Below are 55727 nucleotides of genomic sequence, written 5' to 3'. Positions count from 1 at the left end.
TAGCAAGGTGATGATCACGGCAGGTAGGAACACCGGCACGAGGATCACGGCGCGGGGAAGTCTGCTGGTTTCGCTCATGTCTTGCTCCTTGGTTCTTCTCGTGCGCCCTGCTGGCGGCTATGGATGTGAGGCTCCGGTGTCGCTAGGGTTCGATGGAGTTTTTGCGCTGAATGAAGTTCGTCCGTGGCGGTTGCCCAAGGCGTCCGGCGTCTGGACCGTTCCGATTTGTCGCCAGGCAGCCCGGCGTTGAAGACTACCAGGCCGGCTCCAGTCGGTGCCGACGCAGGATCGCGGGGATGGTGCCGTCCTCGATCAACTGATCGAGCGCGTCGCTGAAGCGCTGGAACTGCGCCGCGTCGACGCTGGCGCGCGACAGGCCGATGCCGTAGGCGACTTCGCCGAGCTCGCCCGCCTCGCGTACGCCGGGCAGGCGTTCTTCGTCGATCAGATACCAGGCGACATCCTGGTTGGCCACCACTATGCCGTCCTCGCCGAAGCGCCCCGAGTCGAGCATCTTCAGCAAGCGTCTGTTGTCCGGCGTCAGGTGCACGGTCACCCCGGGCACCTGCTGCAGCGTTTGCGAAAGCACATAGGAGGTGCCGGAAGGGCCGTAGACGCCGATGGTGCGATTGGCCATGTCCTGCGGGCGGTGATAGACGAAAGGACTCGATTCGCGCACGTAGAGGCTGTACTTGGACTTCACCAGCATGCGGGTGATATGGAAGCGTGCCTCGCGCTCCGGCGACTGGATCACCGTGAAGATGCCATCCGCGTCGCCATTCTCGGCCTCGATCAGCGCGCGTCGCCAGGGCAGCAGCTCGATCGGGCAGTCATAGCCCATGCGCGCACAGGTCGCCGCGACCACCTCCACCAGTGGCCCGGCCGCCTGTTTCGGGTCGTCACGGGCGGCGTAGGTGAAGGGCGGAAAGTCCTCGGTGACGAAGCGCAGCTGACCGGCCTGAGCCGTGCTGCCGAGCAGCAGCGTGAAAAGCAGGATGGAAAGATGTCTGAGCATTCAGCGTCCCTGACTACCGTACTGCGAGCGAGCCATGCAGCCTGCCTGTGCGAAACCTGAGTCGCCAAGCATAGACGCTGGACCTGGAACTGCCGCTTCGGCGTCGCTCGCAGCTACGCCGAAGTTGTTCGCGCCGAGTCATCGGTTGGCTTTCACGTTGCTGCTGAGTTTTTTTGGGTGCAGCGCCGGGGGGCAGACTTCAGGGGAGAAGCTGAAATCGCGAGAGCCTTTCGCTACGCCGCCCGATGCCGTCTCCGGGAGCTAAGGCGCCCGACTCTATAGCAGTTTGATGCCAAAGCACGGACCCAGGGCCGGCCAATGAGGCCGCCGGGCATCGCCGAACCGGCTGTGCCCCTGAGGGAGCCAGGGCCTACAGGGGAGTGATGGGGAAATTCAGGCAACAAAAAACCCGCACTAGGCGGGCGTCTTGGGGGGCTTTCGGGTGGTTTTGGCACCACCTGAAATCAATAGATGGTGCCCAGGGACGGAATCGAACCGCCGACACGGGGATTTTCAATCCCCTGCTCTACCGACTGAGCTACCTGGGCAACGGGGCGCCATTAAACGGATTTGGCTTTTGACTGTCAAGCGAGCGGCGGAAAATATTTAGGCGGGACGGGCGTTTAGCCGTCCCGCCGCTCCGTTTCAGGCGCTTGGCGGGACGTAGCCTTCGGCCTGGGCGTATTCCTCGCCGGAGAGGAACTTGTCCATTTCCTGCTGGAGGAACTTGCGGTCCTCGACGTTCATCATGTTCAGCCGGCGCTCGTTGATCAGCATGGTCTGGTGCTTCTGCCACTCGTCCCAGGCCTGGCGCGAGACGTTGTTGAAGATGTCTTCGCCCTTGGCGCCCGGGTACGGAGGACGGTCCAGGCCCGGCAGTTCCTGTTTGTGCTTGCGGCAGTTGACGGTGCGGGTCATGGGATTTCTCCTGCGGTCAGTTCGGCGGCGGCGCGCTTGAGCAGTGTCTTGACCGGAGCGGCAAGGCCCAGGCGCGGCGGGGTGGCGAGGTTATACCAGAGCCAGTCCGCCTCGGCCACGCGCTCGCCGTCGACGCTGGCCGGTATCAGCCAGGGCTCGATGGCCAGCTGGAAGTGGCTGAAGGTATGTGTCAGCCCCTTCAGTTCGTGGGCTTCGCCCAGCGCCAGGCCGTGGCGCTCGGCAAGCGCTGCCAGCTCTTCCAGGTCTTCCAGCTCCGGCAGGCTCCACAGGCCGCCCCAGAGCCCGCTGGAGGGCCTGCGGTAGAGCAGGATCTCGCCGGCGGGGTTGACCAGCAGCGGCATCAGGGTGCGCTTCTGCGGCAGAGCCTTGCGCGGCTTGCTGACCGGCAACTGCTGTTCCAGGCCGAGCAGCTGCGCGCGACAGCCGTCGCGCAGCGGACAAAGCAGGCAGCTGGGCTTGCTGCGGGTACAGAGGGTGGCGCCCAGGTCCATCATCGCCTGGGTGTAGTGGTTGACCCGCGTCTGCGGGGTGAGGCGCTCGGCAACCTGCCAGAGCTCGCGCATGGCCGCCGGCTCGCCGGGGTATTCCCGCAGTGCCAGGTAGCGCGCCAGCACGCGTTTGACGTTGCCATCGAGGATGGGCGCGCGCAGGCCCATGCTCAGGCTGGCGATGGCGCCCGCCGTGGAGCGGCCGATGCCCGGCAGCTCGGCAAGCTTCTCGACGTCGCGGGGAAACTCGCCGGCATGCTCGGCGACGATGATCTGCGCAGTCTTCTGCAGATTGCGCGCGCGGCTGTAGTAGCCCAGGCCGGTCCACAGATGCAGCACCTCGTCCTCGGCGGCGGCGGCCAGCGCCTGAACGTCGGGCAGTGCCTCGATGAAGCGGTCGAAATAGCCGAGCACGGTGCCGACCTGGGTCTGCTGCAGCATGATCTCCGAGACCCAGACCCGATACGGATTGATGCCCTGCTGCCAGGGCAGATCCTTGCGCCCGTGCAGGTCGTACCAGGCCAGGACTGCCTGGCCGAACTGCTCGGGGCTCATCGGTTGAACAGACCCTTGAGTGCGTCCTTCAGCTCGGGGCTGACCTTCTCGCCGAGTTTCTCCTCGATCTTTTCACTGAGCTTGTCGCCAGCCAGACGCGCGGCAACCTTGCCGATGCCGTCCTGGTCGATGCGGCAGGCCTTGGCGCCGAGTTCCAGTGGACCACGGCAGCGCAGCGGCCACTCCAGGCCGACATAGCGCTCGTTGACCTGACAGGCCTCGTCCGGCATCTCGCGCTGGTCGCCCTCGATGATGATGCCGACGCGGTAGTCCATGCCCAGCACGCGCAGATCGAGGTCGCCGTTGCCATTGACCGTCAGGCCGGGGATGCGCGCCTTGAGGTCGGGGTTGGTGGCCACGCCGTTGCGGATCTGCAGGCTGCCGCCGAGATCCTTGAACGGCGTGTCACGGCCGCGACCTTCGCCGGACAGGCTCTTGCGATTGAGGGTGGCGATGGCGGTACACAGTTGCTGCTCGAGATTGGCGTCGACCAGCATGCCGTCGCTGACCAGGAAGCTGGCGTTGCCGTTGAGGTTGTCGACCCAGGCCTGCTGGCTGTTGCCGCTGGTGGTGAGGCGCGCATCCAGATTCAGTCGGCCCTTCATCGGCGCCGGCTGACCGTCGCTGGCGAGGAACGGCTCGACCTGCAGACGACTGATCTTTGTCTCCAGATTGAGCTCGGGGGGGGTGGGACGCAGGTCGATCTTCGCGTTGGCGTCGATGCTGCCCTGGTAGGCGTCGGCGCGCAGGCGCTCGAGGGTGATCACGGCGGACTTGCCGCGCGCCTTGAGCTCGACGTTCTCCAGCAGGTGCTCGGCGATGCGCAGGCTGCCCAGGGTGACGCCAGCCTGCAGGTCGAGGTTGCGCAGGGTCTGCAGCGGCAGCACCGGCTCGTTGCTCCAGGCTTGTCGGCTCGGTGAGCTGGGCAGGTTGGTGCTGCCGCTCTGGCCGGCGGCGGCGACGGTTTCGCGCACTTCCGCCTTGCGGATGGTCTCGGCGCTGTCGGCGGCTTTCGGCGGCAGGTAGCGGTCCAGGTCGAGCTTGTCGCCCTTGAGCTGCAGGCGCAGGGCCTGAGTCGTGAAGTCGCTGACTCCCAGGTTGCCGGTGAAGGTGCTGTCGTCCAGTTTCAGGGTCAACTCATCGAAGCCGACGCTGTTCTGGGTTCCGCTCAGGCGTGAGGCGAACTCGAAATGGGTCAGGGTCTTGGCGTCGGCGGTGGGCGGCAGCGGCTGGCCGATACCGGTGAGGAATTCGCGCAGATCGAAGGCGGCGATCGACAGGTTGCCGCTCAGTTGCGGCTTGCTTTCCAGGTCGCGGATCTTGAGTTCGCCGAGCGCGCGCAGCTGGTTGGCGGAGAGTTTCAGACCGCTCAGTTCGGCGACCTGCGCCGCCTGGTCGAGCAGCAGCTGGCCTTGCAGTGCGTAGGTGAGGGTCTTGCCCTGCAGCGGTTCGCCAGATGCTTCGCCAGACAGGCGCATGTCGGTCAGTTGATAGCGCTTGAGTGCGCGGTCGAAACGCAGCAGGCCTTCAAGCTCGGTGCGCGCGCGCATGACCGGCTGGTTGGTGCCGAAGAAGGCGCTGAGCTTGACCGGGATTTCGCTGCCTTCGCGGATGGCGCCGGTCTTCAGCTCGATGCCTTCGACGTTGAACTGCTTGCCGCTGCGGGCGTCGCGGTAGTCGACGCGGGCGTTGTTGACCGACAGGCTGTCGATGTCGAGGCGGATCGGCGCGCGCTCGGCCTGAGTGGTTTGCTGCGGCTGCTCTGCGGTGGGTTCTGCCGGGGCTTCGGTGGCCGCGCTGGCCTCGGCCGGGCGGCCGATGTCTTCCCAGTTGCCACGACCCTGTTCGTCGCGCAGCAGGTTCAGGTTGAGCCCCTCCACGCGAATGTCGCTCATCTGTACTTCGCGGCGCAGCAGCGGCATCACCCGCACCGACAGCCCGAGCATGTCGAGATCGGCGAAGGGCGCGTCGGGGGTGGCGGCGCTGGCAAGAGTGGCGTCATGCAGTTCCAGGCCCAGCCAGGGGAACAGGCTCCAGCCGATCTCGCCGTTGAGGGTCAGTTCGAGGTTGGCCTTGTCGCGCGCCAGGGCGCGGATCTCGTCCTTGTAGTCGTTGGGATCGAACAGGTGGGTGAGGGCGAAACCCAGGGCAACCACGAGCAGCAGCAATCCGAGAATGAGCAGCCCGAGCAGTTTGCCAAACGCTTTCATGACGAATCCTTGTGGTGACGACGGGTGAAAAATGGCGGAGCGCGAGTATAACCCCGCTGCGAACGGCTTCACGATCCTGGCCTGCCCGGTTCAGAAGGCGGCGGCGACGCGCTCGGCGATGGCCAGGCTGGCGGTGAGCCCTGGCGATTCGATGCCGAACAGGTTGACCAGTCCGGGCAGCCCGTGAATCGCGGCAGTTTGGATGAGAAAGTCGGCGGCCGGTTCCCCCGCACCGCTCAGCTTGGGCCGGATGCCGCTATAGCCGGCGCTCAGGCGCGCCGGGTCCAGCGTCGGGAAATAACGGCGGATGGCGCTGGCGAAATCAGCGGCAAGGGCCGGGTCCACCCGGTAGTCGATGTCGTCCAGATAGCGCACGTCGGGGCCGAAGCGCAGTTGCCCGCCCAGGTCGAGGGTGGCGTGGATACCCAGGCCTGCGGTATTGGCCTCCGGCATCGGGTAGATCAGATGGCGAAAGGGCGCGCGCCCGGCGTAGCTGAAGTAGCGGCCCTGGCACAGATGCAGCGTGGGAACCTGCTCGGCTGCAAGCCCGTCGGTCTGCCGTGCCAACTGCTGGGCGAACAGGCCGCCGGCGTTGACCACCTGCTGGCTGCGCAGGCTGAAGGCCTCGCCGCCGCTGACGCCCTCGGCGATCCAGCTGCTGCCGTCACGCCACAGCCGCTCTATCCGTGTGTCCAGCACCAGCTGCGCGCCCTGGCTTTCGGCGGCGGCGAGCAGCGATTGCATATAGGCGTGGCTGTCGATGATCCCGGTGCTGGGCGAGAGCAGGGCGGCGACGCCGCGCACCGCCGGTTCCAGGGCGTGCAGGCGGGCGCCGTCGAGGGGCTGCAGATCCGTCACACCACAACGCTCGGCATTGCTCGCCAGTCGCTCCAGCGCGGCGCGTTCGTCATCCTCCACCGCCACCAGCAGCTTGCCGATGCGCGCGAAAGGCACCTGGCGCTCAGTGCACCAGGCGTACAGGCGTTCGCGCCCTTCCAGGCACAGCTCGGCCTTGAGCGAGCCGGGCGGGTAGTAGATGCCGGCGTGGATCACCTCGGAGTTGCGACTTGAGGTGTGGCTGCCGAGCAGCCGCTCGGCCTCGACGATCAGCGTGCTGCGGTCGTTGCGCGCCAGGCGCGCGGCACAGGCCAGGCCGACGGCGCCGGCGCCGATGATCAGGGTATCGATGCTATCCATCGTGGTTTCAGATGCGTTCCAGCGGCAGTTGGCAGCGCGCGGCCATGGCCTGGCTCTCCAGATGATCGAGCGGCGCCGCCAGGTGTAGCGGCTGGCCGGCTTCGGTAGCCAGCCGGCGGGCTTCGTCGAGCAGGCGGCGAGCCACGCCGCGGCCGCGGGTGACCTTGCGTACGCAGATGTGCGACAGGCGCCAGCGGTCGGCGAACTTCTCCAGCAGCGCGGCACCGAGCAGGCGATCGTTGAAGCGCCCGGCGATCAGGGTGGCGTCCGCCAGTGCCGTGTCGATCAACGCTTCGGCACTGGCGTGCGGGGTGAGCAGCCAGTCGGGCGCGTCGGCGTAGATCTTCGCCAGGTCGGTGCGATCCTGCGGGCTGGGTTGGGTGACGGATTCGACGTAGATGGGCATGGCGACCTTGCTGCGCTGCGGCGGGAAGCGGGCAAGCATAGCGCCATACGCCCGGCGTGCGCAGTGTTGGTGGATGGCTTCGTCCACCCACCCTACAGCCTCCGATACTGTTGAAGCGCCCGCGTGAGCACAGGCACCGGGGGCGCTGCGCGTCCCGCAGACGCAGAGCGGTTCCCACGCGAAGCCTGGGAACGCTCAGAGGTGCCGATTGGTAGGGTGGACAATGGCGCAGCCTTGTCCACCCGCTGTCGAGGACGGTCCCGGTCTCGGCCGCTACTGCAGCCGATGCCGGTCGTGCAGGAAACTCAGCACCGCCGCCCGGTAGTGGTTGTAGCGTGGGTCGTCGGCAAGGGCGATGCGGTCGCGCGGGCGTGGCAGGTCGACGCTGAGGATCTCGCCGATGGTCGCCGAGGGGCCATTGGTCATCATCACGATGCGGTCGGACAGCAGTACCGCTTCGTCGACGTCGTGGGTGATCATCAGCATGGTGTTGCCCAGATCCTTCTGGATCTTCATCACCTCGTCCTGCAAGTGCGCGCGGGTCAGGGCGTCGAGGGCGCCGAAGGGCTCGTCGAGCAGCAGCACCTTGGGCTTCATCGACAGTGCGCGGGCGATGCCGACGCGCTGCTTCATGCCGCCGGAGATTTCCTGCGGGTACTTGTCCAGCGCGTGGCCCATGTTCACCAGACGCAGGTTGTGCTCGATCCACTCGCGCCTTTCGCTGCGACTCATGCTGCGCTTGAACAGCTTGTTCACCGCAACCGCGACGTTCTCGTAGACGGTCAGCCAGGGCAGCAGCGAGTGGTTCTGGAACACCATGCTGCGATCCGGTCCCGGTCCGCGCACTTCCTTGCCGTCGAGGATGACGCCGCCCAGGCTCGGGTCGAGCAGGCCGGCGACGATGTTCAGCACCGTCGACTTGCCGCAGCCGGAGTGGCCGATGATCGAGATGAACTCGCCCTGCTCGACGCCGAGGTTGATGTCCCGGAGCACCTGCGAGGCCAGCTTGCCGCGCACGAAGCTCATGTCCAGGTGTTCGATGGAGAGATAGCTCATGGTCGGATTCCTCAGGCGGCCGGAGCGCCGCGGGTGATGCGCCGGCCGACGAAGGCCACCAGGCGGTCGAGACAGAAGCCGACCACGCCGATGTAGACGAGCGCGAGAATGATGTCGCTGATGCGCGAGGCGTTCCACGCATCCCAGATGAAGAAGCCGATGCCGACGCCGCCGATGAGCATCTCCGCGGCGATGATCGCCAGCCATGACAGGCCGACACCGATGCGCAGGCCGGTGAAGATGTAGGGCGCGGCCGCCGGCAGCATGATGCTGGTGAAGTATTCGATGCTGTTGAGCTGCAGCACCCGGGCGACGTTGCGGTAGTCCTGCGGGATGTTGCGGATGCCCACGGCGGTATTGATGATGATCGGCCAGATCGCGGTGATGAAGATCACGAAGATCGCCGACGGGTGGCTGTCCTGGAAGCCCGCCAGCGACAGCGGCAACCAGGCCAGCGGCGGTACCGTGCGCAGCACCTGGAACAGCGGGTCGAGCCCGCGCATGGCCCAGTCCGACTGGCCGATCAGTACCCCCAGCGCCACCCCGGCGATCACTGCCAGCAGATAGCCGTAGGCGACCCGCTCAAGGCTGGCGAGCAGCTGCCAGGCCAGGCCGACGTCATTGCCGCCGTTGTCGTAGAACGGATCGATGATCAGCTCCCAGGTCTCGCTCAACACCACCGACGGCGGCGGCAGCGCCGCGCCGGGCCCCGAGCAGAGCAGCTCCCAGAGCAGGCCGAGCAGGGCCAGGATCACCACCGGTGGCAGCAGCCGCTGCAGGCCGAACAGGCCGACGGCGGTGGCCATGCGCCGTGCCCGGCCGGGCGTCGGCGGTGCGGATTGCGCGAGGGGCGCGGGGATCTTCACGTTCGCGTTCATGACGAATTCCTCGGGTGGCGCGGGCGGTCAGGCCAGCGCCTTGATGGTCAGGCTGTCGAGATAGGCCTTGGGGTTTTCCGGGTCGAAGACCTTGCCGTCGAAGAAGGTCTCGACCCCACGCGAGGTGGAGGTGGGGATCTGTGCTGCAGGAACGCCCAGCTCGGTCGCCGCGGCGCGCCAGAGATCCTCGCGGTTGACCTTGGCGATCAGCGCCTGGGTGTCGAAGTCCTGCGGCAGGTAGCCCCAGCGCTGGTTCTCGGTGAGGAACCAGAGGTCGTGGCTCTGGAACGGGTAGGAGGCGAAATCGTCCCAGTAGCGCATCTGCTCGGGGCTGTTCTTGACCACCTTGCCGGTGCCGTAGTCGAAGTCGCCGCGCATGCGCTCGACGATGTCCTTGAAGGGTGCACCGATCCAGCGGCGTTTGGCGCAGATCTGCGCGACCTCCTCGCGGTTTTCCGGCTTCTCACAGAATTGCTGGGCTTCCATCACGGCCATCAGCAGCGCCTGGGTGGCATTCGGGTTGGCATCGACGTAATCGGCGCGCAGGGCGAAGGCCTTCTCCGGGTGGTTGTGCCAGAGCTCGCCGGTGGTGTTGGCGGTGTAGCCGATCTTCTGGTTGATCAACTGCTCGTTCCACGGCTCGCAGACGCAGAAAGTGTCCATGCTGCCGACCTTCATGTTGGCGACCATCTGCGCCGGCGGCACGGTGATGGTATTGATGTCGCTGTTCGGGTCGATGCCGCCGGCGGCCAGCCAGTAGCGGATCCACAGGTCATGGGTGCCGCCGGGAAAGGTCATCGCGGCGCTGACTTTCTTGCCGCTGGCCTTCTTCGCCTCCAGCGCCTTCTTGAACTCGCGGGTGTCGAGGCCGACCTTGAGGTCGGCGTATTCCTGGCCGACCGAGATGCACTGCCCAGCAAGATTCAGGCGGGCGAGTATGTACATCGGTACTGGCTGGTTGTTCGGCGTGACCGTGCCGGCGCTGATCAGGTAGGGCATCGGCGAGAGGATGTGACCGCCGTCGATGCCGTTGTTGGCCGAGCCGAGGACGATGTTGTCGCGGGTGGTGCCCCAGGACGATTGTTTGAGCACTTCCACGCCGGTCATGCCGTACTTGGCGAAGAAGCCTTTTTCGTCGGCGACGAACAGCGGCGCGGCGTCGGTCAGGGCGATGAAGCCGAGCTTGGCCTTGGTGGTTTCCAGCGCACCACCTGCGGCCCAGGCGGTGGAGCGACCGGCCAGCGGCATGCCGCCGAACAGGGCGACGCCACCAGCGGCGAGCAGGGAATTCTTGAGAAAGCGACGGCGCGAGGCCATCGAGGGGTTTTCCAGGTCTTCTTTGCTCGGCTTGTCGGTCATGTCCGCTTTCCTCTGGGCGAAAAAAAACGGTGCCACGCAGACCGGCTGGAGCCGGCAGGCGTGGACACCGTTGTCCTGACTGGATTGTGTGGGCGGCTGTGAATCTGCCCTGGCAAGGCATTAGCGAAAGCCGTGCCAAAGGCGCGAGAGTGGTCTGGACAATCGCCCGGCGCAGCGGATTAGTTCAATCCGTTCAGTGGCTTGCGCTCTTCAGTGGCCGCGCTCCGGGGTGGTCGGCACAGGCCGCGAGCGGGCGCTGCGTGACGCCCTGTCGACCGGGTAGGGTTGTTGTCCGTTCGGCGTGCATCGAAAGCGGGCGTGCTGCCTGATTTCAGTGCCGCGCGCGCGGCCGGATCAGCGCTTCATGCTGCTCGCTGAGCGCGAGCAGGCGGCGGGCGACATCCTCGATGCTCAGCCCCTGATCCATCGCTGCCTTGCGCAGCGCGGCATAGGCTTCGCTCTCGCTCAGCTGGCGGTCGCGCATCAGCGTCTGCTTGGCGCGTTCCACCTGCTTGCGCTCGTCCAGCGCACGCCGCGCGTCGTCGAGTTCGTCGCGCAGCACCTGCATGCGCTGGGTCTGGTTCTGCAGAAGCTCGAGGGTGGAGCGGGCGACCATCGAGGTCATTCCGTCCGCGGGTGGGGCGTCCAGATCGCTGGCCTGCACACTGAACAGTCGCGCCTGCTCGGCGGCGGCGTGCATGTCGGCCAAGCCGTCGAGCAGCTTGCGGTGACTGAGCAGGTCCTTGCGAATGCGTCCGATGCTTTCGCCGCAGCGCTGCAGCAGATCCTGCTCCAGGCGTGTTTCGACGTGCTTCATCGCGTCCATGCGCCGGGTGTGCAGCTCGAACCAGAGCTCACACAGATCGGCCGAGAAGCTGTTGTCCGGTCCGGCGCGACGTGCCACCTCGCGCATACGGCAGGCCTGGCTGCCGGCGTCGCTCTCGAGCAGTGCCTGCCAGAGCGCGAGGGCGTCCGGTCCGGCGAAGCGGCAGAAGGTGGCGAAGCAGCGCTCCTGCGCCTCCCAGAGCTGTTCCAGACGCTCAAGCTTGTCGGGCTCGAAGTGGCCGCCGGCGAAGCCGGCAACGCCTATGGCGCGCTCCTGTCCGGCCAGTTCCTTGCCCTGCATGAAGTTGAACAGCGCCACCAGGCTGCGCGTGGTCTCGGGGTCGGCGGCGGTGTCGGCGGCCTCGAACACCACCGCCAGCAGACTGCCAATCAGCCGGATCAGGCTGGCAGTCGCCTCGTGCATGCTCAGGCGATGTTCGCGGATGCGTCGGCGCAGCGCCGGCAGCTCGTCGAGGCCGTGCAGGGCGTAGGCGATGCGGGTGAACAGGCGGGTCTTGTCCGGCCCGCCGATCGCGTCCAGATCGATGCGGGCGAAGCCCTCGCGTACCTCGCGCAGCGCCGCGTCTACCTCGAGGCTGAGCACGTCGAGTTGGGCGCGGTGGTGCGGGGCATTGCCGCTCAGGTAGATGTTCGAGTAGCCGCGTTCCTTCTGCAGCGCATGCACCAGCCGGCTCAGGCGGGTGACCAGCTCGCAGGTCTGCGCCAGGTCTTCCAGGCCCAGCAGCTCGCTGCGCCGTGCGGCCAGCATGAAGCGCAGCGTGGTCGGCAGTTCTCGTTCGCGCATGGTCGGCTCCCCGGTCTCGGTAGGCGCGGCCCTGCAAGATGCAGTCCATACGGCAGGGCGCGTAGCCCCTGGCGGAGGTTTGCACCTATAATGCCGGCCTTTCCGCAAGACACTCTGGAGCTGGTGATGGCCGAACGTACGGCATTCGTCGAGCGCAACACCCTGGAGACCCAGATCAAGGTCTCGATCAACCTGGATGGCACCGGCAAGGCGCGCTTCGACATCGGCGTGCCCTTCCTCGAGCACATGCTCGACCAGATCGCCCGTCACGGCCTGATCGACCTCGACATCGAGTGCAAGGGTGACCTGCACATCGATGATCACCACACCGTCGAAGACGTTGGCATCACCCTCGGCCAGGCCTTCACCAAGGCTATCGGCGACAAGAAGGGCATGACCCGCTACGGCCACTCCTACGTGCCGCTGGACGAAGCGCTGTCGCGCGTGGTGATCGACTTCTCCGGTCGCCCGGGCCTGCAGATGCACGTGCCCTTCACCCGCGCGGTGGTCGGCGGCTTCGACGTCGACCTGTTCCAGGAATTCTTCCAGGGCTTCGTCAACCACGCCCTGGTCAGCCTGCACATCGACAACCTGCGTGGCACCAACACCCACCACCAGATCGAGACGGTGTTCAAGGCCTTCGGCCGCGCCCTGCGCATGGCCGTGACCCTGGATGAGCGCATGGCCGGGCAGATGCCGTCGACCAAGGGTTGTTTGTAGAACCCACCCACCCAGAATTAATGCCCGCGCCGGCGGCTGCTTTTTCGCAGCGCAAGGCAAGAGGAGAGAAGTTTGGTTATTCCAAATGAACGACGATTAACGCAGGGCTGCGAAAAAGCAGCCCCGGCCCGCAGGGTTGCGCTCAAAAGCGCACCATGCGGCGTTGCGAAACTTGCCAATGGGAGCGCCATTGGCTGCGTTCCGCGCCTTGCCTGGTGCGCTTTTGAGCAGCAACGCGGGCAAGAATTCTGGGTGGGTGGGTTCTGATGCAGACAGTCGCGGTCATCGACTACGGCATGGGCAACCTGCACTCGGTGGCCAAGGCCCTCGAACACGTGGGTGCCGGTCGGGTGCTGGTGACCAGCGATGCAGCGGTGATCCGCGAGGCTGACCGGGTGGTGTTCCCCGGCGTCGGCGCGATCCGCGACTGCATGGCCGAGATCCGCCGCCTGGAATTCGATGCGCTGGTGCGTGAGGTCAGCGCCGATCGCCCGTTCCTCGGCATCTGCGTCGGCATGCAGGCGCTGATGGAGCGCAGCGAGGAAAACGGCGGGGTGGACGGCATCGGCCTGTTCCCAGGGCACGTGCGCTTCTTCGGCAAGGACATGATCGAAGAGGGTGAGCACCTGAAGGTGCCGCACATGGGCTGGAACGAAGTCGAGCAGACGGTCGAGCACCCGCTCTGGCACGAGATTCCCGACCGCGGCCGCTTCTACTTCGTGCACAGCTACTACATTGAGGCCGGCAAGCCGGCGCAGGTGGTCGGCGGCGCTCACTACGGCAAGGACTTCGCCGCGGCACTGGCCGAAGGCTCCAAGTTCGCCGTGCAGTTCCACCCGGAGAAGAGCCATACCCATGGCCTGCAGCTGCTGCAGAACTTCGTCGGCTGGGATGGCCGCTGGTGAGCCGAGCCAAGCTCAAGGCTGCAGTGCTGACGCTGGATCCTGCCCAGGAGCAGAGCGCGCAACAGGTCATCAAGCGCTTTCTTGAGCAGCGCTTCGAGCTGGAGCTTGGCTCGTTCGAGGCCCAGGAAGTGCTCGATCTGTTCGCCCGGGAAATTGCGCCGCTGTACTACAACAAGGCGATCTTCGATGTGCAGACGCACCTGAAGGAAAGGTTCGAGAGCATCGAAAGCGACTTGTGGGCACTCGAGAAGAGCTGACCCTTTAATCCGACACTTGATTTGAACAGGTTGCAGACATGCTGATTATCCCCGCTATCGATCTGAAGGACGGCGCCTGCGTGCGTCTGCGCCAGGGCCTGATGGACGACGCCACGGTGTTTTCCGACGATCCGGTGGCCATGGCCGCCAAGTGGGTCGAGGCCGGCTGCCGTCGTCTGCACCTGGTCGACCTCAACGGCGCCTTCGAAGGGCAGCCGGTCAACGGCGAGGTGGTCACCGCCATCGCCCGGCGTTATCCGGACCTGCCGATCCAGATCGGCGGCGGCATTCGTTCGCTGGAAACCATCGAGCACTACGTTCGCGCGGGCGTCAGCTACGTGATCATCGGTACCAAGGCGGTCAAGCAGCCGGAGTTCGTCGCCGAGGCCTGCAAGGCCTTCCCGGGCAAGGTGATCGTTGGTCTGGACGCGAAGGACGGCTTCGTCGCCACCGACGGCTGGGCCGAGGTGTCGAGCGTTCAGGCGACCGACCTGGCGCGGCGCTTCGAGGCTGACGGCGTGTCCGCCATCGTCTACACCGACATCGCCAAGGACGGGATGATGCAGGGCTGCAACGTCGAGGCCACGGTGGCCCTGGCCAACGCCAGCCGCATCCCGGTGATCGCCTCCGGCGGCATTCACAACCTCGGAGATATCCAGAAACTGCTCGACACCCGCACGCCGGGCATCGTCGGCGCCATCACCGGCCGGGCGATCTACGAAGGCACCCTGGATGTCGCCGAGGCGCAGGCGTTCTGCGACAACTTCAAAGGTTGAAAGTGATCTGAAGCCCTCGCTAAGCGAGCCCGCTTCAGCCGTAGGGTGGACACGCTGCGCTTGTCCACCAAGCATCCGCTGACCCGGTGGACAACGCTGCGCGGTTGTCCACCCTACGAGAGAGACTGTCATGGCCCTGGCCAAACGCATCATTCCCTGCCTCGACGTGGACAACGGCCGCGTGGTCAAGGGCGTGCAGTTCGAGAACATCCGTGACGCCGGCGACCCGGTGGAGATCGCCCGCCGCTACGACGAGCAGGGTGCGGATGAAATCACCTTCCTCGACATCACCGCCAGCGTCGACGGCCGGGACACCACCCTGCATACCGTCGAGCGCATGGCCAGCCAGGTGTTCATCCCGCTGACCGTGGGTGGCGGCGTGCGCAGCGTGCAGGACATCCGCAACCTGCTCAACGCTGGCGCCGACAAGGTCTCGATCAACACGGCCGCGGTCTTTACCCCGGAGTTCGTCGGCGAGGCCGCGGACCGCTTCGGCTCGCAGTGCATCGTGGTCGCCATCGACGCGAAGAAGGTTTCCAAGCCTGGCGAGCCACCGCGCTGGGAGATCTTCACCCACGGCGGGCGCAAGCCGACCGGCCTGGACGCCGTGCTCTGGGCGAAGAAGATGGAAGACCTCGGCGCCGGCGAGATCTTGCTCACCAGCATGGATCAGGATGGCGTGAAGAGCGGCTATGACCTCGGCGTGACCCGGGCGATCAGCGAGGCGGTGGGCATCCCGGTGATCGCTTCCGGCGGCGTCGGCAACCTGCAGCACCTGGCTGACGGGATCACCGAAGGCAAGGCCGACGCGGTGCTGGCGGCGAGCATCTTCCATTTCGGCGAATTCACCGTCCCGGAAGCCAAGGCCTACATGGCCGCGCGTGGGATCGTGGTGCGCTGAGCGGCCGCCGGCAGGAACAAAAAAGCCCGGGTGTTGCCCGGGCTTTGCATGTCGGCGATCAGTCGCCGCGGGTAACGCTCAGACCCTTGAGCAGATTCAACGCCTGGCCCAACTGATAATCGTCATCCTGCAGGCGCGGCGGCGCGTTGCGGCTCTTGCTGCTCGGCTTGTCCGGGCCACCGTTGCCGTTGCCCAGGTGCCCGGCCAGATCGGCCTCGCGCAGGTTTTCGTTTTCCTGCTCGCGGGTCAGCTTGGCGCGCGCCACCTCGATGTCCGGCTCGATGCCCTGGGCCTGGATGGATCGACCGCTGGGGGTGTAGTAGAGCGCGGTGGTCAGCTTCAGCGCGCGGTCGTTGTTCAGTGGCAGGACTGTCTGCACCGAACCCTTGCCGAAGCTGTCGGTGCCCATGACCACGCCGCGCTTGTGATCCTGCAGGGCGCCGGCGACGATTTCCGAGGCCGAGGCACTGCCGGCGTTGATCAGCACCACCAGCGGCACGCCTTCGCTGGCATCGCCCGGGTCGGCGGAGAAGCGCAGCTCGGAGTTGGCGATGCGGCCTTTGGTGTAGACGATCAGCCCGTCCTTGAGGAAGTGGTCGGTGACCTCGACCGCCGCCTGCAGTACGCCGCCAGGGTTGTTGCGCAGATCGAGCACCAGGCCGCGCAGCGGCTTGCCGTCGTTGCTCTTCTTCAGCCCGGCGAGCGCCTTGCCGACTTCGCCGCCGGTGTTGATCTGGAACTGGGTGATGCGCAGGTAGCCGTAGCCGGGCTCGAGCAGCTGGCTGCGCACGCTGCGCACCTTGATCACCGCGCGGGTCAGTTCGACATCGAATGGCTTGCCGCCCTCACGCACCAGGGTGAGCTCGATCTTGCTGCCGGCCTTGCCGCGCATCATGTCGACCGCTTCCATCATCGACAGGCCCTTGGTCGGCTTGCCGTCGATCTTGATGATCAGGTCGCCGGCCTCGATGCCGGCGCGCGCCGCAGGCGTGTCGTCGATCGGGGCCACCACCTTGACGAAGCCATCCTCCATGCCGACTTCGATGCCCAGGCCGCCGAACTCGCCGGAGGTGCTTTCCTGCAGCTCCTGGAAGGCTTCGGGTTCGAGGTAGGCGGAGTGCGGGTCTAGGTTGCTGAGCATGCCCTTGATGGCGTTTTCCAGCAGAGTCTTGTCGTCGACCGGCTCGACATAGGCCGCCTTGATGCGATCCATCACCTCGGCGAAGGTGCGCAACTCGTCGAGCGGCAGCGGTGCTGCGTTCGACGCGCTGGGCGGGACCGGAATCGGCGCCAGCGAGGCGGGCTCGCGAGTCGGGTCCGGCTCTGCGGCCCATGCCGGCGAGCACAGCGCCAGTGCCAGAGCCAGCGAAGTGAGGCGAAGGGGGCGGGCGTACGGCATGGCGAACTCCAGAAATGAGGGGGGCACACGGCCGGCTGGTAGCCTGGGCGCCGGGCGGCTGAACGCTGCGTTGAGGTCATCGCCGGCCATCTGCGCCGGTCGCTGTCTACTGTCGGCTGTCTCGAAAAAATTGTTCAACGAGCGGCTATCCCTGTGTGCGACACCATTGGGCCGGGTCTATCGGACGACCCTGCTGGCGGATGGCGAAATACAGACCCGGTGCGTCCTGGCCGCCGCTGGCGCCGACCGTGGCAATCGCCTCGCCGGCGCGGACCTGGGCGCCGGCTTCCTTGAGCAGGCTCTGGTTGTGGCCATAGAGGCTCAGGTAACCATCGCCGTGGTCGAGAATCACCAGCAGTCCGGCGCCACGCAGCCAGTCGGCGAAGACCACGCGACCGGCGTGGATGGCGTGGACCTGGGTACCGGCACCGGCGCCGATCAGCACGCCGTCCCACTTGGTTCGTGCGTCGCCGCCGCGCGGAGTGCCATAACGGGCGACCAGCTGTCCGTCGACCGGCCACGGCAACTGGCCGCGGGCGCGGGAGAAAGGCCCGGTAACACTGCTGCCGGTAGCCACTCGCGGACCTGAGGCTGCGGTACTCGGCGTAGGGTTCTGTGCGGCGATGGCAGCCTGGCGGCGGGCTTCCTCGGCCTCGCGGGCCTGGCGCGCGAGGGTTTCCTCGATGGTCTTGAGCAGCCTGTCGAGCTGCGCCTGTTCCTGCTGACGAGTCTTCAGGCGCTGGTTCTGGTCACCCTGCTGGCGCTCCAGCTTGGCCAGCGCCAGGCGTCGCTCCTTGCGCACTTCGCCAAGCTTGCCGGTGCGCTCTTCCAGCTCGCTCTTGCGCACCAGCAGTACGGCCTGCTGGCGGTCGATGTCGGCCTGGATGTTGCCCAGCTGGCGCAGGGTTTCATTGAAGGTGTCGAGCTGTTCGATGCGCGCGCGACTGAGGTAGTCGTGATAGGTGAGGGCGCGCGAGAACTTTTCCGGATGCTGCTGGTTGAGCAGCAATCGCAGGTACTCCTGGCGGCCGCTCTGGTAGGCGGCGCGGGCCTGTACGGCGATCAGGCGCTGCTGTTCGTCACGGGCGCTCTGGAGTTTTTTTTTCTCCTGGTCGAGGCGCTTGAGCTCCTTCTCACCGTCGCCGAGCTCGTTCTGCAGCTCGCGGACCTCCTTCTCCAGGGTGCCCATCTCGGTTTCGGTCTTCTTCAGCGACTGCTGCAGGGCGGACTTTTCCTGCTGGATCTTTTCCAGCAACTGCTTCAGCTCGGCGACGTCCTTGCGCGCCGCTTCAAGTTGCTCGCGTGTTTGCGCGCGTTCATCGGCGATAGCCGGAACGAGCAGGCAGGCGAGCAGCAGGGCAATCGGGATGCGGAGCGTCAAGGCGTCGGTACCGTCGGTTCGCGTGGAGCGTAGTATGCCTAAAAAAGCGCCTACCGGCTGCCGACGATAGCTGCGCTTACGCTGCCGTCGTCGGCACGGGAGCTGTGTCTCAATCCTGCAGCTCGACGATGCTGCGGCCGGTCATCTCGCTTGGCTGCGGCAGCCCGAGCAGCGTCAGCAGGGTCGGTGCGACATCCGCCAGTACGCCGCCGTCGCGCAGGCTGACCTGGCGCTTGCCGACATAGATGAAGGGCACCGGCTCGCAGGTGTGCGCGGTGTGGGCCTGGCCGGTGCACTCGTCTTCCATCTGCTCGACATTGCCGTGGTCGGCGGTGATCAGTGCCTCGCCGCCGACCTTCTCCAGCGCCGCGACAATGCGGCCCATGCATTCGTCCAGGCATTCGACCGCCTTGACCGCGGCCTCGAATACGCCGGTGTGGCCGACCATGTCTCCGTTGGCGTAGTTGACGATGATCACGTCGTAGCGCTGCTGCTCGATGGCTTCGACGATGCGGTCGGTGACTTCGGGCGCGCTCATCTGCGGCTGCAGGTCGTAGGTGGCGACGTTGGGCGAGGGGATCAGGATGCGCTCCTCGCCTTCGAAGGGCTCCTCGCGGCCGCCGGAGAAGAAGAAGGTGACATGGGCGTATTTCTCGGTCTCGGCGATGCGCAGCTGGGTCTTGCCGTTCTTCGCCAGGTACTCGCCGAGCACGTTGTCCAGCGACTCGGGGGCGAAGGCACTGGGGGCCGGGATGCTTGCCGCGTACTGGGTAAGCGTGACGAAGCCGGCCAGCGCCGGTACACGCTGGCGGGAGAATTCGGCGAAACCCGGCTCGACGAAGGCGCGGCTCAGCTCGCGGGCGCGGTCGGCGCGGAAGTTCATGAACACCACGGCATCGCCATCGGCGACCGGGGCGGCTGCGCCAATAGTGGTGGCCTTGACGAACTCGTCGCTCTCGCCGCGCTGGTAGGCCGCTGCCAGGCCTTCGCTGGCGGTAGCGGCAGAGAATTCACCCTGGCCGTCGACGATCAGCTTCCAGGCCTGCTCGACGCGATCCCAGCGATTGTCGCGGTCCATGGCGAAATAGCGGCCGATCAGGCTGGCGATGCGGCCCTTGCCGAGACGCTCGAAAGCGGCGTCGAGCAGCTCGATGGACGGCTGAGCACTTTTCGGCGGTGTATCGCGGCCGTCGAGGAAGGCATGCAGATAGATGTGCTGGGCGCCGCGGCGGGCGGCCAGTTCGGCCATCGCGACCAGGTGGTCCTGATGGCTGTGGACGCCGCCGTCGGAGAGCAGGCCGAGGATGTGTACCGCCCTGCCGGCCGCCACGGCCTTGTCTAACGCGGCGCAGAGAGTCGGGTTGTCGAAGAACTCGCCGTCGCGGATGGACTTGGTCACCCGGGTGAAGTCCTGATACACCACGCGTCCGGCGCCCAGGTTCATGTGGCCGACCTCGGAGTTGCCCATCTGCCCGTCTGGAAGGCCGACATCCATGCCGCTGCCGGAAACCAGCGTGTGCGGCTGGGTCGCGCGCAGCCGGTCATAGACGGGCGTCTGTGCCGCATGGATGGCGTTGTATTGTGGGTCGTCGCTGTGACCGAAGCCGTCCAGGATCATCAGGACAACGGGTTTGGGCGTGGCAGTCATGTGGCGGCTCGCTTGATACGGGTGGTCGAGTGCTCTGCGCGGGTCGCGGCACGGTGCGCGGAATTGGGCAGGCGGCGGTAAAAAAGGTTCGACAGTTTAAGCGGCGCTGCGCCCTGCGTCACGGTGGCCCGTCATTGGCCGGCGTTTCGGGGTGAACTGCGTTGCTGCGTCAAATGGCAACCGGCCGAGGCTTTGGGCGGTGTTTTGCGCTGTGTATACTGGCCGGCATTTTATCCCTCTGGAAGCCGTTGATGCTTGCTCAACTGATCGAATTCGCCACCAACCACTATGTGCTCAGCGGATCCTTCGTGGTTCTGCTGGCCCTGTTGCTCGCCAGCGAGATGCGCAAAGGCGGCAAGAGCCTCAGTACCCGGGAACTGACCGCTCTGGTCAATAGCGAGCAGGGTGTTGTGCTGGATGTGCGACCGAAGAAGGAATTCGCCGGCGGACACATTGTCGATGCCATCAATATTCCTCACGACAAGCTGGTGGCGCGTATGGGTGAGCTCGACAAGCACAAGGGCAAGACCCTGATCGTGGTCGATGCGATGGGTCAACATTCCGGCAGCATCAGTGCCCAGCTGCGCAAGGCCGGTTTCGAGGCTGCCAAGCTGGCCGGCGGGATATCCTCCTGGCGTGGCGACAACCTGCCGCTGGTGAAGTGACATGCGTCCGGTCGTGCTCTACACCACCAGCTTCTGCCCCTACTGCATTCGCGCCAAGCAGCTGCTCGACAGCAAGCAGGTTGCCTATGAAGAGCGTTCGGTCGACGGTGACCGGCAGTTGCGCGCGGAAATGAGCATGCGTGCCGGTCGCACCAGCGTTCCGCAGATCTGGATCGGCGACACCCATGTGGGTGGTTGTGACGACCTTTACGCGCTGGAACGCAAGGGTAAGCTGGACGCCCTGTTGCAAGACTGACTACCTCCCTACGAACAAGAAGGCTCTGCCAAATGACTGAACAAACTACCAACGGTGCTGCCCAGAACGAACAGGCGCAGTTCTCCCTGCAGCGCATCTACGTGCGCGACCTGTCCTTCGAAGCACCGAAAAGCCCGGAGATCTTTCGCCAGGAGTGGGCGCCCAGCGTTGCGCTCGACCTGAATACCCGGCAGAAGGCGCTCGAAGGCGATTTCCACGAAGTCGTGCTGACCCTTTCGGTCACGGTAAAGACCGGTGAAGAAGTTGCCTTCATCGCCGAGGTACAACAGGCCGGCATCTTCCTGATCAAGGGGCTCGACCCGGCGTCCATGAGCCACACCCTCGGCGCCTTCTGCCCGAACATCCTCTTCCCCTACGCCCGCGAGACGCTCGACAACCTGGTCACCCGGGGCTCGTTCCCGGCACTGATGCTCGCGCCGGTCAACTTCGATGCGCTCTACGCGCAGGAAATGGAGCGTCTGCAGGCGAGCCAGGCCCAGGCCTGAGCCGCTGTGGCAATGCTCGAAGGGCGTCCAATGGGACGCCCTTCGTCGTTTCAGGGTTTCCATTGCCAGGGGTCAACACGGCGTAGTGTGCTGGTCGTCGAGAATGGCTATTCGAGGGCGAAGCCCTGCTGGCGCCAGGCCTCGTAGACGGTGATCGCCACGGTATTGGACAGGTTCAGGCTGCGCGAGCCCGGGCGCATTGGCAGGCGCAGGCGATGCTCTTCGGCAATCGACTCGCGTACCTCGAGTGGCAGCCCGCTGCTCTCGGGGCCGAAGAGGAATACATCGCCGGGACGGAACTGGAATTCACTGAAGTTGCGACTAGCCTTGGTAGTGAATGCCAATATTCTGTCGCTTCCGATTTCCGTGATACAGTCCGCCAGCGAATGATGGCGTTTTAATGTCGCGTATTCGTGATAGTCCAGTCCGGCACGGCGCAGCCGCTTGTCGTCCAGTTCGAACCCCAGTGGCTCGATCAGGTGAAGATGGCAGCCCGTGTTGGCGCAGAGGCGAATGACGTTGCCGGTATTCGGGGGAATTTCCGGCTGGAAGAGAACGACATGGAACATCGGCGGGACTCAGGGATGATCGACCAGCCGCATTCTACAGGCTGACGGTCCACGGGCGGTGTCAGGCAGACAGCGCACCAGGGCTTCTGGGGAAGACCATTGTTTGGTTTGCTGAAGCACAACAATAAAAGCTCCAAGAAGGGGCTGCTGGGAGTCGAGACAGGCCCCGAGGGCATTGCCCTGGCGTGGGTCGCGCGCGATCCCGGGGCCGCGCCTTCTTTGCGCCATTGCGAGTTCCGTGCCTGTGCCCCCGCCGCACAGCTCGACACCCTGCGCAAGATGGTTTCCAGTGCAGGTCTCGAGGGGCTGCCGGTCAATCTGGTGCTGCACCCTGCCACCTACCAGTTGCTGTTGATGGAAAGCCCCGAGGTCGAGCCGGCCGAATTGCGTGATGCGATGCGCTGGCGGCTGCGCGAGATGATCAGCGAGCCCATCGACGAGCAGATCATGGATTGTTTCGCGCTACCCGCCGATGCCTATCGCGGACGCTCGCGCATGGCCTACTGCGCAACCTTCGCCAAGACGGCGATGCTGCAGTTCCGCCACCTGATCAATCACGCCGGCCTGACTCTGCAGTGCATCGACATCACCGAGATGGCCTTGCGCAACGTCGGCCTGCTGGCGGGCGCGGACGGCATCAATCTGGGCCTGTTGCGTCTGCGCACCAGCGAGGGGCTGATCTGCGTGCAGAACGGTGCCGAGCTGTACATGGCGCGGCGCATCGAGCAGGGCCTGGCCCCGCTCGGGGATGATCTGGCCGGGATGATCCTGGAGGTACAGCGCTCACTCGACTACTTCGAAAGTCAGCTGGGCAAGGGTTATATCAGTCGCCTGCTGCTGCTACCGATGAAGCGTGAGGGCGATCGGGCCCGTGAAGCGTTGCGGGCGAATCTTGCGGTCAACCTGCAGGCGCTCGAGTTGCGCGACCTGTTTCCCGGCCAGGCGGCCGCCGAGCTCGACGAGAGCGAACAGGCCTACTGTCTGGCTGCCGTCGGCGCGGCCCTGCGCCAGGAGGCTGACTGATGCAGAACGTCAACCTCTATCAGTTCCAGCGTGAGCGCCGCACCGGTCCTCACCCGCGCCTGCTGCTGGTGGGTTTTGCCGCTCTTGTGCTGATACTGCTGCTGCATGCTCTGTGGCACGTCTGGCGAGGCAATCAGGCCGGCGCGGCGGCAGCCGCGGCGGAACTGCGGGCGGTACAGGCCGACGGGGAGTTGGCCGAGGCGCAGGGCTCGTTCGTCGAGCCGGTTCTCGATCCGGCGCTGGTGCCGCAACTGGCCGAGCGCGAACGTTTCAATCTGCAGTTGCAGCAGCTGGTCGACTATCTCGATGGCGAGGCGCGCAGCCGTCAGGGCGGTTTCCTGCCGATCCTCTCGGCGCTGGGTGACCGGCATCCGCCGCAAGGTCTGTGGCTGACCCGTATTCGTTTGCGCGAAGGCACCAGCGAGCTGCGTCTGGACGGCCTGACCGAGGATCAGGAGCTGATCCCGGCCTATCTGGAAAGCCTGGGTCGCAGCGACGCATTCCGTCAGCGGCAGTTCGCTCGCCTCGACGTGCAGCGTGAGGATAACGGGTTGCTGCGCTTCGAGCTGTCCTCCAGTCCCAAGGGAGCGCCCGGTGATGAATAAGTGGCTGGAACGCTGGAAGGGTCTTGGCCCACGCGAACAGTGGCTGGCGACCGGGGTGGCTGCCGCTGTCCTGGTGGTGCTCTATATGCTGCTGGTGCTCGATCCGCTGTCTGCGCGAATTGCCTCCGAGCAGCTGCGCCAGCGTCTGGCCGATACACGTGAGCTGGAAGCGCGTAACGGCGTGCAGGAATTGCAGGCGCGCCTGGCGGCCGACCCCAATCTGCCGCTGCGCGCTGCGCTGGAGGGCGCCGAGCTGCAGCGTGTCCAGCTGGATCGGCGGATCGAGGCACAGACCCAGGTGCTGCTGCCGCCGGAGCGGATGAAGCAGCTGCTGCAGGAGCTGTTGCGCAACCAGAAGGGCCTGCAGCTGGTCGAGCTGCAAACCTCCAGCGAGCCGCTGCGCCTCGGCGCTCCCGCGCCGGCTTCTGTTCAACCCGAGCAGGGCGCCGAGCAAGCGCCGGCGGTCGTGCTGCACAAGCACAGCCTGGAACTGCGCCTGGAAGGCGGCTACTTCGATCTGCTGAGTTACCTGGTGGCGCTGCAGGGCAGCGAATTCCGCGTCTACTGGGACGGTCTGGACTATGAGGTCGGCGAGGCCGGACACAAGCGCGCCAGCATCACTCTGCGCCTGCATACCCTGAGCCGATCAGCGAGGTTCCTTGGTGTCTAGATTGCTCGCATACATGCTCGGACTGGGTGTTTTCGGCGCTGCCTGGGCGGCCGATCCGACAGCACCGCCTGCGTCGCGCAGCGAAGAACCCCGTGCGACCGAGCAGCAGGCACCCCTGCAGGCGCTGCAACTGTACGCGGTGATGCGCAACCGCAATCAGTCGCGGGCGGTGATCAACGGCCAGAGCCTGGCGGTCGGTGAATCCATTTTCGAGGCGCGGGTCATCGAGATCCGCCCCCAAGCCGTATTGGTCGAACGCCAGGGTAGCCGCGAGTGGCTGCGCCTGGCGGCCCCCATCTTCCAGGAGAGTCGATGAAGTCCATGACGCGAAAACTCCCGTCACGCCTGAGCCTGATCGCGCTGGCCGGGCTGCTTGGTGCCTGCCAGACCTTCCAGGATGGCGACAAGCAGCTCTACGAACAAAGCAACCGCCTGTTCGAGGAAAGCCTGGCGCAGAGCGCCACCCGCACCGCCCCGCCGGCGGCGGTCCAGGCGGCGCTGATCCCGCCGCTGGAGCTGGGTGGCGCGGCGGGCGCCGCCAGTGCCGCGCGCTTCGATGTCGCAGTGCGCGACATGCCGGCGCGCGAGTTCTTTCTTAGTCTGATGGACAGTGCCGGGCAGAACCTGGTGGTGCATCCGGGGGTGAGTGGCGAGATCACCTTCGCCCTGCGCCGGGTGACGCTCGAGGAAGTGTTGGCCGCGGTGCGCGACAGCTACGGCTATGACTACCGGCGTACGCCCTATGGCTACCAGATCATGCCGAACCAGGCGATCACCAAGACCTACGATCTCAACTACCTGAACGTGCAGCGTCTGGGAAGCACCGATACCCGCGTCAGTTCGGGTCAGGCCACCACCAGTGAAAACACCGGTAGCGGCGCAGCCGGGACCACCACCAGCAGCACCTCGAACACGGTCAACGCGAGCCAACTGATCACCCGCAGCGATGCGGACTTCTGGAACGAGGTCAGCACCGTGATCGCGATGATCATCGGCACCGAGGAGACCAACAAGGTGGTGGTCAATCCGCAAGCGGGTCTGCTGGTGGTGCGGGCTTCCAGCGCCGACCAGCAGTCGGTGCAGGAGTTTCTGCGTCAGGCCCAGCGCAATCTGCAACGCCAGGTGATCCTGGAGACCAAGATCCTCGAGGTCGAGCTTTCCGATGGCTTCCAGTCGGGCGTCAACTGGAGCTTCCTGCAGGGCCAGAAGGGCATCGGGCTGGGTGGCTTCAGTACCCTGGCCAACGGCGTCAATGTGCCGAATATCCCGGTTCAGGGGCCGGATGGCGTCGGCGGGGTGTTCGGCATGACTTTCGACTTTGGCAACTTCGAGGGGGTTATCCAGCTGCTCGAGACTCAGGGTGAGGTGCGCGTGCTGTCCAGTCCGCGAGTCTCTTCGCTGAACAACCAGAAGGCGGTGATCAAGGTCGGCACCGACGAGTACTTCGTTACCGACGTGTCCACCACCACCACCTCGCTGGCCGGTGGCACCACAGCGCCGGACCTGGACGTGACCCTGACGCCGTTCTTCTCCGGCATCTCGCTGGATGTCACGCCGCAGATCGACGAGAACGATCAGGTCACCCTGCACGTGCGTCCAACCGTGAGTCGCGTCGAGGACCAGAACAAGAGCATCCGCCTGGGCGGCAGCGACAACGTCTTCAACCTGCCCCTGGCACTCTCCACTACCCGCCAGTCCGACTCCATCGTGCGGGCCCGCAGCGGCCAGGTGGTAGTCATTGGCGGACTGCTGCAGAACGCCAATGAGAACACCGACGCCAATCTGCCCTGGGCGTCGAAGCTGCCGATCGTCGGCCCGCTGTTCCAGCAGCAGCGCAAGGCGCTGCGCAAGAGCGAGCTGATCATCCTGATGCGTCCGCAGGTGGTCGGCGAAGACACCTGGCTTGAAGAACTGCGCAAGAGCGCCGAAACCTTCCGCGAGTTGAGGTAGGCAAGGCATGTATCAGGCCTTCTTCGGTCTGCGCGAGAAACCCTTCGCGCTGACGCCCAATACCGGCTTTCTGGTCCAGCTGGCGCCTTATCAGGCCTGCCTGAATCTGCTGCGCGTGGCGCTGGCCGAGGGCGAGGGCTTCATCAAGGTCACTGGCGAGGTGGGCACTGGCAAGACCCTGCTCTGCCGTGCCCTGCTCAACGGGCTGAACAGCGCTCGCTACCAGCTCGCCTACCTGCCCAATCCGCATCTCACGCCGCTGGCCCTGCGCCAGGCGCTGGCTCTGGAGCTGGACATCGAGCAGGCTGCGCAGCTGGATGAACACGGCTTGCTCGAAGCGCTCAACCGGCGCCTGATCGAGCTGGCGCGGGCGGGCCGCAGCACCGTGCTGCTGATCGACGAGGCGCAGGCGCTGAGCCACGATACGCTGGAAGCGCTGCGCCTGTTGACCAACCTGGAGACCGAGCGCAGCAAGCTGCTGCAAGTGGTGCTGTTCGGTCAGCCGGAGCTGGACCAGACCCTGGCGCGCGAGGACTTCCGCCAGCTGCGCCAGCGCATCACCTTCTCCTATCGGCTGCGTCCGCTGGATGTCACCGATACCACCCGCTATCTGCAGGAGCGCCTGGCCGTGGCCGGTTATCGCGGTGAGCCGCTGTTTTCCACGGCGGCCGTCAGGCTGCTGGTGCGTGCCAGCGGCGGCATCCCGCGGCTGCTCAACATCCTCGCCAACAAGTCGCTGATGGTTGCTTTCGGCGAGGGACGCCGGCGGGTCGACAGGCCCCAGGTGCGCCGGGCGATCGCCGATACCGAAGGCTGCAGGTCTGCAGCGGGCGGTTGGCGTCGGCTCGGCTGGGGCCTGGCTGCCTGCGGCGTTTCGGTCCTGCTGCTGGTGGGCGCGTGGCCGTGGCTCGCGCCGCTGGCGGAGGTGCTGCCATGAGCCTGGTCAACGACATGCTGCGTGACCTGGAGGAGCGCCGCGCCGGCCCGGAGGAACGACTGCGGCTGAGCGGCATGCACGCCGTCGACGAAGTCGCCGCCAGCCGTCGCGAACGCTACGAACGCATTCGTCGCGGCAGTATCTGGTTCGCTGCGGTGGTGCTGATCGCCGTGCTGGTCGGGCTGATGCTCGGTCGCCTGGTGCGTGGCCCGGTGCAGCCGCTGCCACTGCCGGTCAGCGAGCCTGCCGTGGTCGCCGCGCCCGTGCCGGCGCCGGCGCAGGTGCTGGACGTGTTGCCGCAGCACGACGGTCGGCGTTTCGTCCTGCAGCTGCTGCTGGATCGCTCGGTGTCCTATCGGCGGGTCGAGGAGAGCGGCGCGGTGAGCCTGCTGCTCACTGACGTCGAGCTGGCAGGTGAAACCCAGAGCGGCAGGGTGCAGCGCGATGGTCGCAGCCTGTCCTGGCGAGTGGAAAATCGCAACGGTGCGGTGCAGGTATTGCTGGTCGGTCTGAGTGGCGAGATCGAAGCCAGCGACCGCCTCGAGCGCGCCGGTGATCGCTGGCAACTGTGGGTCGAGGTGCCGCTGGCCGAGGCCCATGGGCAGGAAAGTGCCGAACCTCTGAGCCTGCCGATCGCGGAGCCTGTGCAGGAGCAGGAGGCTCAGGTGCCGGAGTGGATGAGCCGACCGGTGCCGGCGCGTGAGCCGGCTGTCGCCGTAGAGCCGGTGGTTGCGCCCGTTACGCCAGCGCCAGCGCCTGCTGCACCGCGCAATCCCGATCTGCGCATCTCCAGCCATGTGCCTGACGCACTGAGCCTGGCACGCCAGGCCCTGCAGGACGGCGATCACAGCCGCGCCATTCGTGAGTTTCAGGCGCTGCAGCGGGCCCGCCCGGCCGATCCTGAAATCACCCGCTGGCTGGCCCGTGCCTATCTTGCCGCCGGTGAGCTGCAGCAACTGCAGGACTGGGTTACCCCCAGGCTTGCCGCCAACCCGCATGACAGCGAGCTGCGCATGCTGCTGGCCCGCGGCCAGTTGCAGCGCGGCGAGAAGGCTGCAGCGGTGGCGACCCTTGAACAGCACGCGCCGCCGCTGGCCCGCGACAGTGCCTATCACGCACTGCTGGCGGCGCTCTACCAGCAGGACAGCGACTGGCAGCGCAGCGCCAATCTCTATCAGCAACTGGTGGCCCTGCGTCCCAGTCAGGCGACCTGGCAGCTGGGTCTGGGGGTTGCCCTGGAACAGCTCGGTCGTGACGCCGACGCGGCACGCCACTATCGAATGGCATTGCAGGGCATCGGTCTGGACGAGGCCTCGCGGCGTTTCGCCAGCGAGCGAGCCATGGCATTGGGAGGACGGCGATGAGCCAGGAAGACGTACGCCAGCGCAAAGTCCGCCTCGGTGATCTGCTGATCCAGGCCGGCCTGATCGATGACGCCCAGCTGCAGCTGGCGCTGCAGGAACAGAAGCGCAGTGGCTCCAAGCTGGGCCGCACCGTGGTCGATCTCGGTTTCGTCGACGAATCCAAGCTGCTCAAGGCGCTCTCGGAACAGCTGAAGATCCCCTTCGTCGAGCTGCGTCACTACAAGTTCGACGCCGAGCTGGTGCAGAGCCTGCCGGAGGCGGTGGCGCGGCGCTTCCGGGTCATCATCCTGTCGCGCCAGGGCGACGGCCTGCTGGTCGGCATGTCCGACCCACTCGATCTGTTCGCCCTCGACGAGATCGAGCGCCTGCTGCACAAGCGCGTTTCGCCGGCGGTGGTGCGCGAAGCCGAGCTGCTCGCGACCCTGGACCAGGTCTACCGACGCACCAAGGAAATCGCCTCGATCGCCGGCGAGCTGGAAGGCGAGCTGCAGGGCAGCGACTTCGACCTTGGCGCGCTGGGGGCCGACAACAACAGCGACGCGCCTGTGGTGCGCCTGCTGCAGACGCTGTTCGAGGATGCCGTGCAGATGAAGGCGTCCGACGTGCACATCGAACCTGACGAGGGCCTGGTGCGCATCCGCCAGCGCATCGACGGGGTGCTCAACGAGCAGGTGATGAAGGAGCAGCGGGTCGCGTCGGCGCTGGTCATGCGCCTGAAGATCATGTCCGGCCTGGACATCTCCGAGAAGCGCCTGCCGCAGGATGGTCGCTTCAATATCCGGGTGAAGAATCGCAACATCGACGTGCGCGTCTCGACCATGCCGGTGCAGTTCGGCGAGTCGGTGGTGCTGCGTCTGCTGGATCAGAGTGGCACCATGTTCCAGCTCTCCGGCACCGGCATGCCGAGCAACATTCTCGAGCGTTTCCGTCTGCTGCTGCAGCGCCCGCACGGCATGGTACTGGTCACCGGCCCGACCGGCTCGGGCAAGACCACCACGCTCTATGCCGGGCTCTCCGAGCTGAACAGTCCGGAGAAGAAGATCATCACCGTCGAGGATCCGGTCGAGTATCGGCTGCCACGGGTCAACCAGGTCCAGGTCAACGCCAAGATCGAGCTGACCTTTGCCCGCGTCCTGCGCGCCGCTCTGCGTCAGGATCCGGACATCGTGCTGGTCGGCGAGATTCGCGACCAGGAAACCGCCGAGATCGGCCTGCGTGCAGCGCTGACCGGTCACCTGGTGCTCTCGACGCTGCACACCAACGACGCCATGACCTCGGCGATGCGCCTGATCGACATGGGCGTCGAGCCCTTCCTGGTCGCCACCGCGCTGAACGCGGTGCTGGCCCAGCGGCTGATCCGCAAGGTTTGCCCCAACTGTGGCGAATCGCACGAGGCCGACATGCGCCAGCTGCCCTGGCTGGAGGCGCTGCATGGCAGCTCGCTGGCGGGGCGCAGCTTCATGCGCGGGCGCGGCTGCCACCAGTGCCACAACAGCGGCTACAGCGGCCGGATCGGCGTCTATGAACTGCTCGAGCTGGATGAACCGCTGATCGCCGCGTTGCGCCGGGGTGACCCGCAGGAGTTCGCCGAGGCGGCGCGTCGGCAGGTGCACTACCGACCGTTGGCCGCCTGCGCGCTGGACTATGCGCTGCAGGGCGTGACCAGTGTCGATGAAGTGCTGAAGGTCTGCGCGACCCTGGCCGATGAGGTGCCGGCATGAGTATTCGGGGGCGTCCGGCATGAGTCAGTTCCGCTATACCGGGCGTGACGCGCGCGGGCAGAAGGTCAGCGGCACCCTCGATGCCAGCAGCGCCGATGCGGTGGCTGGCGAGCTGCTGGCCAAGCAGATCACCCCGCTGACGGTGGAGGCCGAGCGCGCGGCCGAGGTCGACGTGCTGGCCGTGCTGCGCGAGAAGATGCGGCGCAAGAAAGTCGACCTGGAAGAACTGATCATCTTCTGCCGGCAGATGTACAGCCTGGCCAAGGCCGGCGTGCCGATCATTCGCGCCATCGCCGGCCTCGGCGAGTCCAACCGCAACCTGTACTTTCGCGAGGTGCTGCAGGAGGTGCGCAACGACCTGGAGAGCGGCCAGGCGATGGCGGTAGCGCTGCATGCCCATCCGAAGGTGTTCAACCGGCTGTTCGTCAGCATGATCAGCGTCGGCGAGAACACCGGTCAGCTTGACCAGGCCTTCCGCCAGTTGGCCAGCTATCTGGAGCTGGAGCGCGACACGCGCAAGCGGATCAAGCAGGCCACCCGCTACCCGATCTTCGTCCTCGCTGCCATGGGTGTGGCGCTGACCATCATCAACCTGTTCGTGATCCCGGCCTTCGCCAAGGTCTTTGCCCAGTTCAAGGCCGAGCTGCCCTGGGCCACCCGCGCGCTGATCGGCACCTCGGAGTTCTTCCAGGCCTGGTGGTGGGCGATGCTACTGGCGCTGATCGGCGGGCTCTACGCCTTCTTCCGCTGGATCGCCACCGATGAGGGCGCGCTGATCTGGGATCGCTGGAAACTGCGCCTGCCGATCGTTGGCGGGGTCTTCGAGCGCATCGCCCTGGCGCGCTTCACCCGCACCTTCGCGATGATGTACCGCGCCGGCGTGCCGCTGCTGCAGACCCTGACGATCAACAGCGCCAGCGTCGGCAACCGGCACATCGGCCAGGCCATCATCGCCATGCGCGAGAGCGTCGAGCGCGGCGAGGCGCTGACCCGTTCGGCGGCCAACAGCGGCCTGTTCACACCGCTGGTCCTGCAGATGATGGCGGTCGGTGAAGAAACCGGCGCGCTGGACGATCTTTTTGTCGAGGTCGCCGATTTCTATGAACAGGAGGTGGACTACGACCTCAAGCAGCTGGCAGATGCCATCGAGCCGATCCTGATCGTCGCCATGGGCGCGATGGTGCTGGTGCTGGCGCTGGGGGTGTTCCTGCCGATGTGGGAACTGGCGTCGGCGGCCAAGGGCGGCGGCTGATGAGCGATACGGAGCTGGCAGTGCGCTCCTGGCGTTTTCGGGGGTGGCTGCTGCTCGCGGTCATGTTGTTGCCGGCCGTTGCGGCGCTTGGCTGGCGGATCCTCCAGGTCAGCGAGCAGCGGGCCTACGAGGCGACCCTGGCGAGTCTGGCGGCTAGCCTCAATGGACTGGTGGCTGAGGGTGTTGCGCGGGGCGGCCAGGGTGCCGAAGCGGCGCTGCAGGAAAACCCCTTCGCGTTGCTGCGCTGGCAACCGGACGACTACTGCGGCGAGCTGGTGTTGATGGAGCGGGCGGAGCGCGGTTGCTGGTACTACCTGCCGCAGCAGCGCTGGGTGCTGTACCGCAGCCGTTTCTTTGACCGGCGGCAACGAAGTGGCGACGAGCTGCACCTGTTCGGCCTGGTAGCTGTTCCCCAGGAAATGAGAAATGCATCACAATCCGTCGGAAGTGTGGTCGGGCTGGAACTGGTGCCGATCGAGGTCTCCGACCCGACTCAGCGGCAAGAGAGGTAAACCGATGAAACAGCAGAAAGGCTTCACCCTGATCGAGCTGGTGGTGGTCATCGCCATCCTCGGCATTCTCGCGGCGGTGGCCCTGCCGCGCTTCATCAACGTGACCGACGATGCTCACGAGTCCGCCATACGCGGCGCGGGCGGCGCACTGGCCTCGGCGGTGCTGCTGGTGCGCTCGCAATGGGAGGTCAACCGCGGCAAGGGCATTGCTACGCCCAACGTCAACGTTCAGGGTTTCGGCGCGGGCAACGTCGACGTGAATGCTGCAGGTTGGCCGGTGGGCATTTCCGACGGCGCGACACTGGGCTCCGCCGGTGACTGCGTAGACCTTTGGAACAACCTGCTGCAGGGCTCCGCGCCACGTGTCGCCATTGCCGCTGGTACCGATATCGACTATGTCGCCAGCCTTGCCGGCCAGGTATGCACCTTTACCTACCAGGCCCAGGGTACCAACGACACCATCGTCTACAACGCTGCCGACGGCACCGTTGTGACGAACTACATCGCTCCTTAAACACTGCATCAACAAAGAGAGAACCCCCATGAAAAAACAACAAGGCTTTACCCTTATCGAACTGATCATGGTGATCGTGATCCTTGGCATCCTGGCTGCCTTTGCACTGCCGCGCTTCGTCAACCTCGGCGGCGACGCGCGCGCGGCGACCGTTCAGGGTGCGTATGGCTCGGTCAAGGCCGCGTCAGCCCTTACACATGCTTCTTGGTTGGCGAAGAACAACGCCGCTCTTACCAGCATCGACGTTGAAGGCGGCACTGTGACGATGATCGCGACCAGTGGCTACCCCGCTGCGACTGCAATTGCTGACGCTGCGGGCGTAACCGCAGCTGATTTCACCATTACCACTACCGGCGGAACAACGACCATGAGCGCCAACGGTGCGACTACTCCGGCCAGTTGCCAGGTCAGCTATACCGAGCCAGCAGCCACCGCCGGTGCTGTGCCGACTATCTCGGTTGTTGACACCGGCTGCTGATCGCCATGCAGCGCGGCTTCACCCTGATCGAGCTGATCATGGTGATCGTCATCCTCGGCATTCTTGCCGCGGTGGTGGGGCCGCGCTTTTTCGATCGTCGGGTGTTCGATGAGCGCCTGTACTTCGAACAGAGCCTGACCGCCGTGCGCTACGCGCAGAAGCTCGCGCTGTCGAGCGGCTGTCCGATCCGCGCGCGGATCGACAACGGTGGTTATGCGCTGAGCTATGCCGGTGCCTGCGGTGGAATCGCTGCCGGCACTGTAGTGAGTGACCCTTCCGGTGGCAGCTATGCCGCCGGACTTCCTTCCGGGGTGAGCGTGCAGCAGGCGCTGGACGTCACCTTCAATTCCCGCGGCTGCGTGGCGGCCGGCGGGGCCTGCGGCAGCGGCACCCAGCTCGGTCGGCTCGGCGGTTTCAGCCTGGCGGTGCATGCCGATACCGGCTTCGTCGAGGCCAATCCCTGATGCCGCGGTATCTCTCGGCTCCGCGCCCGCTGCGCCGAGCCCCGCGGGCTGCGCGAGCCTCGACCGCTTCGCTGGCCTGCGCGGCCCGGCAGCGGCAGAGCGGCATGACGCTGGTCGAGCTGATCATCAGCATCGTGATCATCGGCATCGCGGTGGCCGCGCTCTATACCGCGATGGCCTCGATCACCGGACGCTCGGCCGACCCGATGCTGCGCCAGCAGGCGCTGGCCATCGCCGAAGCCTATCTGGAGGAGGTCAGCCTGCAGGCGTTCCCCACGAGCAACAACTGCCCCGCTTCGGCCAATGGCGCCGGTCGCGGCAGCTTCGATGACGTCTGTGACTACAACGGCCTGAGCTATCCGGGCGGGCAGCCACTGGCGCCGCGCAATGCCTTTTCCACCACGCCGATTGCCGGTCTCGAGGGCTATCGCGTGCAGCTGCAGGTGGCGCCGTTCACGGTCAGCGGGTTGTCGGCGGCGGATGCCTTGCGCATCCAAGTGACCGTCACCGATCCTCTCGGCCAGGACCTGGCGCTGGTCGGCTACCGGGCGCGCTACTGATGAGCACTGCTCGCGCGATGAACGGCGGCGCCCGGCGCAGGGCGCGCGGCTTTACCCTGGTCGAGCTGATCATGGTGATCGCCCTGGCGGGGGTGGTGGCGGTGATGATCTCCAGTGTGCTGAGCAATCCGCTGCAGAGCTTCGTCGACCAGAGCCGGCGTGCCGAGTTGGTCGATCTCGCCGCCACCGCACTCAATCGCATGGCGCGCGACGTACGTCTGGCCGTGCCGAATACCCTGCGCGCCCGCGATGCTCAGACCATCGAGCTGCTGCTGATCGACCAGGCCGGCCGTTACCGGGCCAACCAGCATGGCGGCGCCGGGGTGCGCTTCGACCCGCCGCGCTGTCCGCCCAGCGGCGCCTGCAGCATCGAGGTGCTCAGCCCTGGTCTCAACTCGGCGCAGGTGGCGACGGCGCGCTGGATGGTGATCTACAACATCGGCACCAGCTCGCTCGGCGACAGTGTCTGGCCGCCGTTCAACCAGAACAGCAGCGCCGCGCCTGCGGTGATCACGCCCAGTGGGGTGGCCTTCTCTCACGCGTCGGGCGCGCTCGCGTTGGGCGGCACTGCGGCAAACAACTTCCGCTTCAAGTTCGCCTCGCCGCAGCACCGCTTCTACCTGGCGCGCGATGTGGTGGGTTACCGCTGCGACAACGCCGGTACCGATGCTGCCGGCAACGGCACGGGGGTCGTGCGCCGCGCCACCTTCAGCAGCCTGGCGGCGACCTACAGTTACAGCGCGGGTAATAGTTCCGTGCTGGTCGATTCGGTGGCGGCCTGCCAGTTCAGCTATTCCCCCGGCACCAGCACCCGCGGCGGGCTGGTCAGCCTGCGTCTGACATTGAAGAAGAGCAATGAAGAAATCGTCCTACTGCAACAGGTGCACGTCGACAATGCGCCCTGATGCCCGCCAGCGTGGCTTCGGTCTGGTGGCCGCGCTGTTCATCATCATCGTCATCGCTGCGGTGATCGCGGTCATGGCACGCCTGTCAGTGACCCAGAGCGCCACCAACAGCATGGGTCTGCAGCAGGCTCGCGCCTACCAGATGGCCCAGGCGGGACTGGAGTGGGGCATCGCCCGGGCGGTGGCAGGGCAGAGCTGCGCAGGTAGCTTGACCCTGGAAGGTTTCTCGATTGCCGTCACCTGCGCCGCCACCTCGGCCGGAGCAGTGGCGGAAGAGAACAAGACCGTCAACTTTCGTCAGATCACCGCCACCGCGCAGTACGCGGCAGCGGGAAGCCCGGACTACGCTTATCGCCAGTTGACTGCAGTCGTGGAGTTGCCATGAGTCCTGCTTGCCCTGTAGGTGACGCGCCTGTGTGCTCCCTGCTCCGTGCATCCGCCACCCCAACCCCTATCGCCCTGGGCGCGCCTGAACAGCAGTGGGGGCAGTCATGATCAAGCGTGCGTTGCTGCTGTCGCTCAGTCTGCTGAGCCTTCCGGCCTGGGCGGCAACCTATACCTTCAGCAGCGACACGCTCTTCAACCCCATCTCGCCTCCGCCCTGCACCGGCAGTTGGAGCCAGTCGGGCAGTACCTTTACCTGTAGCGGCCGGGTGGTGCTGGCCGCCGGGGATGTGCTTCGCGTGTCCACGGTGTTCTGGGAAGGTCTGGGCGATATCCGGGTGGTTGCCAATGGCGGCTTTGCCCTCAGTAGCGGTGTCACCGTAGGCACGTCGGCGAAGAACATCTCGCTGGAGTCCACCTTCGGCACCATTGATGGGTCAGGCAACAACACGATTCGTGGCTCGATCACCACTGGCAGCGGTGCGGTAAATCTCTCCGGCAGCAACAACCAGATCTTCGGCTCGGTCAGCGGTAACAGCGCTGCGCTGAACATCAGCGGTGGAACCATCAGCGGCTCGGTTTCGACCAATGGCTCGGTGAACCTGAGCAACGGCAGCGTGGCTGGCGCCGTGTCTGGCGGCAATGGCGTGACTACCAACGGCATGACGGTGAGCGGAGACGTGACCGGCAGCGGGGCATTCGATCTGCGTGCCAGCAACCTGGAGGGTCTGGTACAGAGCGCAGGTTCGATCACGACCAATGGCACGGTGGTGAGCGGAACGCTGACCTCCACAAACGGCAGCATCAGCCTGACGGGCGGCAGCATCAACGGTCTGGTACGCAGCGGCTGCTGCACGGTTACCAGCAACGGCACCAACCTGCTCGGTGGCGCGCGTTCGGATTCGTCCAGCCTGAGCATCACTGGCGGAACCATCCAGGGAAACTTCCACGCAACCAATAACACCGCCCAGTTCAGCGGTGTGACCATGATCTCCGGCAGTGTCACGGGAGCGGGTTCGGCGAGTTTCAGCAACAGCACGCTGGGTAGCGCCGAGCTTCCGATCACGGTCACCACGGTCAGTGGGGCGGTGACGCTCAACAGCACCACCGCTTTCGGCGACTTCACGGCGCCCAACTATTCGACGATCTTCGTCAACAGCCCCAGCACGGTGACCGGCACCTGTCTGCCGAACTCCACTCCCGCCAATGCCTGTCGGCCAGCGGCAGTGCCGAGCTGTCTGAACGACAGGTTCAACCGCTCCAGCCTGGGCGATGACTGGGCCGTGACCAGCCGCAACGGCAGCTTCGGCACGCCGCGCATCATCAACAATCGCCTGCGCCTGACGGATAACAGCGGCAACGTCGCCACCGGTGCCACCGTGCAACGGCTGGTGCCAGCCGCCGGCAACCTGGTGGAGATCGAATTCAAGTACTACGCCTACAGCGGCTCGGGCGCCGATGGTGTAGCGGTGATCTTCTCGGATGCTTCCGTCACGCCTCAGCCAGGTGGCTATGGCGGCTCGCTGGGCTACGCGCAGCTCAACGGTACGAGCGGCTTTTCCGGCGGCTGGCTCGGTATCGCGCTGGACGAGTTCGGCAACTTCTCCAACCCAAGCGAGACGCGCGTGGGCGGGCCAGGCGCCCGGGCGGACTCGGTGTCCATTCGCGGGTCCGGCAGCGGCACCACGGGTTACCGCTATCTGCGCGGCACCGCGGCCAATCTCAATCCGGGTGTGGACGTGTCCGGCACGACCCCCGGTCCGGGGCACACCTATCGCATTACCCTCGACAGTCGGGTCGCCGGACGGACGTTGGTCAGCGTCCAGCGCAATACCGGCTCGGGCTTCACCACCCTGATCGCGCCCTTCGACGCCCAGGCCGAAGCCGGCCAGGCGGCCCTGCCGCAGAACTTCTTCGTTACCTTCACCGGCTCTACCGGTGGGTCGAACAACATTCACGAGCTGGACGATCTGAGCTTCTGCGCGGATCGGCTGGAGGCGATCGGCCAGCAGATCGACCATTTCCGCTTCGAGTATTCCGGCGATGCGGTGACCTGCAATCCGCAGCCAGTAACCGTCCGTGCCTGCCTGGACAGCGCCTGCAGCAGCCTGTTTACCGACCCTGTAACGGTCACTTTGGCGCCGAACAGCGGCTGGACCGCGACCGCACCGGCATCGGTGAATGGCGGCAATGTGCTCAGCTTCAGTGGTGGGGTGGCCAACGCGCAGTTGCGCAGCGGAACCGTCGGTACCGTCACGCTCGGGGTCACCGGTTCGGTGCCAGCGACCAAGCCGCTGAGCGTGCCGGTATGCTCGACGGCCAACTGCCGGATCACCTATGCCGAGAGCGGCTTCATTTTCGATGTGCCGACGCTGCTTTCTGCTCGGCCTCAGGCGAACATCCCATTGCGGGCAGTACGCTCGAGCAACAACGCGCAGCTTTGCGTGCCGAGCTTTGCCAACGTCACCCGGACGCTGCAGTTCAGCTCTTCGTATGTTGATCCCGGCAGCGGAACCCAGCCGGTAGTGGTCAATGGCACCGGGGTTGGGAGCAGTCCGGTCGCGATCGGTCTCGCATTCGACGCCACCGGGAGCGCTTCGCTGACGGTTCGCTACGACGATGCGGGGCAGATGCGTCTGACTGCAACTTACAGCGGTAGCGCATCGACCGGCGACAATGGGCTCAACATGACCGGCAGCGATCCTTTCCTGGCCAAGCCCTATGGGCTATGTCTGCAGACCGATTCGCTCTGCACCGCAGCCGGGGTGAGCTCCGCGTGCCCAGCTTTCTCGGCGCGCGCTGGCGACAGCTTTCCGCTACGCATTCGTGCTGTGGGCTGGCAGTCGGATGGTGAGGCAACGACCGCCGAGGCGCTGTGTAGCGGCAATATCACCACGCCGAATTTCGGGCTCGCCAATATAGCGCTGTCCAGCGAACTGGTGGCGCCTTCGCCAGGTAGCCCAGGGACCCTGACGCCGCTGAGCTACAGCCATGTGCTTGGTGCTCAAACGAGTGTCAGCAGTACTCTGTCGGAGGTTGGCGTCTTCAGGCTTGTCGCGACGCCTGCGACCTACTTCGGCGAGTCGATCAGTGGAGGCAGCAGCGGCCTGGTTGGCAGAATCATTCCTGCTTCGCTGGATGTGCAGGGAACCGCCGCGCTACAGCCAGCGTGCGGAGCCTTCAGCTATCAGGATCAGCCGATCGACTTCGCACAGAATCCCAATCTCACCGTAACCGGACGCAACCGGCAGGGCGCGGTGACCAACAACTATGATCGTGGACTGTTCTGGCGGCTGACCCAGCCGGCGACTCTGGCCGTCCCGGCTTCCGAGATTACTGGTCGCCCGACGCTTAACGGGCGCTTGGCTGCGCAAGGCACAATGACCGCGACGCAGCAGGATTCGCTGCTCGGAGACGGTGCCAGAACCTTCGTCTGGGCTGGCCGGCAAATCGTCTACGGCTCTGCCTCCAGCCCCGGCAGCGAGGATGCGCCAGCAAACATTCTCGCGCGACAGTCGTTTTCCGCCGCGGAGCTCACCGATCAGGACGGCGCCTGCTATGGCGGCACCAGCTGCCAGCCCTATTCCTTCACCTTCAGCGGCAGCGAGCTACGCCTCGGTCGTCTGAGCGTTGGCAACGCCCACGGCTCCGAGCTGCAGGGGCTGAGTCTGCCGCTGCGCATCGAAAGCTGGCGCGATGGAGCGTTTCAGGTCGAGCCGCAGGACACCTGCTCTGCCCCGTTGCTGGGCAATCCTGCACCGGTTGCGGGCACCTTTACCGGCAATCTGACCGCAGGGGAAACGACGCCGAGTCGCAGCGGACCCACGGCAGGCGTCGGACAGATCCTGCTGAGCGCCCCCGGAGCGGGTAATGATGGTTCGCTGCAGGTCGAGTTGCCGGGGCTGCCGGCGTGGCTGCTGTACGACTGGAATGGCACTGGACGCCAGGGTGCACGCGGTCTGGCGAGTTTCGGCATCTACCAGGGCTCGCCGCCGCTGATCTTCCGCCGCGAGCTCTATCGCTAGAAATGCAGAAGGGCCGCTGATGCGGCCCTTCTGGCGTTTGTAAAAGAGGGGATTCCCCGGCCTGCCTGTACCAAGGCCCCCAAAACTGGAGTTGCCAGATACTAAGCATTTGGTATGCCAGTTTTGTTACGGCGCTCGGTATGACGTGAAAATTTTCTCAGGACTCGGGTTGGCGGCGTCCGGCTGGGGCTGCGTTAAGTTGGGCCTCGCTTTGCTCGGCGCCAACCTACGACGCTGAGCTTCGCCCGGCCGAAGTAGGTTGGGCCGCAAGGCCCAACGAGAAGGGGCGGTCTCTTCGAAACGCCATCTTTCGCGAAGCGCAGATTGCGGCGGTCTGGATGCCGTTGGGCAACGTTGCCTTGTGGCACGGGCTGGTCGCGGACGCTTTCTTATGGAAGCTGCGGGGGTATTCCAGGGCTGCGTTGTGTTGGGCCTCGCGTTGCTCGGCGCCAACCTACGACGTTGAGCTCCGCCCGGCCGAAGTAGATTGGGCCGCGAGGCCCAACAAGCGAAATGTCGGTCGGAGAACGGACGCCTGGGCTCTACTCGTCGCTGTCGTCGTCATCTCCATCGACGTTCATGCCCAGTTCCTTGATCTTGCGCGTCAGGGTGTTGCGGCCCCAACCGAGTAGCAGGGCGGCGTCGCGGCGGCGGCCGGCGGTGTGCTTGAGCGCGGTCTCGATCATGATCCGCTCGAACGCCGGCACGGCGATGTCGAGCAGGCTCGACTGACCGCGACTCAGCGCCTGGTCGGCCCAGTTGCGCAGACCCTGTTCCCAGTTGCTGGCGACCTGGTTTTCCTGGGGCGCATGCAGCAGCTCCGGCGGCAGGTCGTCGACATGCACCTCGCGGCCCGACGCCATCACAGTGATCCAGCGGCAGGTGTTCTCCAGCTGGCGCACGTTGCCCGGCCAGGGCAGGTTCTTCAGGTACTCCTCGGTCTCGCCCTTGAGCAGCTTGGGCTCGACGGTGAGCTCCTGCGCGGCACGGCTGAGGAAATGGCGGGCTAGCGCGGGGATATCCTCGCGGCGGTCGGACAGTCTGGGGATATGGATACGGATGACGTTCAGACGGTGGAACAGGTCCTCGCGGAACTTGCCTTCGCGTACCAGGTTTTCCAGATCCTGGTGGGTCGCGGCGATGATGCGCACGTCGACCTTGATCGGCGTATGCCCGCCGACGCGGTAGAACTCGCCATCGGCCAGCACCCGCAGCAGACGGGTCTGGGTTTCCGCCGGCATGTCGCCGATCTCGTCGAGGAACAGGGTGCCGCCGTCCGCCTGTTCGAAGCGGCCGCGACGCTGGTTGGCTGCGCCGGTGAAGGCGCCTTTCTCATGGCCGAACAGCTCGGACTCCATCAGGTCTTTCGGAATCGCCGCCATGTTCAGCGCGATGAAGGGCGCGGCGGCACGCGGGCTGTGGCGATGCAGGGCGTGCGCCACCAGCTCCTTGCCGGTGCCGGATTCACCGTTGATCAGCACGGTTATGTTGGAGTGCGAAAGGCGGCCGATGGCGCGGAACACCTCCTGCATCGCCGGGGCTTCACCGATGATTTCCGGGGTGTGCTGCTCGACCGGCGCCTCCAGCCCCTGCTGTTCCTGGGCGTGCTGATAGCCGCGCTTGACCAGCGAAACCGCCTCGTCGACGTCGAACGGCTTGGGCAGGTACTCGAAGGCGCCGCCCTGATAGGAGGCCACCGCGCTGTCCAGATCGGAGTGCGCTGTCATGATGATGACCGGCAGGCGCGGGTGCATCTCGCGGATGCGTGCCAGCAGGTCGAGACCGCTGGAGCCGGGCATGCGGATGTCGGAGATGATGACGTCCGGCTGCTGGCGGCTGAGCTTGCCGAGCACGCTCTCGGCGCTGTCGAAACTCTGGGTATTCATGCCTTCCTGCTGCAGTGCTTTCTCCAGCACCCAGCGGATGGAGCGGTCATCATCGACGATCCAGACGGTTTCGGTTTGGCTCATGGCGCAGTGGCTCCTTGTTCGAGCGGCAGGAAGATCGAGAACACGGTATGGCCGGGATGGCTCTCGCATTCGATCAGGCCCTGATGCTGACTGATGATGTTCTGGGTGATGGCCAGGCCCAGTCCGGTACCGTCCGGCCGTCCGCTGACCATCGGGTAGAAGAGGGTGTCACGCAGCTCCGCCGGAATGCCCGGGCCGTTGTCGATGATCTCGACCTTGACCACCAGGCGGTGCCGCACATGGCCGATGGTGAATTGGCGCAGGGTGCGTGTGCGCAGGCTGATGCGGCCCAGCGATGCGCTGCCCAGCTCGCCCAGGGAGGCGAGCGCCTGCATGGCGTTGCGCACGATATTGAGCACCGCCTGGATCAGTTGCTCGCGGTCGATCAGCAGATCGGGAATGCTCGGGTCATAGTCGCGCTGCAGGTTGATGCGGCCTTGGCTCTCGGCGTCGACCAGGCTGCACACCCGCTCCAGCACCTCGTGAATGTTGGTGACCGAGAGCGACGGCAGCTTGTTCGAGCCGAGCATGCGGTCGACCAGATTCCGCAGCCGGTCGGCCTCCTCGATGATGACGTTGGTGTAGTCCTTGAGCGACTCGTCAGGCAGTTCACGGGCCAGCAACTGGGCTGCTCCGCGAATCCCGCCGAGCGGGTTCTTGATCTCGTGCGCCAGGCCGCGGACCAGAAGCTTGGTGGTCTCCTGCTTGGAGATCTGCGCTTCTTCCTTGGTGATGCGCAGCAGGCGATCACGCGGATGCACTTCGAGCAATAGCAGGGTCTGGCCGCGGTTGATGATCGGCGTGACGGCATAGTCGACGGTCAGGGTCTGGCCGGCCAGCGAGGTAAGCACCGCTTCACGCTTGTTGAACGGATGGGCCTCCTCTACCGCCTGGCGCAGCGATGCCAGTGCCTCCGGCGACTCGGTGAACAGCTCGCTGATGAACTGGCCGTGGCTGCGCTGGCCGCTGACTGCCAGCAGCATTTCTGCTGCGGGGTTCATGTATTCCAGGCACAGCTCGGCATTCAGCAACAGAGTCGCAGTGGTCAGGTTGTCGAGCAGCAATCGGTGCAGGGAATCGTTGATCGTCATGGGCAGCCTTTCCGGGAGTAGGGCGGAAAATGCAAGAAGCAAACCAAGGCCCTGAAAAGACGCGTCACCACGCGACAATTCGGTGATTGCGCCGCTTGCCGGCGCACGGCGGGCCGGCAAGGCGAACCAAAATGGGGAGCGCGGCGGGGCGGGTCAGGTTTTTAGCACCATCATGGTGCAAGACTACATGAAGGGGAGGAAGCGAATGTCCTTTTCCTTGGGTTTGTCCTTCAGCGGACATTCCGGACGCACGCCGTAGTCTTCCTTCTTGCACGGGTTGACCCTGCGCTTGTCGGCGAGACTGATGCGCTTCACGTGGAAGGGCTGGGCGGGGGTGCGCTCGATGATCCGCTCGTCCTGGTCGATGATCTCGATGGCCACCAGGTGGGTGCCGCGGTCGACATTGCTCAGGGGGAATACTGGGCTGCTTTGGGGGGCAGAAGCTGTGCCGTCGAGAACCATGCGGAACGAATGTCCAGGGTGCAGCGAGGGTTCGCTGGTGGCGGTCACGATCAGATTGCCGGCATTGTCGCGGATGGTTGCGTCCGGAGCAGGAGCGAGGATGCGCAGCACCTCGTAGCGCTGATCTTCGGTCGGCGCCGTCAATACCCGAGTGGGTGGCGCGACCGGCGCGGCGTCCATGCGGTTGGAAGGGGCGAGCTGGATCTGCTCCACCGGGCGGTTGTCCGGCGGTCTGTCGGTAAACACCCGGTTTCCTTCGGCATCGATGTAGGTGTAAACCCCGGCAGTGGCGGGAAGCGCTATCAGCAGCAGGCAGCAGAGAATGCTTCGCACCATTTCAGGGCGTCGCCTTCGGGGTGGGTACTGGTGTGGGCTTCGGGCGCAGCGCCGGACTGGTATTCACGTTGACGCGCTGCACCGTGATGGTGGTGGCGGCGCTTTGCTGCAGCGACTCGCCGTTGGCGTTCAATACCTCAACGGCAAGACTGTGTTCGCCGCGATCGATGTTTACCAGCTCCAGGCTGGTGCTGGTGGTCGGCTTTCCATAGGGCTCGCCGTCGAGCAGCAGGCGCAGGCTGTGGTTGTCCATCAGCTTGGGTTCTATCGCGACCTCGACGCTGAAGGTGCCATTGTTGGCGCGCAGGGCTTCATCATCGGGGATATTGGTCAGTTCGAGGCGTTCGTAGGCATCCTGGGTCTGCTCGTCGGTGCTGCCCGAATCGCTGTCCAGCGGCTTGCTTGGCGCTACCTTGACCGTATTGGGTTGCTGGATCTTCACCTCTTCGCTTTGCACGCCACTGGGCGGCTGGTTGGTGAAGACCGCGTTGCCATTGGCATCGGTGTATTTGTAGATCTGCGCGCTGACCGGCAAAGCCAGCGCGAGCAGCAGGAAGGCGAGTACTCGAGGCATGGGAAGCTCCAGCTACAGGGAGAGGGTCTGATCGACCGATGATGCCCATATTAGCTGGCCCAGACCAGCTCCGCGGTGCGCTGGCGCACGTGCCGGTAGGCAGGCATGGGCTTGGGCTGTCGTGTCCGTTCCACGGTGGACGTTGGTCGGGGTTTTCGCCCGCGGCGAGAATCGCCAGATATCGGATGCATGCAGCAACGCGGCGCGATGAGGTGGGTATGGGGCGGGCAAGCAGGCGCAACTGGCGGTATTTGCGGTTCACCAGTCGGCCGGCAGTCCAGAGGTACTGCGGTGACAGGCAGAAAACGAAAAGGCCTCCCGAAGGAGGCCTTTCATCAGCAAGACCCTCGCGAGCAGGTCGCGAGGGTTTGCCGCGCTGCTTAGACGCTGTAGTACAGGTCGTATTCCAGCGGGTGAACGAAGGTGCGGACCTTGATCTCTTCCTCGGACTTCAGCTCGATGTAGGCATCGATGAACTCGTCGGAGAAAACGCCGCCCTTGGTCAGGAACGCACGACCCTTGTCCAGCTCTTCCAGCGCTTCCTTCAGGCTGCCGCAGACTTGCGGGATGTTGGCAGCTTCTTCCGGCGGCAGGTCGTACAGGTTCTTGTCGGCTGCATCGCCAGGGTGAATCTTGTTCTGGATGCCGTCGATACCGGCCATCAGCAGCGCTGCGAAGGCCAGGTAGGGGTTGGCAGCCGGGTCCGGGAAGCGTGCTTCGATGCGGCGGGCTTTCGGGCTCGACACATAGGGGATGCGGATCGAGGCGGAACGGTTGCGGGCCGAGTAGGCCAGCATGACCGGTGCTTCAAAGCCCGGGACCAGACGCTTGTAGGAGTTGGTCGACGGGTTGGTGAAGCCGTTCAGCGCCTTGCCGTGCTTGATGATGCCGCCGATGAAGTACAGGGCGGTATCGGACAGGCCGGCATAGCCTTCGCCCGCAAAGGTGTTCTTGCCATCCTTGGAGATGGACATGTGTACGTGCATGCCCGAGCCGTTGTCGCCGTACAGCGGCTTCGGCATGAAGGTGGCAGTCTTGCCGTAGGCGTCGGCCACGTTGTGCACGCAGTACTTCAGGGTCTGAACTTCGTCAGCCTTGTTGACCAGGGTGTTGAACTTCACGCCGATCTCGTTCTGGCCGGCAGTCGCCACTTCGTGGTGGTGCACTTCGATGACCAGGCCCATCTCTTCCATGGCGTTGCACATGGCGGTACGGATTTCGTGGTCGTGGTCGCACGGCGGGACCGGGAAGTAGCCGCCCTTGACTGCCGGGCGGTGGCCCTTGTTGCCGCCTTCGACGTCGCCGTCGGTCATCCAGGAGCCCTGCTCGGAGAAGATCTTGAACATGGAGCCGGAGATGTCGGACTTGAACTTCACTTCGTCGAAGATGAAGAACTCGGGTTCCGGGCCGACGAAGACGGTGTCGCCGATGCCGGTGCTCTTGAGGAACTCTTCGGCACGCTTGGCGATGGAGCGCGGGTCGCGATCATAGCCCTGCATGGTGCTCGGCTCGATGATGTCGCAGACCAGGATCAGGGTCGGCTCTTCGGTGAAGGGGTCGAGCACGGCGGTGTCGTCGACCGGCATCAGGATCATGTCGGAGGCTTCGATGCCCTTCCAGCCATGGATGGAGGAACCGTCGAACATCTTGCCATGCTCGAAGAAGTCTTCGTCCAGCGCGTCGCGGGCCGGCATGGTGACGTGGTGCTGCTTGCCCTTGGTGTCGGTGAAGCGCAGGTCTACCCACTTCACGTCGTGTTCTTTGATCAGTTGAATCGTCTTCGACATGGTTCTCTCCAGTTGGCGGAAGCCGCGCAAGGCTCCCAAATTCGTGCGATGCCGGGCGGCGATACTCCGCCAGGGCAGGCTGCCTCACAAGGGAGCAAATTGCATGCCAGTGCATGACTATGGTGCCGGGCCCTGAAATACAGCGTTGGCGCGGGTTGCAGCGAATATTTCGTCGACGCGATGCACCAGAGTGGTACATCCGCTTCGCCTGGCGCACCAAATGCGTGCAAAAAGACCGAGTGGCATTGTTCTGGTCAAGTCTTGAGCAATTTCCGCTATAATCCGCGCCCCTCTTTTCAGCCCCTGCCGCGCCGGCCCTTCATGAAGCTCATCGTCAAGCCATTTCCCGAGATCACCATCAAGAGCCGGCCGGTGCGCAAGCAGTTCCTCCGTCAGCTCGGCAAGAACATTCGGGCAGTGCTGCGTGACCTTGATCCGCAGCTGGTGGTCGAGGGCGTCTGGGACAATCTGGAAGTCGACACCGCGGTACAGGACCCCAGGGTTCTGCAGGAGATGGTCGAGCGCCTGAGCTGCACGCCGGGGATCACGCATTTCCTGCAGGTCGCCGAATATCCGCTGGGCGATCTGGATGACGTGGTGGAGAAGTGCAAGGCGCACTTCGGCCATCTGCTCGCCGACAAGATCTTTGCCGTGCGCTGCAAGCGCGGCGGCAAGCATGATTTCACCTCCATGGATGTCGAACGCCATGTCGGCAGCCAACTGCGCCAGCAGTGCGGTGCGGCCGGCATTTCGTTGAAGGACCCGCAGGTGCTGGTGCGCCTGGAGATTCGCAATCAGCGCCTGTTCGTCATCCATAGCCAGCACGACAGCATCGGCGGCTACCCGCTCGGCTCGCTGGAGCAGACGTTGGTGCTGATGTCCGGCGGTTTCGATTCCACCGTGGCGGCCTATCAGATGATGCGTCGCGGGCTGATGACGCATTTCTGCTTCTTCAATCTCGGTGGCCGCGCCCATGAACTGGGGGTGATGGAAGTCGCCCACTACCTGTGGAAGAAATACGGCTCCTCGCATCGGGTGCTGTTCATCAGCGTGCCCTTCGAGGAAGTGGTTGGCGAGATTCTCGCCAAGGTCGACAACGCGCAGATGGGCGTGGTGCTCAAGCGCATGATGCTGCGCGTCTCCACCCAGCTGGCCCGGCGTCTGGAGCTGGATGCGCTGGTCACCGGCGAAGCGATTTCCCAGGTGTCCAGCCAGACCCTGCCGAACCTCAATGTGATCGACACGGCCACCGACATGCTGGTGCTGCGCCCGCTGATCGCCAGCCACAAGCAGGACATCATCGACACCGCCTACGCCATCGGCACCGCCGAGTTCGCCAAGCACATGCCCGAATACTGCGGCGTGATTTCGGTGAACCCGACCACCCGAGCCAAGCCACAACGAATCGAGTACGAGGAGGCGCAGTTCGACATGGCGATCCTCGAGCGGGCGCTGGAGAAGGCGCGGCTGGTCGCCATCGACCGGGTCATTGATGAACTCGGCGAAGATATTCAGGTCGAGGAAATGCCCCAGGCGCAGCCTGGGCAGATCGTCCTCGACATCCGCCACCCGGATGCGCAGGAAGATGCGCCGCTGACGATCCCCGGGGTAGAGGTTCAAGCGCTGCCGTTCTACGCGCTGAACAGTCGCTTCAAGACACTGGATGAGAACCGTCAGTACCTGTTGTATTGCGACAAGGGCGTCATGAGCCGCCTGCATGCTCACCATCTGCTGAGCGAGGGGCATGCCAATGTGCGCGTTTATCGTCCGGCATAAGACCCCCGGCCTGAATGGCGGCAGTATCCGCCACCGGCCTCCCGACCCGTCGCTGCGCTGATGCGCGCCACTGCCAGAATTCCTTAACCACCTGTCTGTACTTTCAATCCTGATTTTTCGTGTTGGGCGTCGCTACGCTCGACCAACCTACGAGACCGCTACTGTGATCGAGAATCTCCGCAACATCGCCATCATCGCCCACGTCGACCATGGCAAGACCACCCTCGTCGACGCCCTGCTGCGTCAGTCCGGCACCCTGGAGCGCAGCGAGCTCAACGACGAGCGCGTGATGGACAGCAACGACCAGGAAAAGGAGCGTGGCATCACCATCCTGGCGAAGAACACCGCCATCAAGTGGAACGACTACCGTATCAACATCGTCGACACCCCCGGTCACGCCGACTTCGGCGGTGAAGTCGAGCGCGTCATGTCGATGGTCGACTCGGTGCTGCTGGTGGTCGATGCCCAGGACGGCCCCATGCCGCAGACGCGCTTCGTGACCAAGAAGGCCTTCGAAGCCGGCCTGCGTCCGATCGTGGTGATCAACAAGATCGACCGTCCGGGCGCGCGTCCGGACTGGGTCATGGACCAGATCTTCGACCTCTTCGACAACCTCGGTGCCACCGACGAGCAACTGGACTTCCAGGTCGTCTACGCCAGCGCCCTGAACGGCATCGCCGGCCTCGACCATGCCGACATGGCCGAAGACCTGACCCCGCTGTACCAGGCCATCGTCGACCACGTACCTGCTCCGCAGGTCGATATCGACGGCCCGTTCCAGATGCAGATCTCGGCACTGGACTACAACAGCTTCCTCGGCATCATCGGCGTCGGCCGTATCGCCCGCGGCAAGGTCAAGCCGAACACGCCGGTGGTCGCCATCGACGTCGACGGCAAGAAGCGCAACGGCCGCATCCTCAAGCTGATGGGTCACCACGGCCTGCACCGCGTCGACGTCGAAGAGGCTACCGCTGGCGACATCGTCTGCGTCAGCGGCATGGACCAGCTGTTCATCTCCGACACCCTGTGCGACATCAACAACGTCGAGGCAATGAAGCCGCTGACCGTCGACGAGCCGACCGTGTCCATGACCTTCCAGGTCAACGACTCGCCGTTCTGCGGCAAGGAAGGCAAGTTCGTCACCAGCCGCAACATCAAGGAGCGCCTGGACAAGGAGCTGCTGTACAACGTTGCCCTGCGCGTTGAAGAAGGCGACTCGGCCGACAAGTTCAAGGTCTCCGGCCGCGGCGAGCTGCACCTCTCGGTACTGATCGAAACCATGCGTCGCGAAGGCTTCGAAATGGGCGTCGGCCGCCCGGAAGTGATCATCCGCATCGTCGATGGCGTCAAGCACGAGCCCTACGAGAACGTCACCATCGACATCCCGGAAGAAGCTCAGGGCAAGGTCATGGAAGAGATGGGTCTGCGCAAGGGCGACCTGACCAACATGTCGCCGGACGGCAAGGGCCGTGTGCGTCTGGAATACAACATCCCGGCACGTGGCCTGATCGGTTTCCGTAACCAGTTCCTGACCCTGACCAACGGCGCGGGCATCCTGACCTCGATCTTCGACCGTTACGACGTGATGAAGTCCGGCACCATGTCCGGCCGGCAGAACGGCGTACTGGTATCGATCGATACCGGCAAGGCGCTGACTTACTCGCTGGAAACCCTGCAGGCGCGCGGCAAGCTGTTCGTCGAGCACGGCCAGGAGATCTACAACGGTCAGATCGTCGGTCTGAACAGCCGCGACAACGACCTCGGCGTCAACCCCACCAAGGGCAAGAAGCTCGACAACATGCGCGCGTCCGGCAAGGACGAGACCATCGCCCTGGTGCCGCCGGTGCGCTTCACCCTGGAGCAGGCGCTGGAGTTCATCCAGGACGACGAGCTCTGCGAAGTGACGCCCAAGTCGATCCGTCTGCGCAAGAAGATCCTCGACGAGGGCGAGCGCACCCGCGCTGCGAAGAAAGCCAAGGCCTGACGCCTGACGGCATTCTCCAGCTGCAACTGAAAAGCTCCGCCGGCGTCAGCCGTGCGGGGCTTTTTTATCTGGGTCGGCGCGTCGGCGACCGGACAGCGAGCGGCTTACCTGCGTGTCCTGGCGATGGACATGGCAGCTATTGAGATGACTCCTGTTGAGCGGAGTCGACGCAAAAAAACGCGGCCGTAGCCGCGTAATAAGGGGTAAGCAAGAGGGCGGTATCACATCTTCCAGTGTGCATTCAGCGCAACGAAGTGCGAGTTGCTGCCGCTGCTGAAAGCGCCGTTGTAGTCGATGTCGAGGATGACGTTGCGGGTCAGCGAATAGTCCGCTTTCACTTCCAGCAGCAGGCTGTTGCGTGGCATCTCTGTGCCCTGGATGGTGAATTTGTTGGTGCCGGCAAGCTGCAGATCGACTTCCGGACGCAGGTCTCCCTGCAAATTGCGCCAGGTGGCATGCCCGGCCAGCAGCAGGTCGCGCCCGCCCACCTTGAATTTCTGTTTCCCGCGGGAGCCCAGGCTGCTGACCAGCAGGCGGTTGCTCTGGCTATCGACGCTGGCCGCCGAGATGCCGCCGCGTTCGTTGAAGGAATCACTGTTCTGCTCGATGACGAGAAGGCCGAAGAAAGGCTCCAGATACCCGGGTTTGCCCATAGGCAGATTGAGCGCTACCTCGCCAAAGACCTGCTGAGTGGTCAGGTCGTAGCTGCCTTTGTTGCGCTGCGGATCGTCGGGGAACGCCACCCGGCGCGAGCTGCTCAGATCGTGGCGGCTGTAGGCCGCTCCGCCGAAGAAGCGTAGCGATGAAGACGGCAGCTTCAGATCCCGTCCGCCATAGAGCGAGTAACTGTCGGTGATGGTGGCGGCACTGGCGTCGCGGGAAGAACTGTTGAGTTTGTCCTCGCCATAACCCAGCGCCCCGCCGAGCCGCCAGCCACCGGCAATCGGCAGATCGCCACCGAAGACCGAACGGCGTTGATCCTGGCGCATCTGTGCGCCATTTCCGTCTCCGTCGATACGTTGGCGGCCGGCGCCTACCTGGGCCCAAAGAGAGGGTTGTTGGCTGTCGTCGTCCATGCTGCGGCGCATGTTCGCCAGCGGCGCGCTGCTCAGGCCGATGTCGCTGAACATCAGACTTGACGTGAAGCTGCCGTGGCTGTCGGCGGAAAGCTGGGAATAGATGTAGGGAAGGTCCGCGTCCGGGATATCACTCAGAATGCTCAGCAGCAGCGTATCGAAGACAGGTGGCGGGCCGCTGGGGAAGGACGGCGAGCTGAGGAAACCCAGCGCATCACTGAACGCCTGCTGATTCGCCGTATAGGGCGCGGCATGCGCCAGAAAGGCCGGCAGGCCGAGAGCGAGCATGGTGCTGGTGCGCGCAACGCGCTGGGCAAGACGGTTCATCCCTGGGTGTCTCCGTGGTGTCTGTCGGCTGTGGTCGGTGGCGACTACGCAGTGCAGTTTCGCTCGTGGCGCGCAGCGGCTCCCGCGCCAAAATTCCGTGAAGGACGCCTAGGATAGCCATTTTTATGCCGCTCGCCAGACCCATTCGGGCGAGCGGTCATGTCGATCAGTTCGGGGCAGGACAGAGCGCTTGCTGTTGGCTCTGATCATCGGCACCTGCGCCGATCTGCAGGTAGCAGGCCTGGCTGATCGTGGCTTCGACGATATGACTCTGCACCGGCAGCAGATCGCCCTCGAACAGGCGCTGGCGAATCACCTTGGCGTCGAACTGGTTGCCGCCGAGCAGCAGCTGCTGCACGCCGATGCTCTTGAGTCCCGACTGCTCGATCGCGGCGAACTGGTTGTCGAGAATCAGCACCTGACCTGCGCCCTGCAGGGAGATGGCGTGGCCTGCGTCGGCCAGCCGATTTCCCCGTAGCAGCAGGTGACCCGCGCTATGCGCGTCGACCAGGTTCTGGTTGGCATGCGCCAGGCGATTGTCATGCAGCACCACCACACCGCGTGCATCCATCTCGCGCAGCTGCACGGCGTGGGTGGCGTTGTCGTTGAGCACGTTGGCGCGGGCGAGTAGCGTTCCGCTGAAGCTCGACAACTCGATACCCGCCTTGCCGGTGCGGCGTATGTCGTTGTTCAGCAGCAAGGCTCGCGAGGCGCCGCGCAGGCGGATGCCGCTGTGGTTGCGGACCTCATCGATGCTGTTGCCGTCGGCATTCAGGCGGCTGTTTTCGGCGTCGATGGCGTACAGCTGCATCTGCCTGAAGCTGCTGGCCTGGATCAGCGCATCCGAGTTCTGCAGTTGCACGCTGGACAACTGCTCCAGCGTGCTGCCGCGGATCAGCAGACGCGCCGGCGGCACGCTGGCGGCCTGGTGGACGCTGCGGGCGGCGCTCAGGCCGCGAGCCAGGTGGGCGTTGTAGCCCAGGCGCGAGAGCTGGCTGTCGACGATGCGGGTCTGGCTGCCCGCCCAGGCCATGATGAACGGCCGGTAGGCGCGCTCCTTGCCGCTTTCGCCGCTCCAGCTCTCGACCCCGCTGCGGATGATCTGCAGCCGTCCCTGATTGATGATCGCGGCGCCTGAGTGGGCATAGAGATAGAGGTGGGTGTCCTCGATGCTGAGGGTCGCACCGGGTGCGATCATCAATGGATAGGTGAGCAGGTAGCCGTCCCGGTGCGGGCGCAGGGCTTCGCTGTCGCCGAGCTGCTGGCGGACCTGGGTCAGCGTCAGGTGGCCGCCGCTGATCTGGACCATCCTCGGGTGTTTGACCTGATAGCTGCCGATCACCTTGAACAGACCCGCGTGGACGAACGACTCGAACGGCCAGCTACCCTGTTGCGAGGAATACAGCGGCTGCAGGCTGGCCTTGCCGGTGCCGCTGCGGGAGAAGGCCGGAATGTCGGTGACCTCTGCCGCATCGCTGGCCAGGAGCTCAAGCTGCTGCGCCCGGGCGTGCGCCTGCTCCGCGGAAACGATCCGCATGACGGGCGCGGTCAGGCTCTGGATGACCGGCTCGGCGCTGGCCAGGCTGCTGACCAGGATGCCCGCAAGCGCCGCGATCAGGTGATTGAGAGTCAGGCGATGCATGGTTTTCCTCACAGAGCGAAAGCGGGGTAGAGCGGTTTCAGCGGGCCGCCGACCTGGCTGTAGCCGTCGACGTCGCCCTGCTGTCGTTGGTACAGGCGGCGGGCCCAGGTGTGCTCTGGATGGCGGTTGAGAAAGGGGATCAGCCAGATCATCTTGTGGCGCGAGGGGTAGCGTTGGCGGCCGTCGAGTTCCGGCAGCTTCTCTGGCTCCAGCGCACTGCGCGCGGCGAAGTTGGCCAGCTTGCCGAACAGCTCGCGCTCGCGCTCGTTCAGCGGCCGGCCGTTGGCCTCGCGCGTTTCCACCAGCAAGGTCAGAGGCACCATGGCGTAGTGGCTGTATTCGGCGCCGAGCTTGCCACGTGCGGTTTCCACCGGCAGGTAGGCGTAGTCGCGTCCTTCCACCTCGACCAGTTGCCCGAACATCTGCTGCAGGCCGGCGAAGCCCCAGTCGAGATAGTCTTCGCGCTGGCTGAGAATGCCGACGCCGACCACCGCCCAGGCGGCCCAGTAGTCGTGGTTGTTGTAGTAGCGAAAGCCTGCGACACGGCGCGGCTGATAATCCTCGATGACGATGTCGGCCAGGCGCTGCAGCCAGGCCAGCTGGGTGTCGCTGGCGCGGTAGCGATCGCCGCTCATGGCCTGCGTGCGCAGCAGGCTGGCGCTGAGCGCAGCCAGCGCCCATTTGCGCGCGGCCATGCCGGTCTTGCTGGCGTCGCGGCTCTGCAGCGCACCGGCCTGGGCCCAGGCGTCCAGCCAGGAAGACAGGCAGCCGAGTGCCTCGGCGGACTTTGCCGGGTTGTTGGCCCGTTCAGCGCGTTGCGCATAGCGCTGCAGATCCTTCAGATAGCTTTTGACGCGTCTGCCGGCGAAGAAGGTCGACGGTGAGAAGCCCAGGCTCAGGCTCGATTTGCTGGCATCGCTCTGGTTGTACTTGCTCTTGAACTGCAGGGCGTCGGTGTAGGGTGTCGGCGGCTCGTCGCGACAGGGCGCAGGCTCTGCCGGCACCTGGATGCGCGCGTTGTCCAGCGCAGGCCAGAGACTTTCCACCGCCGCTGCCGGTACCGCACAGAAGAGCAGGAGCAGCGCGGTGGTGGAACTGATCCGGACTACTGGCATAGCTGAACCTCGAGGGTCGAGGGCGCCTCCAGAACCTGGTTGGGCTCCAGCAGAACCGACAGCAGATTGGCCTGGCGCAGGTTCGCCGCGCGGCTCAGCTCCAGATGGTAGAGACCGCCGCTGACCACGGCCGGACGGCGGATCCTCACCTTGTCGCGCTCACCGTTGTCGTAGTAGCTGATCAGGTAGAAGTCGCGCAGGTTCTTGTCCGCCAGGCGCAGCTCGAGGAAGCCGTCCTGGCCGGTGAACTCGAGCCTGCCGGCGCCGGAGTTGTTGAGGATCTCCGCGCGCTCGCCTACTGCCATGCGGGGCAGATCGCTGTGTTGTGCACGCAGTACCTTCGCCTTGCTGCAGCCGCCTTCGATCGCGGGGATCAGCTGACGGTACATGGCCGGGCTGTCCAGCCGGTAGCTGGCCGGCAGTTCCCAGACCAGCAGGCGGGGTGGACGGTCGGAGTCGTACTCGGGCGAATGCAGATATTCGAGCAGCGCCCCGTACTCGCCGGCGCCCTGCATCGCGAAGTTGAGGACGTCGAGCTGGGTGTACTCCTTGAGGTAGCCGTCGAAGTTGTAATGACGGATTTCCTCGTCGCGCGCGGCGGAGTTGCTGGTGCCGGTGAGCACCACCTGCGCGTCGGGCTGCTCGTCGAACAGCGCTGCGGCATCCTCGACTACCGGTACGGTGCGATAGCCGCGCAGGTACTGGTGGCCGAAGCCGTTGCGACAGAGGCGGGCGAGCGCAATGTCGAGGGCGCCGTAGTTGACGATGGTGACGCCGGGCTCGGTGCGGAACTGTTTCTTCTCCAGCGCCGGATAGTAGGGCAGCGCGCGTATCGCATCGGCGGTCAGCCTGGCGCTGGCCTGGGCGCCGGCGGGAGTCCAGTGGGTATCGCGGCGGAAGAAGTACTCCTGCTCCGGCGGGTGGTCCACCAGCGGCAGGATGTCCGGTACCAGTGCGCCGCTTCGGCGCAGCTGGGCAAGGAAGTGTTCGAGGTTGCGTCGTGCCTTCGGGTAGTCGAAGCCGTAGGCGTGATCGGCGAGGATCTTGTCGCGATGCATCATGCCGCGGGTCGGCTGGATGGCGAACATGACGTCGCTGCCCCTGTCCCTGAAGGTGCGCAGCAGCCGGCGCAGCTCCGGCTCCATGGCCGCAGGAACGCCGAAGTCGGCGTCGAAATCGACCTCCGAGCGGAACAGCCACTGGTCCTTGCCCAGAGCCAGATGGCGCACCATCCCCATGGCGCCGCCCTCGTACTTGTCGGGATCGGCGGCGGCGGGGCAGACCAGGCAGCTCAGGTCCAGGCAGGGCGGCTCCTGCTCGGCGGCCATCGAGGGCAGGCTGGACAGGGTCGCGATGAATGCCGCAAGCAGGCGCAGGGACAGGTTCATGAAGGTGCTCAATCTAGCGGGTCGAGGCCGTTGGCCATGCTCAGGGCGCGCACGCCGTCGCTGCCGGCGGGCAGGATCAGGTAGCTGTAGGTGCGACCCTTCTTGAGGAACACCTCGGGGAAGTCCGCGATTTTCTGCTCGCCCTGGTAGGCGGCGAAGGCGATCTTCAGCTCGTTGACCATGCGGCTGCCGTTCTGCCCGGCGGCCACGCTGTCGACGATGGCGTGCTTGCCGTCCGCGGTCTTCAACGACAGGGTCTGCCCGGAGAGGTTGTAGAAGCCGACCTGGGCCTTCTTCGGTTCGTTGATGAAGGCGTCCTGCAGCAGACGCAGGCTGCTGCCGTCGTAAACGAAGGTGTTCGCCGTGTTGGCCGCGAGGTCCACGCTGGTGCTTTGTCCCTCGACGTCCAGATGAACCTTGCCCGGCACGGTGAAGCGATAGCCGCCGAGTTGCCCGGCGGCAATCTGCTGCGCCTGGTTCTTGCCGCCGAGCATGGCCCGGACTCGACCGTCGCTCAGGTTGAGCACGCGGACGAAGGCCGAGTCGGCGGGGGCGGCGGCGTCGTAGAGTTCGGCGCCGGCGTCTTCGCGGGCGTGGCTGGCACCGGCCAGCAGGCCGAAGCTGACCAGCAGTGAGGCGATGATTCGTTTCATGGCGCGATCCTCAGGGGTGATTGGCAGAGGAGATCTGCCAGGGTCGTGTGGGGCTGCGTTGGGCGAGCAGGGTGCGTACCGGGTATTCCCAGATCACTACCTGGATGTCGTCGTCCTGCAGCGAGGGGCTGTCGAGGAATTCCTGCATGGCCTGCAGTGGCCCGCGACCCTCCACCGCGATGGTGAGCAGATCGTTCTGCAGCGCTTCGCGCAGGAAGCCGGCGAAGTTCCAGTCCTCGATCTTGGTGTAGCTGGTGCCGACCAGCATGATCGACTGGCTCTGGTCGCCGAAGAGGTCGTCGGCGCTGCGTTCGGCGTCGTCGGCGAGGGTCTCGTAGACCGGCACCACCGAGGACTCGGCGAACAGCTCGGGGTCGAGCCAGGCGCCGAACTGGATGAAGTTCATCAGATCGCTCTTGAGCGGCTTCTCGCTGACCACGCGTGACTGGAAGGCGGTGCTGCCGAC

At 65.1% G+C, this 55727-nt stretch carries 53 protein-coding genes and 1 tRNA gene (1 of these 54 running past the window's edge); 27 read left to right on the top strand and 27 right to left on the bottom strand.

Annotated features, from left to right (window positions below):
- The 12 genes from DBO85_RS09210 to DBO85_RS09155 all read right to left on the bottom strand — a co-directional run.
- Positions 1-78, bottom strand: the beginning of a protein-coding gene (locus tag DBO85_RS09210; RefSeq protein ID WP_108106972.1) for a BCCT family transporter. 1977 nt of this gene lie to the left of the window's left edge; the window shows 78 of its 2055 coding nt (coding positions 1-78); its start codon is at positions 76-78; its stop codon lies beyond the left edge, outside the window.
- 175 nt (positions 79-253) lie between these two features.
- Complete coding sequence (locus tag DBO85_RS09205) at positions 254-1015, bottom strand: substrate-binding periplasmic protein (protein ID WP_108106971.1); 762 nt, start codon at positions 1013-1015, stop codon at positions 254-256.
- Between the two features lie 472 nt (positions 1016-1487).
- A tRNA-Phe gene (locus DBO85_RS09200) sits at positions 1488-1563 on the bottom strand.
- Positions 1564-1660: 97 nt separating this feature from the next.
- Positions 1661-1933, bottom strand: a complete 273-nt coding sequence (locus DBO85_RS09195) for an oxidative damage protection protein (RefSeq protein WP_108106970.1) — start codon at positions 1931-1933, stop codon at positions 1661-1663.
- Positions 1930-2997, bottom strand: a complete 1068-nt coding sequence (gene mutY / locus DBO85_RS09190; protein WP_108106969.1) for an A/G-specific adenine glycosylase — start codon at positions 2995-2997, stop codon at positions 1930-1932. The genes DBO85_RS09195 and mutY overlap by 4 nt, the downstream gene beginning before the upstream one ends.
- Entirely contained in the window at positions 2994-5207 is a 2214-nt protein-coding gene (locus DBO85_RS09185; RefSeq protein ID WP_108106968.1) for an AsmA family protein, read from the bottom strand. Before DBO85_RS09185 ends, mutY begins: the two co-directional genes overlap by 4 nt.
- A 90-nt stretch (positions 5208-5297) precedes the next feature.
- Positions 5298-6404 carry an NAD(P)/FAD-dependent oxidoreductase gene (locus tag DBO85_RS09180; protein ID WP_108106967.1) on the bottom strand — a complete coding sequence of 369 codons (1107 nt, stop codon included), beginning with the start codon at positions 6402-6404 and terminating at the stop codon, positions 5298-5300.
- 7 nt (positions 6405-6411) lie between these two features.
- Positions 6412-6810, bottom strand: a complete 399-nt coding sequence (locus tag DBO85_RS09175) for an acetyl-CoA sensor PanZ family protein (protein ID WP_108107294.1) — start codon at positions 6808-6810, stop codon at positions 6412-6414.
- Between the two features lie 273 nt (positions 6811-7083).
- Entirely contained in the window at positions 7084-7866 is a 783-nt protein-coding gene (locus DBO85_RS09170; RefSeq protein ID WP_108106966.1) for an ABC transporter ATP-binding protein, read from the bottom strand.
- Positions 7867-7877: 11 nt separating this feature from the next.
- On the bottom strand, positions 7878-8672 hold the full coding sequence (gene ntrB, locus DBO85_RS09165) for a nitrate ABC transporter permease (protein WP_407681462.1): 795 nt from the start codon (positions 8670-8672) through the stop codon (positions 7878-7880).
- Positions 8673-8771: 99 nt separating this feature from the next.
- A complete protein-coding gene (locus DBO85_RS09160) occupies positions 8772-10103 on the bottom strand; it encodes a CmpA/NrtA family ABC transporter substrate-binding protein (RefSeq protein ID WP_108106964.1) in 1332 nt (443 codons plus the stop codon).
- A gap of 331 nt (positions 10104-10434) precedes the next feature.
- Positions 10435-11733, bottom strand: a complete 1299-nt coding sequence (locus DBO85_RS09155) for a nitrate regulatory protein (protein WP_108106963.1) — start codon at positions 11731-11733, stop codon at positions 10435-10437.
- Between the two features lie 126 nt (positions 11734-11859).
- Here DBO85_RS09155 and hisB point away from each other — a divergent pair, with 126 nt between their 5' ends.
- From hisB to hisF, 5 genes are all read left to right on the top strand, one after another.
- Positions 11860-12453, top strand: coding sequence for an imidazoleglycerol-phosphate dehydratase HisB (hisB, locus tag DBO85_RS09150; RefSeq protein WP_108107293.1), 594 nt, complete (start codon positions 11860-11862; stop codon positions 12451-12453).
- 266 nt (positions 12454-12719) lie between these two features.
- Complete coding sequence (hisH, locus tag DBO85_RS09145) at positions 12720-13358, top strand: imidazole glycerol phosphate synthase subunit HisH (protein ID WP_108106962.1); 639 nt, start codon at positions 12720-12722, stop codon at positions 13356-13358.
- Entirely contained in the window at positions 13355-13615 is a 261-nt protein-coding gene (locus DBO85_RS09140) for a DUF2164 domain-containing protein (RefSeq protein ID WP_108106961.1), read from the top strand. The genes hisH and DBO85_RS09140 overlap by 4 nt, the downstream gene beginning before the upstream one ends.
- Positions 13616-13653: 38 nt before the next feature.
- On the top strand, positions 13654-14391 hold the full coding sequence (hisA, locus tag DBO85_RS09135; RefSeq protein ID WP_108106960.1) for a 1-(5-phosphoribosyl)-5-[(5-phosphoribosylamino)methylideneamino]imidazole-4-carboxamide isomerase: 738 nt from the start codon (positions 13654-13656) through the stop codon (positions 14389-14391).
- A gap of 130 nt (positions 14392-14521) precedes the next feature.
- Positions 14522-15292: an imidazole glycerol phosphate synthase subunit HisF gene (gene hisF, locus DBO85_RS09130; protein WP_108106959.1), complete on the top strand. Its 771-nt coding sequence runs from the start codon at positions 14522-14524 to the stop codon at positions 15290-15292.
- A gap of 58 nt (positions 15293-15350) precedes the next feature.
- Here the strand turns inward: hisF and DBO85_RS09125 are convergent, their stop codons facing one another.
- The 3 genes from DBO85_RS09125 to gpmI form a co-directional block, all read right to left on the bottom strand.
- Complete coding sequence (locus DBO85_RS09125; RefSeq protein ID WP_108106958.1) at positions 15351-16691, bottom strand: S41 family peptidase; 1341 nt, start codon at positions 16689-16691, stop codon at positions 15351-15353.
- A gap of 145 nt (positions 16692-16836) precedes the next feature.
- Entirely contained in the window at positions 16837-18072 is a 1236-nt protein-coding gene (locus tag DBO85_RS09120; RefSeq protein ID WP_108106957.1) for a murein hydrolase activator EnvC family protein, read from the bottom strand.
- A 109-nt stretch (positions 18073-18181) separates the two neighbouring features.
- Positions 18182-19720, bottom strand: a complete 1539-nt coding sequence (gpmI, locus tag DBO85_RS09115) for a 2,3-bisphosphoglycerate-independent phosphoglycerate mutase (protein WP_108106956.1) — start codon at positions 19718-19720, stop codon at positions 18182-18184.
- Positions 19721-19971: 251 nt separating this feature from the next.
- On the opposite strand from gpmI, the gene DBO85_RS09110 reads away from it, so the two are divergent.
- From DBO85_RS09110 to secB, 3 genes are read left to right on the top strand one after another with little or no spacing between them, the layout of a single operon-like run.
- Positions 19972-20385, top strand: a complete 414-nt coding sequence (locus DBO85_RS09110; RefSeq protein WP_108106955.1) for a rhodanese-like domain-containing protein — start codon at positions 19972-19974, stop codon at positions 20383-20385.
- A gap of 1 nt (position 20386) precedes the next feature.
- Positions 20387-20641 (top strand): glutaredoxin 3, encoded by a 255-nt coding sequence (gene grxC / locus DBO85_RS09105; RefSeq protein ID WP_108106954.1) that lies wholly within the window; start codon positions 20387-20389, stop codon positions 20639-20641.
- Positions 20642-20673: 32 nt separating this feature from the next.
- Entirely contained in the window at positions 20674-21147 is a 474-nt protein-coding gene (gene secB, locus DBO85_RS09100; protein WP_108106953.1) for a protein-export chaperone SecB, read from the top strand.
- Positions 21148-21254: 107 nt separating this feature from the next.
- Here secB and trmL read toward each other — a convergent pair whose 3' ends face one another.
- Complete coding sequence (gene trmL, locus DBO85_RS09095) at positions 21255-21716, bottom strand: tRNA (uridine(34)/cytosine(34)/5-carboxymethylaminomethyluridine(34)-2'-O)-methyltransferase TrmL (protein ID WP_108106952.1); 462 nt, start codon at positions 21714-21716, stop codon at positions 21255-21257.
- A 99-nt stretch (positions 21717-21815) separates the two neighbouring features.
- On the opposite strand from trmL, the gene DBO85_RS09090 reads away from it, so the two are divergent.
- From DBO85_RS09090 to DBO85_RS09010, 17 genes are all read left to right on the top strand, one after another.
- Positions 21816-22739: an MSHA biogenesis protein MshI gene (locus DBO85_RS09090; protein WP_233356584.1), complete on the top strand. Its 924-nt coding sequence runs from the start codon at positions 21816-21818 to the stop codon at positions 22737-22739.
- Complete coding sequence (locus DBO85_RS09085) at positions 22739-23344, top strand: PilN domain-containing protein (protein WP_108106951.1); 606 nt, start codon at positions 22739-22741, stop codon at positions 23342-23344. Before DBO85_RS09090 ends, DBO85_RS09085 begins: the two co-directional genes overlap by 1 nt.
- Positions 23337-24014, top strand: a complete 678-nt coding sequence (gspM, locus tag DBO85_RS09080; protein ID WP_108106950.1) for a type II secretion system protein GspM — start codon at positions 23337-23339, stop codon at positions 24012-24014. The genes DBO85_RS09085 and gspM overlap by 8 nt, the downstream gene beginning before the upstream one ends.
- Positions 24007-24330 carry a Type II secretory pathway component gene (locus tag DBO85_RS09075; RefSeq protein ID WP_233356583.1) on the top strand — a complete coding sequence of 108 codons (324 nt, stop codon included), beginning with the start codon at positions 24007-24009 and terminating at the stop codon, positions 24328-24330. Before gspM ends, DBO85_RS09075 begins: the two co-directional genes overlap by 8 nt.
- 5 nt (positions 24331-24335) lie before the next feature.
- Complete coding sequence (mshL, locus tag DBO85_RS09070; RefSeq protein ID WP_108107291.1) at positions 24336-25964, top strand: pilus (MSHA type) biogenesis protein MshL; 1629 nt, start codon at positions 24336-24338, stop codon at positions 25962-25964.
- Between the two features lie 7 nt (positions 25965-25971).
- Positions 25972-26901 carry an ExeA family protein gene (locus DBO85_RS09065; RefSeq protein WP_108106948.1) on the top strand — a complete coding sequence of 310 codons (930 nt, stop codon included), beginning with the start codon at positions 25972-25974 and terminating at the stop codon, positions 26899-26901.
- Positions 26898-28265: a tetratricopeptide repeat protein gene (locus DBO85_RS09060; RefSeq protein WP_108106947.1), complete on the top strand. Its 1368-nt coding sequence runs from the start codon at positions 26898-26900 to the stop codon at positions 28263-28265. Before DBO85_RS09065 ends, DBO85_RS09060 begins: the two co-directional genes overlap by 4 nt.
- The gene (locus DBO85_RS09055) at positions 28262-29986 is read left to right on the top strand and encodes a GspE/PulE family protein (RefSeq protein WP_108106946.1); all 1725 of its coding nucleotides are present in this window, start codon (positions 28262-28264) and stop codon (positions 29984-29986) included. The genes DBO85_RS09060 and DBO85_RS09055 overlap by 4 nt, the downstream gene beginning before the upstream one ends.
- A 19-nt stretch (positions 29987-30005) precedes the next feature.
- Positions 30006-31238, top strand: coding sequence for a type II secretion system F family protein (locus DBO85_RS09050; protein WP_108106945.1), 1233 nt, complete (start codon positions 30006-30008; stop codon positions 31236-31238).
- Entirely contained in the window at positions 31238-31750 is a 513-nt protein-coding gene (locus tag DBO85_RS09045; protein ID WP_108106944.1) for a hypothetical protein, read from the top strand. Before DBO85_RS09050 ends, DBO85_RS09045 begins: the two co-directional genes overlap by 1 nt.
- Positions 31751-31754: 4 nt before the next feature.
- Positions 31755-32264 carry a type II secretion system protein gene (locus tag DBO85_RS19590; RefSeq protein WP_108106943.1) on the top strand — a complete coding sequence of 170 codons (510 nt, stop codon included), beginning with the start codon at positions 31755-31757 and terminating at the stop codon, positions 32262-32264.
- Positions 32265-32292: 28 nt separating this feature from the next.
- Positions 32293-32742, top strand: coding sequence for a type II secretion system protein (locus DBO85_RS19585; RefSeq protein WP_108106942.1), 450 nt, complete (start codon positions 32293-32295; stop codon positions 32740-32742).
- A 5-nt stretch (positions 32743-32747) separates the two neighbouring features.
- On the top strand, positions 32748-33206 hold the full coding sequence (locus DBO85_RS09030; protein WP_108106941.1) for a type II secretion system protein: 459 nt from the start codon (positions 32748-32750) through the stop codon (positions 33204-33206).
- Positions 33206-33766 (top strand): prepilin-type N-terminal cleavage/methylation domain-containing protein, encoded by a 561-nt coding sequence (locus DBO85_RS09025; protein ID WP_267895611.1) that lies wholly within the window; start codon positions 33206-33208, stop codon positions 33764-33766. Before DBO85_RS09030 ends, DBO85_RS09025 begins: the two co-directional genes overlap by 1 nt.
- Complete coding sequence (locus DBO85_RS09020; protein WP_233356582.1) at positions 33766-34671, top strand: PulJ/GspJ family protein; 906 nt, start codon at positions 33766-33768, stop codon at positions 34669-34671. Before DBO85_RS09025 ends, DBO85_RS09020 begins: the two co-directional genes overlap by 1 nt.
- A complete protein-coding gene (locus DBO85_RS09015; RefSeq protein WP_108106939.1) occupies positions 34661-35056 on the top strand; it encodes a hypothetical protein in 396 nt (131 codons plus the stop codon). Before DBO85_RS09020 ends, DBO85_RS09015 begins: the two co-directional genes overlap by 11 nt.
- Positions 35057-35162: 106 nt before the next feature.
- Positions 35163-39080, top strand: a complete 3918-nt coding sequence (locus DBO85_RS09010; RefSeq protein WP_108106938.1) for a DUF6701 domain-containing protein — start codon at positions 35163-35165, stop codon at positions 39078-39080.
- A 542-nt stretch (positions 39081-39622) separates the two neighbouring features.
- On the opposite strand, the gene ntrC is transcribed toward DBO85_RS09010, so the two are convergent.
- The 5 genes from ntrC to glnA form a co-directional block, all read right to left on the bottom strand.
- Positions 39623-41050 (bottom strand): nitrogen regulation protein NR(I), encoded by a 1428-nt coding sequence (gene ntrC, locus DBO85_RS09005; protein WP_108106937.1) that lies wholly within the window; start codon positions 41048-41050, stop codon positions 39623-39625.
- A complete protein-coding gene (gene glnL, locus DBO85_RS09000) occupies positions 41047-42141 on the bottom strand; it encodes a nitrogen regulation protein NR(II) (RefSeq protein ID WP_108106936.1) in 1095 nt (364 codons plus the stop codon). The genes ntrC and glnL overlap by 4 nt, the downstream gene beginning before the upstream one ends.
- 183 nt (positions 42142-42324) lie before the next feature.
- Entirely contained in the window at positions 42325-42939 is a 615-nt protein-coding gene (locus tag DBO85_RS08995; RefSeq protein WP_108106935.1) for a DUF4124 domain-containing protein, read from the bottom strand.
- A gap of 1 nt (position 42940) precedes the next feature.
- Positions 42941-43513 (bottom strand): DUF4124 domain-containing protein, encoded by a 573-nt coding sequence (locus DBO85_RS08990; RefSeq protein WP_108106934.1) that lies wholly within the window; start codon positions 43511-43513, stop codon positions 42941-42943.
- Positions 43514-43893: 380 nt separating this feature from the next.
- A complete protein-coding gene (gene glnA / locus DBO85_RS08985; RefSeq protein ID WP_108106933.1) occupies positions 43894-45300 on the bottom strand; it encodes a glutamate--ammonia ligase in 1407 nt (468 codons plus the stop codon).
- 321 nt (positions 45301-45621) lie between these two features.
- Here glnA and thiI point away from each other — a divergent pair, with 321 nt between their 5' ends.
- Positions 45622-47076, top strand: a complete 1455-nt coding sequence (thiI, locus tag DBO85_RS08980; protein WP_108106932.1) for a tRNA uracil 4-sulfurtransferase ThiI — start codon at positions 45622-45624, stop codon at positions 47074-47076.
- 163 nt (positions 47077-47239) lie between these two features.
- Positions 47240-49060: a translational GTPase TypA gene (typA, locus tag DBO85_RS08975; protein WP_108106931.1), complete on the top strand. Its 1821-nt coding sequence runs from the start codon at positions 47240-47242 to the stop codon at positions 49058-49060.
- Positions 49061-49281: 221 nt separating this feature from the next.
- Here the strand turns inward: typA and DBO85_RS08970 are convergent, their stop codons facing one another.
- The 6 genes from DBO85_RS08970 to DBO85_RS08945 form a co-directional block, all read right to left on the bottom strand.
- Positions 49282-50463 (bottom strand): autotransporter outer membrane beta-barrel domain-containing protein, encoded by a 1182-nt coding sequence (locus tag DBO85_RS08970; RefSeq protein WP_108106930.1) that lies wholly within the window; start codon positions 50461-50463, stop codon positions 49282-49284.
- 166 nt (positions 50464-50629) lie between these two features.
- Entirely contained in the window at positions 50630-52105 is a 1476-nt protein-coding gene (locus tag DBO85_RS08965; protein WP_108106929.1) for a right-handed parallel beta-helix repeat-containing protein, read from the bottom strand.
- Positions 52106-52113: 8 nt separating this feature from the next.
- The gene (locus DBO85_RS08960) at positions 52114-53220 is read right to left on the bottom strand and encodes an alginate lyase family protein (RefSeq protein ID WP_108106928.1); all 1107 of its coding nucleotides are present in this window, start codon (positions 53218-53220) and stop codon (positions 52114-52116) included.
- Positions 53211-54608, bottom strand: a complete 1398-nt coding sequence (locus DBO85_RS08955) for an alginate O-acetyltransferase AlgX-related protein (RefSeq protein WP_108106927.1) — start codon at positions 54606-54608, stop codon at positions 53211-53213. Before DBO85_RS08955 ends, DBO85_RS08960 begins: the two co-directional genes overlap by 10 nt.
- Before the next feature lie 8 nt (positions 54609-54616).
- On the bottom strand, positions 54617-55261 hold the full coding sequence (locus DBO85_RS08950) for an alginate O-acetyltransferase AlgF (RefSeq protein WP_108106926.1): 645 nt from the start codon (positions 55259-55261) through the stop codon (positions 54617-54619).
- A 10-nt stretch (positions 55262-55271) separates the two neighbouring features.
- The coding region (locus tag DBO85_RS08945; RefSeq protein ID WP_407681458.1) for an alginate O-acetyltransferase AlgX-related protein at positions 55272-55727 on the bottom strand (456 nt) is incomplete at its 5' end.

The sequence above is a fragment of the Pseudomonas mangrovi genome, from assembly GCF_003052585.1.
GTDB lineage: Bacteria > Pseudomonadota > Gammaproteobacteria > Pseudomonadales > Pseudomonadaceae > Aquipseudomonas > Aquipseudomonas mangrovi.
Note: the sequence above shows the minus strand (reverse complement) of the source record. Positions and strands in the feature narration are given on the sequence as shown.

What these genes read in the sequence shown, in the direction of transcription:
- DBO85_RS09125 (WP_108106958.1), bottom strand. Translation starts at nt 16,691, where the DNA reads ATGCCGTACGCCCGCCCCCTTCGCCTCACTTCGCTGGCTCTGGCACTG.
- DBO85_RS09050 (WP_108106945.1), top strand. Translation starts at nt 30,006, where the DNA reads ATGAGTCAGTTCCGCTATACCGGGCGTGACGCGCGCGGGCAGAAGGTC.
- DBO85_RS09015 (WP_108106939.1), top strand. Translation starts at nt 34,661, where the DNA reads ATGCGCCCTGATGCCCGCCAGCGTGGCTTCGGTCTGGTGGCCGCGCTG.
- DBO85_RS09110 (WP_108106955.1), top strand. Translation starts at nt 19,972, where the DNA reads ATGCTTGCTCAACTGATCGAATTCGCCACCAACCACTATGTGCTCAGC.
- DBO85_RS09055 (WP_108106946.1), top strand. Translation starts at nt 28,262, where the DNA reads ATGAGCCAGGAAGACGTACGCCAGCGCAAAGTCCGCCTCGGTGATCTG.
- DBO85_RS09195 (WP_108106970.1), bottom strand. Translation starts at nt 1,933, where the DNA reads ATGACCCGCACCGTCAACTGCCGCAAGCACAAACAGGAACTGCCGGGC.
- DBO85_RS19585 (WP_108106942.1), top strand. Translation starts at nt 32,293, where the DNA reads ATGAAAAAACAACAAGGCTTTACCCTTATCGAACTGATCATGGTGATC.
- DBO85_RS09030 (WP_108106941.1), top strand. Translation starts at nt 32,748, where the DNA reads ATGCAGCGCGGCTTCACCCTGATCGAGCTGATCATGGTGATCGTCATC.
- thiI (WP_108106932.1), top strand. Translation starts at nt 45,622, where the DNA reads ATGAAGCTCATCGTCAAGCCATTTCCCGAGATCACCATCAAGAGCCGG.
- secB (WP_108106953.1), top strand. Translation starts at nt 20,674, where the DNA reads ATGACTGAACAAACTACCAACGGTGCTGCCCAGAACGAACAGGCGCAG.
- DBO85_RS08965 (WP_108106929.1), bottom strand. Translation starts at nt 52,105, where the DNA reads ATGCATCGCCTGACTCTCAATCACCTGATCGCGGCGCTTGCGGGCATC.
- gpmI (WP_108106956.1), bottom strand. Translation starts at nt 19,720, where the DNA reads ATGACTGCCACGCCCAAACCCGTTGTCCTGATGATCCTGGACGGCTTC.
- DBO85_RS08955 (WP_108106927.1), bottom strand. Translation starts at nt 54,608, where the DNA reads ATGAACCTGTCCCTGCGCCTGCTTGCGGCATTCATCGCGACCCTGTCC.
- trmL (WP_108106952.1), bottom strand. Translation starts at nt 21,716, where the DNA reads ATGTTCCATGTCGTTCTCTTCCAGCCGGAAATTCCCCCGAATACCGGC.
- DBO85_RS09205 (WP_108106971.1), bottom strand. Translation starts at nt 1,015, where the DNA reads ATGCTCAGACATCTTTCCATCCTGCTTTTCACGCTGCTGCTCGGCAGC.
- DBO85_RS09085 (WP_108106951.1), top strand. Translation starts at nt 22,739, where the DNA reads ATGCAGAACGTCAACCTCTATCAGTTCCAGCGTGAGCGCCGCACCGGT.
- mutY (WP_108106969.1), bottom strand. Translation starts at nt 2,997, where the DNA reads ATGAGCCCCGAGCAGTTCGGCCAGGCAGTCCTGGCCTGGTACGACCTG.
- DBO85_RS09065 (WP_108106948.1), top strand. Translation starts at nt 25,972, where the DNA reads ATGTATCAGGCCTTCTTCGGTCTGCGCGAGAAACCCTTCGCGCTGACG.
- DBO85_RS09180 (WP_108106967.1), bottom strand. Translation starts at nt 6,404, where the DNA reads ATGGATAGCATCGATACCCTGATCATCGGCGCCGGCGCCGTCGGCCTG.
- hisH (WP_108106962.1), top strand. Translation starts at nt 12,720, where the DNA reads ATGCAGACAGTCGCGGTCATCGACTACGGCATGGGCAACCTGCACTCG.
- DBO85_RS09010 (WP_108106938.1), top strand. Translation starts at nt 35,163, where the DNA reads ATGATCAAGCGTGCGTTGCTGCTGTCGCTCAGTCTGCTGAGCCTTCCG.
- ntrB (WP_407681462.1), bottom strand. Translation starts at nt 8,672, where the DNA reads ATGGCCACCGCCGTCGGCCTGTTCGGCCTGCAGCGGCTGCTGCCACCG.
- DBO85_RS09185 (WP_108106968.1), bottom strand. Translation starts at nt 5,207, where the DNA reads ATGAAAGCGTTTGGCAAACTGCTCGGGCTGCTCATTCTCGGATTGCTG.
- gspM (WP_108106950.1), top strand. Translation starts at nt 23,337, where the DNA reads ATGAATAAGTGGCTGGAACGCTGGAAGGGTCTTGGCCCACGCGAACAG.
- DBO85_RS08960 (WP_108106928.1), bottom strand. Translation starts at nt 53,220, where the DNA reads ATGCCAGTAGTCCGGATCAGTTCCACCACCGCGCTGCTCCTGCTCTTC.
- DBO85_RS09060 (WP_108106947.1), top strand. Translation starts at nt 26,898, where the DNA reads ATGAGCCTGGTCAACGACATGCTGCGTGACCTGGAGGAGCGCCGCGCC.
- hisA (WP_108106960.1), top strand. Translation starts at nt 13,654, where the DNA reads ATGCTGATTATCCCCGCTATCGATCTGAAGGACGGCGCCTGCGTGCGT.
- glnL (WP_108106936.1), bottom strand. Translation starts at nt 42,141, where the DNA reads ATGACGATCAACGATTCCCTGCACCGATTGCTGCTCGACAACCTGACC.
- DBO85_RS09020 (WP_233356582.1), top strand. Translation starts at nt 33,766, where the DNA reads ATGAGCACTGCTCGCGCGATGAACGGCGGCGCCCGGCGCAGGGCGCGC.
- hisF (WP_108106959.1), top strand. Translation starts at nt 14,522, where the DNA reads ATGGCCCTGGCCAAACGCATCATTCCCTGCCTCGACGTGGACAACGGC.
- DBO85_RS09025 (WP_267895611.1), top strand. Translation starts at nt 33,206, where the DNA reads ATGCCGCGGTATCTCTCGGCTCCGCGCCCGCTGCGCCGAGCCCCGCGG.
- hisB (WP_108107293.1), top strand. Translation starts at nt 11,860, where the DNA reads ATGGCCGAACGTACGGCATTCGTCGAGCGCAACACCCTGGAGACCCAG.
- glnA (WP_108106933.1), bottom strand. Translation starts at nt 45,300, where the DNA reads ATGTCGAAGACGATTCAACTGATCAAAGAACACGACGTGAAGTGGGTA.
- DBO85_RS19590 (WP_108106943.1), top strand. Translation starts at nt 31,755, where the DNA reads ATGAAACAGCAGAAAGGCTTCACCCTGATCGAGCTGGTGGTGGTCATC.
- DBO85_RS09045 (WP_108106944.1), top strand. Translation starts at nt 31,238, where the DNA reads ATGAGCGATACGGAGCTGGCAGTGCGCTCCTGGCGTTTTCGGGGGTGG.
- DBO85_RS09170 (WP_108106966.1), bottom strand. Translation starts at nt 7,866, where the DNA reads ATGAGCTATCTCTCCATCGAACACCTGGACATGAGCTTCGTGCGCGGC.
- DBO85_RS09175 (WP_108107294.1), bottom strand. Translation starts at nt 6,810, where the DNA reads ATGCCCATCTACGTCGAATCCGTCACCCAACCCAGCCCGCAGGATCGC.
- ntrC (WP_108106937.1), bottom strand. Translation starts at nt 41,050, where the DNA reads ATGAGCCAAACCGAAACCGTCTGGATCGTCGATGATGACCGCTCCATC.
- grxC (WP_108106954.1), top strand. Translation starts at nt 20,387, where the DNA reads ATGCGTCCGGTCGTGCTCTACACCACCAGCTTCTGCCCCTACTGCATT.
- DBO85_RS08950 (WP_108106926.1), bottom strand. Translation starts at nt 55,261, where the DNA reads ATGAAACGAATCATCGCCTCACTGCTGGTCAGCTTCGGCCTGCTGGCC.
- DBO85_RS08970 (WP_108106930.1), bottom strand. Translation starts at nt 50,463, where the DNA reads ATGAACCGTCTTGCCCAGCGCGTTGCGCGCACCAGCACCATGCTCGCT.
- mshL (WP_108107291.1), top strand. Translation starts at nt 24,336, where the DNA reads ATGACGCGAAAACTCCCGTCACGCCTGAGCCTGATCGCGCTGGCCGGG.
- DBO85_RS08990 (WP_108106934.1), bottom strand. Translation starts at nt 43,513, where the DNA reads ATGCCTCGAGTACTCGCCTTCCTGCTGCTCGCGCTGGCTTTGCCGGTC.
- DBO85_RS09160 (WP_108106964.1), bottom strand. Translation starts at nt 10,103, where the DNA reads ATGACCGACAAGCCGAGCAAAGAAGACCTGGAAAACCCCTCGATGGCC.
- DBO85_RS09155 (WP_108106963.1), bottom strand. Translation starts at nt 11,733, where the DNA reads ATGCGCGAACGAGAACTGCCGACCACGCTGCGCTTCATGCTGGCCGCA.
- DBO85_RS08995 (WP_108106935.1), bottom strand. Translation starts at nt 42,939, where the DNA reads ATGGTGCGAAGCATTCTCTGCTGCCTGCTGCTGATAGCGCTTCCCGCC.